The sequence below is a fragment of the Shewanella profunda genome, assembly GCF_023283765.1.
Taxonomy (GTDB): Bacteria; Pseudomonadota; Gammaproteobacteria; order Enterobacterales; family Shewanellaceae; genus Shewanella; species Shewanella profunda.
The window spans coordinates 1-42,555 of record NZ_JAKILG010000042.1; the positions used below are offsets into that span (position 1 = coordinate 1).

34 protein-coding genes and 1 pseudogene are annotated in these 42,555 nt (G+C 43.7%); 21 read left to right on the forward strand and 14 right to left on the reverse strand.

What is annotated here, in order from left to right:
* Positions 1-152: 152 nt before the first annotated feature.
* Positions 153-1,178 (reverse strand): annotated as a pseudogene (locus tag L2744_RS16765) (IS630 family transposase).
* 641 nt (positions 1,179-1,819) lie between these two features.
* Here L2744_RS16765 and L2744_RS16770 point away from each other — a divergent pair.
* The 3 genes from L2744_RS16770 to L2744_RS16780 are packed head-to-tail and all read left to right on the forward strand — an operon-like array spanning position 1,820 to position 5,063.
* On the forward strand, positions 1,820-2,086 hold the full coding sequence (locus L2744_RS16770) for an OadG family protein (RefSeq protein WP_248993001.1): 267 nt from the start codon (positions 1,820-1,822) through the stop codon (positions 2,084-2,086).
* Positions 2,087-2,097: 11 nt separating this feature from the next.
* A complete protein-coding gene (oadA, locus tag L2744_RS16775; protein ID WP_248993002.1) occupies positions 2,098-3,924 on the forward strand; it encodes a sodium-extruding oxaloacetate decarboxylase subunit alpha in 1,827 nt (608 codons plus the stop codon).
* Between the two features lie 8 nt (positions 3,925-3,932).
* The gene (locus L2744_RS16780) at positions 3,933-5,063 is read left to right on the forward strand and encodes a sodium ion-translocating decarboxylase subunit beta (protein WP_248993003.1); all 1,131 of its coding nucleotides are present in this window, start codon (positions 3,933-3,935) and stop codon (positions 5,061-5,063) included.
* 41 nt (positions 5,064-5,104) lie between these two features.
* Here the strand turns inward: L2744_RS16780 and L2744_RS16785 are convergent, their stop codons facing one another.
* Both L2744_RS16785 and L2744_RS16790 read right to left on the reverse strand, forming a co-directional pair.
* Positions 5,105-5,272, reverse strand: a complete 168-nt coding sequence (locus tag L2744_RS16785) for a hypothetical protein (protein WP_248993004.1) — start codon at positions 5,270-5,272, stop codon at positions 5,105-5,107.
* Positions 5,273-5,446: 174 nt separating this feature from the next.
* A complete protein-coding gene (locus L2744_RS16790; protein WP_248993005.1) occupies positions 5,447-6,706 on the reverse strand; it encodes a dicarboxylate/amino acid:cation symporter in 1,260 nt (419 codons plus the stop codon).
* 284 nt (positions 6,707-6,990) lie between these two features.
* Here L2744_RS16790 and L2744_RS16795 point away from each other — a divergent pair, with 284 nt between their 5' ends.
* The 5 genes from L2744_RS16795 (at position 6,991) to L2744_RS16815 (ending at position 13,323) form a co-directional block, all read left to right on the forward strand.
* The gene (locus L2744_RS16795; RefSeq protein ID WP_248993006.1) at positions 6,991-7,416 is read left to right on the forward strand and encodes a YqaA family protein; all 426 of its coding nucleotides are present in this window, start codon (positions 6,991-6,993) and stop codon (positions 7,414-7,416) included.
* A gap of 151 nt (positions 7,417-7,567) precedes the next feature.
* Positions 7,568-10,402: a M16 family metallopeptidase gene (locus tag L2744_RS16800; protein WP_248993007.1), complete on the forward strand. Its 2,835-nt coding sequence runs from the start codon at positions 7,568-7,570 to the stop codon at positions 10,400-10,402.
* 185 nt (positions 10,403-10,587) lie between these two features.
* Positions 10,588-12,237, forward strand: coding sequence for a glutamate--cysteine ligase (gene gshA, locus L2744_RS16805; protein WP_248993008.1), 1,650 nt, complete (start codon positions 10,588-10,590; stop codon positions 12,235-12,237).
* Between the two features lie 17 nt (positions 12,238-12,254).
* The gene (locus L2744_RS16810; protein ID WP_248993009.1) at positions 12,255-12,698 is read left to right on the forward strand and encodes a hypothetical protein; all 444 of its coding nucleotides are present in this window, start codon (positions 12,255-12,257) and stop codon (positions 12,696-12,698) included.
* Between the two features lie 7 nt (positions 12,699-12,705).
* Positions 12,706-13,323 (forward strand): transglycosylase SLT domain-containing protein, encoded by a 618-nt coding sequence (locus L2744_RS16815; protein WP_248993010.1) that lies wholly within the window; start codon positions 12,706-12,708, stop codon positions 13,321-13,323.
* Between the two features lie 92 nt (positions 13,324-13,415).
* Here L2744_RS16815 and L2744_RS16820 read toward each other — a convergent pair whose 3' ends face one another.
* The 4 genes from L2744_RS16820 to dauA form a co-directional block, all read right to left on the reverse strand.
* Positions 13,416-14,684, reverse strand: coding sequence for a sensor domain-containing diguanylate cyclase (locus L2744_RS16820; protein WP_248993011.1), 1,269 nt, complete (start codon positions 14,682-14,684; stop codon positions 13,416-13,418).
* 152 nt (positions 14,685-14,836) lie between these two features.
* Positions 14,837-15,940, reverse strand: coding sequence for a 5-(carboxyamino)imidazole ribonucleotide synthase (purK, locus tag L2744_RS16825; protein ID WP_248993012.1), 1,104 nt, complete (start codon positions 15,938-15,940; stop codon positions 14,837-14,839).
* Positions 15,940-16,431: a 5-(carboxyamino)imidazole ribonucleotide mutase gene (purE, locus tag L2744_RS16830; protein ID WP_248993013.1), complete on the reverse strand. Its 492-nt coding sequence runs from the start codon at positions 16,429-16,431 to the stop codon at positions 15,940-15,942. The genes purK and purE overlap by 1 nt, the downstream gene beginning before the upstream one ends.
* A 278-nt stretch (positions 16,432-16,709) precedes the next feature.
* Positions 16,710-18,467, reverse strand: a complete 1,758-nt coding sequence (gene dauA, locus L2744_RS16835; RefSeq protein WP_248993014.1) for a C4-dicarboxylic acid transporter DauA — start codon at positions 18,465-18,467, stop codon at positions 16,710-16,712.
* Positions 18,468-18,680: 213 nt separating this feature from the next.
* Between dauA and L2744_RS16840 the strand changes: the two genes are divergently transcribed.
* The 4 genes from L2744_RS16840 (at position 18,681) to L2744_RS16855 (ending at position 22,786) form a co-directional block, all read left to right on the forward strand.
* Positions 18,681-20,600, forward strand: a complete 1,920-nt coding sequence (locus L2744_RS16840; RefSeq protein ID WP_248993015.1) for a vWA domain-containing protein — start codon at positions 18,681-18,683, stop codon at positions 20,598-20,600.
* An 86-nt stretch (positions 20,601-20,686) separates the two neighbouring features.
* Complete coding sequence (locus L2744_RS16845) at positions 20,687-21,292, forward strand: sigma-70 family RNA polymerase sigma factor (protein WP_248993016.1); 606 nt, start codon at positions 20,687-20,689, stop codon at positions 21,290-21,292.
* A complete protein-coding gene (locus L2744_RS16850) occupies positions 21,285-22,028 on the forward strand; it encodes an anti-sigma factor (protein ID WP_248993017.1) in 744 nt (247 codons plus the stop codon). Before L2744_RS16845 ends, L2744_RS16850 begins: the two co-directional genes overlap by 8 nt.
* Before the next feature lie 221 nt (positions 22,029-22,249).
* Positions 22,250-22,786, forward strand: coding sequence for a hemerythrin domain-containing protein (locus tag L2744_RS16855; RefSeq protein ID WP_248993018.1), 537 nt, complete (start codon positions 22,250-22,252; stop codon positions 22,784-22,786).
* 81 nt (positions 22,787-22,867) lie between these two features.
* Here the strand turns inward: L2744_RS16855 and L2744_RS16860 are convergent, their stop codons facing one another.
* From L2744_RS16860 to L2744_RS16880, 5 genes are all read right to left on the reverse strand, one after another.
* The gene (locus tag L2744_RS16860; RefSeq protein ID WP_011790383.1) at positions 22,868-23,053 is read right to left on the reverse strand and encodes a DUF3545 family protein; all 186 of its coding nucleotides are present in this window, start codon (positions 23,051-23,053) and stop codon (positions 22,868-22,870) included.
* 216 nt (positions 23,054-23,269) lie between these two features.
* On the reverse strand, positions 23,270-24,907 hold the full coding sequence (gene pgi, locus L2744_RS16865) for a glucose-6-phosphate isomerase (RefSeq protein ID WP_248993019.1): 1,638 nt from the start codon (positions 24,905-24,907) through the stop codon (positions 23,270-23,272).
* Between the two features lie 20 nt (positions 24,908-24,927).
* Positions 24,928-25,884 (reverse strand): transaldolase, encoded by a 957-nt coding sequence (tal, locus tag L2744_RS16870; protein WP_248993020.1) that lies wholly within the window; start codon positions 25,882-25,884, stop codon positions 24,928-24,930.
* A gap of 251 nt (positions 25,885-26,135) precedes the next feature.
* The gene (locus tag L2744_RS16875; protein ID WP_248993021.1) at positions 26,136-27,233 is read right to left on the reverse strand and encodes an OmpA family protein; all 1,098 of its coding nucleotides are present in this window, start codon (positions 27,231-27,233) and stop codon (positions 26,136-26,138) included.
* Between the two features lie 251 nt (positions 27,234-27,484).
* Positions 27,485-29,851, reverse strand: coding sequence for a phosphoketolase family protein (locus L2744_RS16880; RefSeq protein WP_248993022.1), 2,367 nt, complete (start codon positions 29,849-29,851; stop codon positions 27,485-27,487).
* Between the two features lie 430 nt (positions 29,852-30,281).
* Between L2744_RS16880 and L2744_RS16885 the strand changes: the two genes are divergently transcribed.
* Together L2744_RS16885 and yaaA are read left to right on the forward strand one after the other, a co-directional pair.
* The gene (locus L2744_RS16885) at positions 30,282-31,727 is read left to right on the forward strand and encodes an alanine/glycine:cation symporter family protein (RefSeq protein WP_248993023.1); all 1,446 of its coding nucleotides are present in this window, start codon (positions 30,282-30,284) and stop codon (positions 31,725-31,727) included.
* A 116-nt stretch (positions 31,728-31,843) separates the two neighbouring features.
* Complete coding sequence (yaaA, locus tag L2744_RS16890) at positions 31,844-32,617, forward strand: peroxide stress protein YaaA (protein WP_248993024.1); 774 nt, start codon at positions 31,844-31,846, stop codon at positions 32,615-32,617.
* A 59-nt stretch (positions 32,618-32,676) separates the two neighbouring features.
* Here the strand turns inward: yaaA and L2744_RS16895 are convergent, their stop codons facing one another.
* Positions 32,677-34,089 (reverse strand): M28 family metallopeptidase, encoded by a 1,413-nt coding sequence (locus L2744_RS16895; protein WP_248993025.1) that lies wholly within the window; start codon positions 34,087-34,089, stop codon positions 32,677-32,679.
* Positions 34,090-34,224: 135 nt separating this feature from the next.
* Between L2744_RS16895 and L2744_RS16900 the strand changes: the two genes are divergently transcribed.
* Positions 34,225-34,521, forward strand: a complete 297-nt coding sequence (locus L2744_RS16900; RefSeq protein WP_006084975.1) for an ArsR/SmtB family transcription factor — start codon at positions 34,225-34,227, stop codon at positions 34,519-34,521.
* 63 nt (positions 34,522-34,584) lie between these two features.
* Here L2744_RS16900 and rpsT read toward each other — a convergent pair whose 3' ends face one another.
* Positions 34,585-34,851: a 30S ribosomal protein S20 gene (rpsT, locus tag L2744_RS16905; RefSeq protein WP_011790375.1), complete on the reverse strand. Its 267-nt coding sequence runs from the start codon at positions 34,849-34,851 to the stop codon at positions 34,585-34,587.
* Between the two features lie 252 nt (positions 34,852-35,103).
* Here rpsT and murJ point away from each other — a divergent pair, with 252 nt between their 5' ends.
* The 6 genes from murJ to ispH all read left to right on the forward strand — a co-directional run bounded on the left by murJ (position 35,104) and on the right by ispH (position 42,421).
* Positions 35,104-36,663 carry a murein biosynthesis integral membrane protein MurJ gene (murJ, locus tag L2744_RS16910; RefSeq protein ID WP_248993026.1) on the forward strand — a complete coding sequence of 520 codons (1,560 nt, stop codon included), beginning with the start codon at positions 35,104-35,106 and terminating at the stop codon, positions 36,661-36,663.
* Positions 36,664-36,728: 65 nt separating this feature from the next.
* Entirely contained in the window at positions 36,729-37,664 is a 936-nt protein-coding gene (gene ribF, locus L2744_RS16915; protein ID WP_248993027.1) for a bifunctional riboflavin kinase/FAD synthetase, read from the forward strand.
* Positions 37,665-37,696: 32 nt separating this feature from the next.
* On the forward strand, positions 37,697-40,519 hold the full coding sequence (gene ileS, locus L2744_RS16920) for an isoleucine--tRNA ligase (protein WP_248993028.1): 2,823 nt from the start codon (positions 37,697-37,699) through the stop codon (positions 40,517-40,519).
* A gap of 9 nt (positions 40,520-40,528) precedes the next feature.
* Positions 40,529-41,044: a signal peptidase II gene (lspA, locus tag L2744_RS16925; RefSeq protein ID WP_248993029.1), complete on the forward strand. Its 516-nt coding sequence runs from the start codon at positions 40,529-40,531 to the stop codon at positions 41,042-41,044.
* The gene (fkpB, locus tag L2744_RS16930; protein ID WP_248993030.1) at positions 41,041-41,463 is read left to right on the forward strand and encodes an FKBP-type peptidyl-prolyl cis-trans isomerase; all 423 of its coding nucleotides are present in this window, start codon (positions 41,041-41,043) and stop codon (positions 41,461-41,463) included. The genes lspA and fkpB overlap by 4 nt, the downstream gene beginning before the upstream one ends.
* Positions 41,464-41,491: 28 nt before the next feature.
* Positions 41,492-42,421 carry a 4-hydroxy-3-methylbut-2-enyl diphosphate reductase gene (ispH, locus tag L2744_RS16935; protein WP_248993031.1) on the forward strand — a complete coding sequence of 310 codons (930 nt, stop codon included), beginning with the start codon at positions 41,492-41,494 and terminating at the stop codon, positions 42,419-42,421.
* The last annotated feature ends 134 nt before the right edge of the window (positions 42,422-42,555 follow it).

Below are 42,555 nucleotides of genomic sequence, written 5' to 3' on the forward strand. Positions count from 1 at the left end.
TCTCCCCATGTGAGAGTAGGTCATCGCCAAGCGCCTAATTATCTTGTAAAGATGTAACTAAGCCAGCTGAATAAGCTGGCTTTTTTGCGTCTGTAATTTGTACAATTTAGTTTATTTTTCCTACAGATGAATAATACCAATCTACACAAAGATTAAGTCAGTTTAATCCACTCTCTTGAGCACATTGTTTTTAACCTCTGAGGGACGGAAATAAACTCGTTCCAAGCCTTCGAAACCTGCTCAGCAATCTCTTCATAATCTTTAAATACTCTGTTGGATAGGCAATGTTGTCGTAGCCACTGCCAAACTTGCTCTATTGGATTGAGCTCCGGTGAATAGGGGGCAATTTTATCAATGTGACATTATCCAATTCCGTCGCCGTGTCATGAGTATGCCAACTGGCGCCATCAACAATCACCACGGCGTGACGTCCTGATACGGTCGCTTTTGATATCTGGCTCAAATGCTGAGTCATCGCCGCTTTATTGACAAAGTGACTCACGGGTGCTTCCGTTTGTCCTGTCGTTGGACAAATGGCACCAAATAAATAGCCATATTCAAACTGTTGCTGCTTAATGGCTCTGGGTCTGCTGCCCGTTTCAGCCCAAAGACGCGTCGTTTGATCCTGTTGTCCAAAGCGCGCTTCGTCTTGAAACCAGACATCAATACGCTCAAGAGGCAAGTGTCCTGGGGAGTGACGGATCGTTTCCATTTGGAAGTTTTTTAAAAGCTTCTTGGCTTTCCTGTGAATATTTGGGATGCCTTGAGCGGCTGGTTATCCAGCTAAATCCGAGTTGCTTGAGTCATCGATAAATGTGATCAGAGTGGTAACTAACGTGAAATTCAGTGTAAATGTAGTTGGCAATATCCCCCCCTGTAAGTCGTCCCCGTAGAAACGGCGGATTGCTTTACGTGGTTTGATATCCGCTCAAGCTGGGCAGGCGTTAATCGAGAGGGTCGGCCTTGGATGGTTTGTTATCTAAGCCATCTAGCCCATGGTTTAAATAGCTCGCGACCCATTTATTCACACTGGCGCGTGCGGTATTGAGGCGCTTGGCAATGTTAGTCCGATTCTCACCTTCGAAAAAGAGGGATACGGCTAACAATCGAATTCGCTTTCGAGCATTGGATTCTTTGCGTGATAGCGTTAGAAGTTGCTTAGATTTTTCAGAATTCATAGTATTGAGCTAGATAATGTAGAATGCGCTCTAATTAGATCACATCTTTTAGCAGAATGGTATTACTCCCAAACGCATGCGCTATCTTGCCTGAAGGGCATTGCGTACTGCTATCGTCAATATGGTTAAAGTGAGTCATACCAGTCCCAATAAGTGGTAATCAACGTAATGGGAAATATCATCATTATTGGTTTAAATGACTCGGATGACTGCTGCTCTTTGCATAATTTTTCACCAAACATTTCTTATTACTTTTGTCTTTATTCTGAAAATCTTTGTTTAAGCATTTATGCTGCTTCAGAGTAAATTCATTGTTTTTGATCTTTTGTTGATGAATATGAATTTATTCATCGATTTTATGAGGAATTAATACTGATATCTTTCTAAATTGCCTAGTTTGGTAAGACCAATTTACATTGATATGGTGTTTTTGGTATCAATTGGGTATGTTTGGTTGTTGCAAATTGGAGCGGAATTTTTATCTTTTGTGAATTTTTAATCTTTATATGTGATTTTATATGCTCCAGTTGTTACTTCGACAAGGGAAGTCAATGTGTTCTCCTGAGCTCAAATTGAGTTGGTGGATGTGAGCGAAATAGTTTAAGGCTAATCAGGTTGAAATTTGAAGGAGTTGTGGGGCTATGGGGGATTTAACTCAGCAGTTGCTGGATGCTGTTGGCATCATGTTTTTGGGGATGGGATTAGTCTATCTATTTTTAAGTTTACTGATCCTTGGGATCCATTTGGTTGCGAAGTGGTGTGCTAAGGATGTGGCACTTGATAGGAATGCAAAAGAGCAGCAAAAAATTCAGCAATCTGCATTAGCTGCAAGTGCTGCGCCTTTAGATCCGAAAGTCGTTGCTGCAATTACGTTGGCCGTTCGACAGTATCGTTCACAGATAGAATAATGGGGAGCAGTATGACTCTAGTAGCACACTCTAAGATGGCTGTGACTAAGCCACTAGTTTTAACCGATGTTGTTCTACGGGATGCGCATCAATCTATCTTAGCAACGCGTCTGAGAATCGATGATATGTTACCGATTGCACCTTTGCTTGATAAAGTCGGTTTTTGGTCGCTCGAGTCTTGGGGCGGAGCCACCTTTGATGCCTGTATTCGTTATCTTGGTGAAGATCCGTGGGACAGAATTCGTGAGCTTAAAAAGGTTATGCCAAATACCCCGCAGCAAATGTTGCTGCGGGGCCAGAATTTATTAGGCTATCGCCATTATGCCGATGATTTAGTGACTCGTTTTGTCGAGCGTGCTCATGCTAATGGCGTTGATGTATTTCGTATTTTCGATGCGATGAACGATGTGCGCAATCTTGAGACTGCGGTTAAGGCGGTACGACAAGTTGGTGGTCATGCGCAAGGGACGATTTCGTATACAACTAGCCCAGTTCATACCATTGATACTTGGGTCGATATGGCTAAACGTCTCGAAGATATGGGTTGTGATTCCTTATGTATTAAAGATATGGCCGGCCTACTTAAACCCATGGAAGCGTTTGAGCTTATTAGTCGACTCAAATCTCAAACACAACTCGTGTTATCTATGCATTGTCACGCAACGACTGGCCTAAGTACGGCTACTTATCAGAAAGCGATAGAAGCGGGTATTGATGTGCTCGATACGGCGATTTCCTCTATGAGCCAAACCTATGGTCATACGGCGACAGAAACTGTCGTTGCTATGGTTGAAGATACCGAGCGAGCAACGGGTTACGATATGGTGCTACTCGAGGATATCGCTGCTTATTTTCGCGAGGTCCGTAAAAAGTACGCCAAATTTGAAGGGGCTCTAAAGGGGATCGATTCGCGAATTTTACGGGCACAAGTGCCTGGCGGCATGCTCACTAATATGGAGAGTCAGCTAAAGGAGCAAGGCGCTTCGGATAAAATAGATGCAGTACTCGAAGAAATCCCACGTGTACGTCAGGATTTAGGTTTTATCCCCTTAGTTACACCCACATCGCAAATCGTCGGTTCTCAGGCAGTAATTAACGTTTTAATGGGGGAAAGGTATAAATCTCTGACTAAAGAGACTGAGGGCGTGCTCAAAGGTGAATATGGTGCAACACCTGCACCAGTGGATGCGGCATTACAGGCAAGGGTGCTAAAGGGGACTGAAGCAATAAGCTGCCGCCCTGCGGATCTATTAACGCCTGAGCTCGCGAAGTTACGGCTTGAATTAGCACAAAAAGCGCAGGATCAGAACATTCGTCTATCGTCAGAGCATGACGATGATGTGCTGACTTATGCGCTCTTCCCACAGATTGGTTTACAGTTTTTAAAAAACCGTGACAACCCGAGTGCCTTTGAGCCTAAACCTGAATTAGCTTCGGTGGCAGAGATCTCTAAGCCCGCTGCTGATCGTGGCCCTGAAACCTACACAGTGACAGTCGAAGGACAAGAGTACGTAGTTGAAGTCGCCATTGGCGGTGAAATCTCACAGATCCAGCCTCAGGGACAAATAGCCCATGCAGTGCCAGCTTCAAGTGCAGCCTCTGCGCAAGCTGCAAGCCGTGAAATAAAACTTGAAATGAGTGCACCCTTATCGGGCAATATTTTCAAAGTACATGTTTCTGCTGGAGATAGGGTTCGCGAGGGGGATGTGGTGATTATCCTTGAAGCTATGAAGATGGAAACTGAGATCCGTGCTCAAGGGGATGGCATAATCGCTAAACTCTGGGTGAAAGAAGGTGATTCTGTGTCTGTGGGTTCTCAATTATTGGCCTTGGCGTAGGAGTCATTATGGATGGTTTAATGGCTTTTTGGGCCGAAACGGGTATTGCTCACTTTACTGGCGGCCAAGTACTGATGATGGCCGTAGGGGCGTTGCTCTTATATCTCGCCATAGTACGGGGGTTTGAGCCTTTGCTATTGCTGCCGATAGGTTTTGGCGCTGTACTGGCAAACATTCCCCACGCAGGGTTTACCGAAGAAGGCGGCATCTTGTATTACGCCTATCATGTCGGGATTGAGACTGGAATATTTCCGTTACTTATCTTTTTGGGGGTTGGTGCGCTAACAGACTTTAGTGCCTTGATTGCTAACCCAAAAACCTTGTTGTTAGGTGCGGCTGCGCAGTTTGGTATTTTCTCGACACTCATTGGTGCTATAGCGCTTAACTTAGTGCCAGGGTTTGAGTTTACGATGAAGGATGCTGCCGCTATTGCCATTATTGGTGGAGCAGATGGACCTACGGCCATTTTTTTGGCTTCCAAACTGGCGCCGGAGTTGCTTGGCGCGATTGCGGTCGCGGCCTATTCCTATATGGCTTTAGTCCCGATTATTCAACCTCCTATTATGCGTTTGCTTACAACCAAAGCCGAACGAGAAATTAAAATGGAGCAGTTACGCGAAGTCAGTAAGAAAGAAAAGATCATTTTTCCTCTGATGGTTTTAGGGCTGACGATTTTGTTCTTACCTGCGGCAACCCCTCTTGTCGGCATGTTTTGCCTAGGCAACTTGATGCGTGAATCGGGTGTCGTCGATAGACTCTCTAAGACTGCGCAAAACGAGCTTATCAATATAGTGACGATTTTCTTAGGGTTAGCTGTGGGCTCTAAGCTTTCTGCGGAGCAATTTTTGCGGGTTGAGACGTTAGGTATTTTAGTGCTTGGGGCTTTAGCCTTTAGCATTGGCACCGCGGCGGGGGTCCTGATGGCAAAGCTGATGTGCAAGCTTTCCGGTGGTAAGGTTAATCCTCTGATTGGTGCTGCGGGTGTTTCTGCCGTTCCTATGGCGGCACGAGTTGTGAATAAAGTAGGTTTAGAAGCTAACCCACACAATTTTTTGTTGATGCATGCAATGGGGCCAAACGTGGCGGGTGTATTAGGTTCCGCGGTGGCGGCGGGGATATTACTGGCGGTGCTTGGTTAAGTTTTTTGCTTAAAAGCCAACTTTAGAATAAGTTGGCTTTTTTATGCGGTTAACCAAAGCAGTAGCATTAACATCAAAATTAAGCTGCTACTGATAGCGATAATGTAAATAAACCCGCGCTTACCCTGTTTAAGGGGAATGCCGTTGGCTTTTAAAAAAAGCGTCCATAGCAGGCAAAGGATAAGTGGAAACAGGAAGAGTTTAGTCATAGTGGGTTCTGCTCTGAATAAATAGTAATAGCATAGCGCTGACTCAGAAGTTTAACAGCTTGATCTTATTGGTGGTAATTGATTCATGTTTTAGTCTTATCAATCTTCTGTTTAATCTTTTATTCAGGTCCATAAAAAAGACCGCCTCAGCGGTCTTTATCGATAAACACGGCGTTATTGTGGCGAATTTACCCGTTCTGGATCTTGGGTCTCGTTTGAGTAAAACTGCTCTACATCGAGTTCGTTTTCTGATTTGCCGATAACAACAGCTGTCATCATATCGCCCGTTACGTTTGTTGCTGTGCGGATCATATCGATAATGCGGTCAATCGCGGCAATAAAGGCAATACCTTCAAGTGGTAACCCAATCACACCCAAGGTAACCGTTAGCATCACCATTGCACTTCCTGGAACGCCTGCTGTTCCCACTGAGGCTACGGTTGCGGTGATGGCAATCATTACGTAATCCAAGGTGTCTAGTGGAATATTGTAAATTTGTGCGATAAAGATAGCGGCAATAGCAGGATAAATACCACCACAGCCATCCATATTCATGGTTGCCCCTAATGGCATGACAAAGGCGCTATAGCGCTTAGATACGCCCATAGTTTCAACCGCACGAGTGCTTGCAGGTAAAGTACCAAAGCTTGAAGATGTACTAAAGGCAACTAATTGGGCTGGCATGGCTTTACGGAAAAATTGTACGGGGCTCAAACCTGCTACAAATTTGACTAAACCGCCGTATACAAAAATTATATGGATTAAGGCTGCAATATAAATAGCCGCAATAAATTTTCCAAGGGGCAATAATGTGGATAAACCATATGCGCCCACAACCCACGCCATCAACCCAAAAACACCGATAGGCGTCAGTTTTAATACCATGCGAGTCAGTTGGAACATGACTTCGGCACTGGCTTCGATGGTGTGCTTCAGTGGATCGGCTTTCTCCCCGACTTTATTTATAGCAATACCGACTAAAGCTGCAAAAACAATAATCTGCAATACCTTACCTTCAGCAAGAGAGGCAAAAGGGTTGGTTGGGATCATATCGAGTAATACTTGTGCAAAGCCTGGAATATTTCGCTCACGTACTTCAGTCGTCGAGAGTTCCATGGTGCCGCCCATATCGATCATTGAGCCCACGGCTAAACCAATCAACGACGCGATAGTTCCGGTTAACATAAACATGCCTAAGGTCTTTAAGCTAAGACGCTTCAAGCTTGTCTGTGATCCCAAAGACGTAATACTCACAACAATGGCACAGAATACCAGAGGCGCAACTAACATTTTAATTGCACTGATAAACAAGTCGCCCAAGGGTTTTAATACAGTGGCAGTTTCACCTAAAATGACGCCAACGAGCGCCCCTAAGATAAAACCGGTGAGCACTTTTTGCCAAAAAGGAATGCGGCTAATAGTTTGAAGAATCATGCGTTTTCCAGAAAATAATAAAGTACAAATCTATAGGTCTGAGATGCTAGGATGTGTATTCAGTCGACGTAATCAACTTATAACAACACTCTACTCAGGTATAGGGGATTTTGCTATTAAAGTGCATTGTATAGATAGAGTTGGGGTTATAACAAACCGTTTTTCTTATAACTTATTGTGATAAGTGAGTTTGTTGGTAAATGATTACAAAATACATTTATTTAACCTTATCGTGCTTTTGGTTTTTTATCGCAAAAAATCACTTTTTCATTGAGTAAGCAGCTATGTCCCAGCTATGGATCATGTTTTCGGGCGCCTTTTTAGCGGCCACATTGTTGCCGGGTGGATCTGAAGTCTTACTCATAGCTCTCTTAAATCAGGCCCCTGAAACTTGGATATCGCTCGTCCTTGTCGCCAGTATTGGTAATACCTTAGGGGCGATAACCAGTTTTTATCTGGGCCGAATGGGGCGTTTCGCTAAGTCCCCAGAAGAGCTGAGTGGTTCCAAGTACGTAAGATCTTTAGGTTTGATTGAACGCTACGGCGTATGGGCATTGCTACTGTCTTGGGCGCCGATAGTGGGCGATATTCTGTGCGTATTAGCGGGGTGGCTAAAACTTCCATTAATATCATCAATATTGATGATATTAATAGGTAAAACAATACGTTATTTGTTGGTTGTCGCTGCGGTTATGCAGTGGTTTATATGAAATGAAAAAATTTTTATAGATACGTTTGGCAGTAACACTTAAGCCAAATTCGTAATATAGAGAGGAACTTACTCGCTCGATAGTGGGTCTTAAGGGCCATTATTTAGAGGTTAAGTGTCTTGTGACCAATTGCTGTAATAAGGGGAGTCTTTTGAAAAAATGGATATTAGCAGTAGCGATTTCCGCTGCGCTTGCAGGTTGTGCTGCTGAAACGATTACGACTAACTTGCCTGTAGGCATGAAATTAATTGAAAGCGTTCAGTTAGCCGATTCGCAAGTCGGTATTCCTTATAAAAAGTATCAATTAGCCAATGGCTTAACGGTTATCTTACATCAGGATAGCTCTGATCCGCTCGTGCATGTTGATGTCACGTATCATGTTGGTTCAGCCCGTGAGCTTGCTGGGCGTTCCGGTTTTGCCCACCTGTTTGAACATATGATGTTTCAAGGTTCTGAGCATGTTGCCGATGAACAGCATTTTGAGGTCGTTACCGAGGCCGGTGGTACGCTTAATGGCTCAACTAACACCGACAGAACAAACTATTTTGAAACAGTGCCGAGCAATCAATTAGAAAAAATGTTGTGGTTAGAATCGGACCGCATGGGTTTTTTATTACCAGCACTGACCCGCGAAAAATTTGAAGTGCAGCGCGAAACGGTTAAAAACGAGCGAGCACAACGTATCGATAATCAACCCTATGGCCGCATGACTGAGCGATTTAACCAAGCTCTTTATCCCGCTGGACATCCTTATTCTTGGCCTGTGATTGGCTGGCCGGAGGATCTTAACCGTGCCACGGTTGATGATGTGAAACACTTTTTCCAGCGTTGGTACGGCCCCAATAATGCGACCTTGACCATAGGCGGCGATTTCGATGAAATACAAACCTTGGCATGGGTGAACAAGTATTTTGGTGAAGTTCCCCGTGGGCCTGAGGTATTGCCAGAGTCTACAACACTCGTGAACTTAGATACGACTCGTTATATCTCGATGGAGGATAACGTGCACTTACCCCTTATTCGTATTGGTTTTCCGACAGTGTATGCAAGGCATCCCGATGAAGCTGCGCTCGATCTTTTGGGTAATATTTTAGGTGGCGGTAAAACCTCTCTTGTCTATAAAAACTTGGTAAAAGAAGGGTATGCAGTACAGGCTAGTGTTAGTCATCCATGCCAAGAGTTAGCCTGCCAAATGTCGATTTATGCACTGGCAAACCCTCAAAGAGGCGGTAAGCTTGCGGACCTTGAACAGCGGATCCTAGATTCTATCAACGAATTTGAGCAGCGCGGCGTGACCGATGAAGATCTGCAAAAAGTGAAGGTGCAGTTTGAAGCAGATACCATTTTTGCCCTACAAAGCGTGAAAGGCAAAGTATCTACTTTAGCCTTGAACCAAACCCTGTTTGATAATCCTGATTTGATTTCAGCTGATCTTGCACGCTACGAGAATGTCACTAAAGATGACGTGATGCGTGTTTTTAAGCAGTATATTAAAGATAAGCCAATGGTGGTGATGAGTGTTGTCCCCCAAGGCATGACCGCGTTAGCTGCTCATCCTGATAACTTTATCCCCGAAGATTTGCCTATAGCCCAAACTGCCGTAGAAGGACAGTTGCCAACGCCTAAGCTAGTCTCAAGTTTTGACCGCGCAAAAATGCCCATGTCTGGCGCAGCGCCTATGCCCAAAGTGCCAAAAATCTGGACGACTAAGTTAGTCAATGGTATTGAGGTGATGGGCACACAAAGCACTGAAACACCAACGGTTGAATTAATTGTTTATCTTAATGGGGGTCATAGATTAGTGCCCGTTGAAAAAGCGGGGTTGGCGAGTCTTACCGCAGAAATGCTAAACGAATCCAGCCAGAAACGTAGCACTGAGGCATTATCTCAAGCCTTAGAAATGTTAGGCAGTACCGTCGATTTTGGTGCCTCCGAATATCAAAGTACGATCAAAATCTCGACACTGACCGAGCACTTAGATGAAACACTAGCGATTATGGAGGAAAAACTCTTTCAGCCTGGGTTTATCGAAGCTGACTTTGTCAGAGTAAAACAGCAACAGCTACAGCAAATTCAGCATATGCAGTCAAATCCAAGTTATTTGGCTAACTCGGCATTGTTTAGCCTGTTATATGGTAAAAATAATGCATTAGGTGTGAGCGATTCTGGCACGTTGGATTCTGTTGCTGCGTTGACTTTAGACGATGTTAAAGCCTTTTATGCCGAGCAATACCGCGGTGCTAATGCAAAAATTATTACGGTAGCCAATTTGCCTGAATCGACCCTATTACCAAAGTTGGCGGGATTAAGCCAATGGAAAGGGGAGGCCACATCGATTCCAGCATTGAAACCATTCCCTGAACTTAAAGGCGGCACTATTTATCTGATTGATAAACCGGGCGCTGCGCAGTCGGTGATCAATATTGCTAAACGTGCTCTGCCCTATGATGCCACGGGGGGATACTTTAAAGCTTACCTGATGAACTATCCGCTGGGTGGTGCTTTTAATAGTCGTATTAACTTAAATCTACGTGAAAATAAGGGCTATACCTACGGCGCCCGTACTACTTTTTCGGGCGGTGCTGAGGTTGGGGATTTTGTGGCATCAAGCGATGTACGAACCGATGTAACAGCTAAAGCTGTTGCTGAATTTATTAAGGAAATTAACACTTATCAGCAAATGGGCATGACGGATGCTGAACTTGCTTTTATGCGTAACTCTGTTTCCCAAGGACAGGCACTCGACTATGAAACGCCTTATCAAAAAGCGGGCTTTATGCGAATGATCCAGCGTTATCAGTTGAGCCAAGATTTTACCGCTCTGCAGGATAAAATCATTAAGACTGTAACAAAAGATGAACTCAATGCCCTTGCGGCTTCCGAGCTAGATATCAAGCAAATGGTGATATTAGTGGTGGGAGATAAAGCAAAAATAGAGACGGATTTATCGACATTGGGCTATCCAATTGAAACGTTAGTATTGTAAATTGATTTTTTGGCCTTATATAGATGTCAGACAAGTCAATTTAGCAACGCAATCCGTTGTTAGTCTAACGTGTTAATAAATAGTGAGACGGTGACAGCATTAGCTGTCACCGTCTGCTTTTAACCATAGAAGAATCTAATTTGGCTTGCCCTACTAACAGGTTTAGATTTATTTTGAGGCGTATTTTGAAAGATAAGCCTCAAAATAAAGGTCTGACTGTTACCTTTGTCGCGACAGCGAATCACCAATCAGAGAAGCGCAAATTGAAGTCATTCAATGAATTAGTAGAACATTTCTCGGACGCTCATGGGCGCACCGCACTCTTAGGTATGTTACGTGGTATAGAGCGTGAGGCCCTACGAATCGATGAGTCTGGCTATCTCGCATTAGATACACATCCTCTCGAATTGGGCTCGGCATTGATGCATTCGCGCATTACTACGGATTACAGTGAGGCGTTACTCGAATTTATCACACCAGTGAATAACAAGGTTGAGCCACTATTAGAGGGGCTGACCGAAACCCATGCGTTTAGTGTGCGTCACTTGCATGGACAGCGTTTATGGCCTGTCAGCATGCCATGCTATGTCAAAGATGAGCACAATATTCCGGTTGCCCGTTATGGCTCATCTAACACTGGCAAGATGAAAACCTTGTATCGTAAAGGCTTAACTTACCGCTATGGTGCCCTAATGCAGATTATTTCTGGGGTACATTTTAACTTTTCTGTGTCCCAAGAATTGTGGCAAAGCCTCTATGAGCTAAGTGATAAGAGTCTGACATTTGAAGATTTTATCTCCGAGTCCTACTTTGGATTAATTCGCAATTACCGTCGACTTGTGTGGGTGTTACCCTATTTATTTGGGGCATCGCCAGCCTTATGTAGCTCGTTTATTAAAGGGCAAAAAACCGATCTACAGTTTGAAAAATCGGGTAGTGGCACCTTGTATTTACCCTATGCCACATCATTACGTATGAGTGACTTAGGCTATACCAACAAAGAGCAAGAAGATCTCAACATCAGCTATAACTCTTTACCCGAATATTTAGCGGGCGTGAATGCCGCCATCAAAATGCCTTCGGCAAATTTTGCCAATATTGGGGTCAAGGTCGATGGTGAGTACCGACAGCTCAATGCTAATGTATTACAGATTGAAAACGAGTTTTACTCGCCCATCCGCGCTAAACGTGTGACACAAAGTGGCGAAAAACCCTCTGAAGCTCTAGCCCGTGCAGGAGTTGAATATATTGAAGTAAGGGCGCTGGATGTAAACCCCTTTAGTCCTATCGGAATTGAAGCAAGCCAAGTTCATTTCCTCGATTTATTCTTACTCTATTGTTTATTAACTGAATCACCTAAGTCAGATATCAAAGAAGAAGCGCGTTTGAGTGCCAACCTTAAGTCCGTGGTGCTTGAAGGACGTAAACCCGGTCTTGAGTTATTAACCTCGGCAGGTACTTTATCCCTTAAAACTTGGTTAGAAACCTTGTTTGATGCATTACAGCCCCTTGCAAAGCTGTTAGATGGTGAAGCGTCAGCTTATCAAGCCGCATTAGCCCATTGGCGCCGTGCAGTAGATGACCCAAGTCAGACCTTATCAGGACAAGTTATCCAGCATTTAATTGCTAAAGGTCAAGATCATGGGCAATGGGTGATGACACTTGCCCAGCAATATCATCAATATTTTATTGATTATCCACTTTCTGTAGAGACAATTGCTCAATATCAAGCTGAGGCGAAAGGTTCGCTTGAAAAGCAAGCCGAATTAGAAGCTGTGCAACGTGATGTTTCTTTTGATGATTATCTTAAAGACTATTTTGGTGCCCAATCTTGATAATCCGGAGGGGGAGTATGGCAAGTTTGAAAGCGGGCGCTGTAGTATTGGGCCTATGTAGCTTACTCTCTGGCTGTGCATCTTCGCCTGAGCAAACCTTAAGTTGTGGGACTGTATCAGGTTATTTGAAGCCTGATGCCAGTACTCATTGGTACCGCGTTGTGGTAACACATTTAAATGGCAAGGCTGTTGTGTCTAAACCCAATTACCAATTAGCACCTGGAGACTATGAGTTTACTGTAGCGGAATTAATTGATGATCCTTCCTTGGGGGTCTCACTTAGCGCTCGTACCCCCAAAATATTGAAATTGACGGTAGATGGGCATCAGCGTTATCACATAGGTGCTCTGTTTCATACAGATAAGCGTTATATGGGCAAAGACAGCTCCTATTGGGAACCGGGGGTATGGCAGCAAGAAGCCCATGAATGTCAATTTGACCTGAGTCCTGAAACTAAGTAGATGATTAATGAATAGGTATTCTACGATATTGCTATGTATCACCATGGGTTTACTCTCTGGATGTGCTACATCTCCACCTAAATCGCCCGATAATCTTTGTGATATTTTTCAAGAACACCGTTCTTGGTACGATTCAGCAAAAGATGCCCGTGATAAATGGGGCGTACCTGTACATGTACCACTCGCCATGATGTATCAAGAAAGTTCATTCAAGCATAACGCAGCACCACCAATGGAATATTTTTTAGGCTTTATTCCTATTGGCCGCGCGAGTGATGCCTATGGTTATGCTCAGGCAAAAAATATGACTTGGGATGATTATGTCCGCGAAACGGGTAACAGTTGGTCGAGCCGCAGTAATTTCGATGACGCGATGGATTTTATGGGTTGGTATATCAGCAAGACCAATAAAATAAATGGTGTATCTAAGTGGGATGCCCGCGCTCAGTATCTCAATTACCACGAGGGGTGGGGAGGCTATCGACGCGGTACCCATAAATCAAAGGCATGGTTGATAAAAGTGGCAAATAAGGTTGATGATAGATCCAAGCGTTATGCTGCCCAATACCAAACCTGTAAAGAAGATTTAGACTCTTCTTGGCTGTGGCGATTATTCTTTGGTTGATTTAACCAAACGCCTTCAGAATGTTGAAATTTGTAAGTTGATGGCGTTTGGTGTCTATTTTTAGCTAAGTGTATTCCGCTATTGTGCCGTGATTATTGCTCCGTGATATTATCGACGGTATCTGCAAAGGCTTCAGATGCTTTAAGGGCAGTTTTCTTAGATCGTTTGTGCTCATACATTGCATGATCGGCCTGTTTAAAGGATTTTGACCAATCGCTTTCAAATAGAGCAACACCGAAACTAAAGCCTAAACAGAGTTCAGTATTTTGTTGCAGACTGAGCTGCATATCTTCTAAATCTCGCTCGAGTTCAGTTTGCGTCCCATGGCATAGGGCAACAAACTCATCTCCTCCAAAGCGTGAGACAATCCCTTTATTCTGCCAGCAGTCCAAAATGGTGGTCGCAACTTGTGTTATGGCAAGATCCCCCACCTGGTGACCATAAGTATCATTAATGGCTTTGAGATTATCCATATCAATGATCACCAAAAAGCTGTCAAGGCGTGCTTTATACTGCCAGTGCGGTAAGGCATCCTCGAAGTTTTTACGATTATAAAGTCCTGTTAAGGAGTCAAAGTTAGCGAGCTTTATAATTTGCTGGGACTTTTGATAAAGAGCAATGGCATTACAGGCCTCGTGGGTCAAAATGGATACCAAATTACGATCATAGTCGGTAAAGGCGCCCACGCTGCTGCTGTCGAGGTTGAGCATGCCATAGAGTTTACCATCGATACGAATTGGGCTTGAAAGCGTTGAACGAATGGGGGATTTAGCGACAGTCAGCAAGGTTTGTTGGTCCTCTTTAGATAAGCTGCTACCCGCATTGATATTTTCCATGTCGTTAACGACCACTACCCGATCACATTTACCGTTGGTGAGACGATATTCGAAGGACTGCTCTAAGGTAAGATTAAGTTGTTTTAGTTTGGCTAAGTCTAGCCCAATCACTGATTCAAAATGCAGCTTGTTACTGATTTCATTTACTTTAATGATGCTACCCATCTCAGCACCATTGATAATACACACGGCTTTATTTAGTAGCGCATCGAGAAAGGCGTGCTCATCTTTATATTGACTTGAAAGGTGTGCGAGTTCGTAGATGGCATCATTGATAGTGACGACTTGTTCTAAATGCAACCATAGGCGGCTCAGCCTACCTTGGTGTAGATAGTAGCTTAAGCTATAAGCAAAAATATAAATGAGGCAAACAAACAGCAAAGGCAAAATACTCCAGCCTTCGGCGGGAGCATTAAAGATAAACAGTAGAACAAATAGCACTATCGGTACAATCAGCAATAATAAATGGTAACGATAATCTAAGCGGTCTATGGTCTTACGTTTAAAGTTATCCCTTAATTTCACTCGAAAATTCCTTTATTCGCACTCTCGCTAGCGCAGACACAATTAAAAATGTCACTAACTCATTCATATTAAGTAGGCTTAGTATATAACGAATGTTAAAAAATAGACTGATATGGAATGATGAGCAATTCCATATCAGTACTTAGTGTGAATTAATTTTGTGTATGGGCAAACTCTGCCAATATCCATGCTAGAGGGGCTTGGTATTGGGTTGGCATCCAAGTTTGTAAGGCGGTAATACTCGTGTTGAGCACGGTTTGATTAGGTACCGAAAGGTTTAAATGCCCAACTTTACGACCTTGGCGCACTTCTTTGTTGTACCAATAAAGTTCAGCATTAGGCAGGCTTAACCAACGTGGGTCATTATCGATACCAATAAGATTGACCATAACACATTGAAAGTTCACCTGCGGTTCTGGTATTGCGATGCCGCACAGTGCCCTTAGGTGCAACTGAAATTGATCCATATGAGTACCCGCTTGCGTCCAATGCCCCGAGTTATGTACACGTGGTGCTAACTCATTAACAAGCAAGTTATTACCAACACGGAAGCATTCCATCGCCATTACACCTACGTATTCTAGCTCGTGCATAATGGCACTTAGCATAGTTTGCGCTTGCACTTGCAAATGGTTTAAACGCTTTAGCGGCGAAATTGACGCCATTAATATGCCATCTTGGTGAAGATTAAGCGTTAAGGGATAAAATACACATTGACCCTCACGGGTGCGCACGCCCACTAATGACACTTCTTCATCAAAATTAATCGCTTGCTCAGCAATTGCAAGGTTACGCCAATCATTGGGAATATCACTCGCTTCGGCTTGTTTGAGCCAATGTTGGCCCTTGCCATCATAACCACCAGTGCGGCGCTTCATCAACACGCGGGGGCCAAAACGCTGGTAAAGCTCATCGACCTGTGTTGCATCATCGACCAATGTCCAAGGCGCAGTGGGGATGCTTAATTGATCAAGTAAGCATTTTTGACTATAGCGATCGGCTAAGCGGCTGAAAACGGGCCCGTTAACAAAATGGGGGTGGGAACTTAGTTGTAAACTCAAGGCAGATTCTGGCCACTGTTCACGCTCCGCGGTAATGATATCCTGGGGTGCAAGTGGCAGGATTTCATCTGTTGGCGCCATTATGTCTACAGCGTGAACATCGATTGCTAATGGCTCGCCTGCGTGGGTCAACATTGCGCCTAACTGACCATTACCTAATACCCAAACCTTAGGTTTTGTGTTTGTTTGGGCCATTAGACTTCCCTCGGATCCGGATTGTCTAACACAGCGCGGGTTTGCTCTTCTCTGAAAGCCTCTATGCGAGTTGCTAGGGCGGCATCGTTATTAGCGAGGATTTGGCAAGCCAGTAATCCGGCGTTAAAGGCACCAGCAGTACCTATGGCTAAGGTGCCAACGGCAATGCCTTTGGGCATTTGTACGATAGATAATAAGCTATCCATACCCGACAGGGCTTTACTTTGTACTGGCACACCTAATACGGGTAAGCGAGTCTTAGAGGCAATCATACCGGGTAAGTGAGCGGCTCCGCCTGCACCTCCAATGATGATTTTAAAACCACGATCAGCGGCAGAGGCTGCAAACTCCATTAGTTTATCTGGCGTTCTATGGGCTGAGACGACCTCAACATGATAAGGCACTTGCAGTTTATCCATTATCTCAGCGGCGGCTTCCATTGTGGGCCAGTCACTCTTAGAACCCATAACAACAGCAACAAGGGCTTGCATGATAACTCCTTAACTCACTAATTTTAATTATATTCTGACCTTGTATCAGGTCTGGGTACAGTTGATGCCTATTAAGCCATTAATCGCTAGGTGCACCATGGCGCAGAATAATACCATGTAAAACGCTATTTCTGCGCGCAAAATAGCATTGAGAACGCGGATTTTGTATTCAAAGATTGATGATGTGAAATCGGTGCCAAGTTGAGGTGGTTTTAGCCCCCAAAGGCCATTAAATGTGTCTGTGGGGGCTGAGTTGGCTTAGGAAAATGTGCTTTATCTTAAAGATTGTCTGCTACTGGTTCAGTTTGTTCAGAAACCAATGGAGCTTCTGCTAAGGCTTCACGCAGGGTTGGATAAAACTTAAGCACACCTTCAATGGGTTGAACCTTCGCTTTTGCGAGTGTGCGGATGGGCTGAAATTGCAGATCGGCAACAATGAGTTTGGTATTGCTTTTCTTGCATTTTTCAATCAATTTTGTCAACGCAGCTAAGCCTCCAGCATCCAGTATTGATACCCCATCAAGATACAATACAATCACTTGTTTATCTTGGGCTAGACTGGCTATTTCGGCAAAAATACGATCTGCAGCCGCAAAGAATAATGGTCCATTAATTTTGAGCACTGTCCAATCTGCGGGCAGAGGTTGATCGACATAGCGTTTGTTGCTACTGATATCGTAGAGTCTTGTCATTTCTGCAATTTCCTTCATAAATAGCAGAGCCGCAAGAATAATCCCCACACTAATGGCGATAACCATATCGAAAATAACCGTCAATGAAAAACAGCTCATAAAGACTAAGATATCGCTGGTGGGCGCGGTTTTAATTAAATGCACCGCTTTAGGGGCTTCGCTCATATTCCAAGCGACGACAAGTAGTAATGCTGCCATAGCAGACATAGGTAAATAGGCTAATACCCCAGCTAGGGCAACTAAACCAATTAACACCACTATCGCGTGGATCATAGATGCAATCGGGCTCTGAGCCCCTGCTTTAACGTTTGCAGCACTGCGAGCAATCGCAGCTGTGGCTGGGATCCCGCCAAAAAAGGGCGTGATAATATTACCTATCCCTTGACCGAGTAATTCGCTGTTAGCGCTGTGACGTTTTCCGGTCATACCGTCGAGCACCACGGCGCAGAGTAAGGATTCAATGGCGCCTAACATGGCTATTGCAAAGGCTGCGGGTAATAGTGCTTGGAAGGTCGTGAGATTAAACTCAAAGGGTTGTCCATTGGCTCCGGCTTGTAACCAAGGCCATTCAAAACTGGGTAGTACGGGTGGGATCCCCATCCCTGTAGTGCCATCGGTTAATTGGTAGTGGAAACGTGTTCCAATGGTTTCTATGTCTGCTCCCATCGCATTGAGTGCTAAGGCGATTATGCTGCCGAGAGCAATTGCGGGCAGATGTGCAGGTACTGGAATTTTTAGTTTGGGCCAAAGCAGCATAGTCGCTAAGGTGATCGTTGCGACCAAGAAACTGGGTAAGTGCATTGTAGGAAGTGCTTGGCCAAGAGTAATAAGTTTTGAAAAATATTGCTCTGGCATGTGCTCTATAGGTAAGCCAAAAAAATCCTTGAGCTGTAAAGTGGCGATAACAACGCCAATCCCCGCCGTAAAACCTAAGGTCACTGATTCTGGGATGTATAAGATTAAGCGCCCAAGACGCAGCATAGCCATGGCTACTAATATCATGCCCGACATCACTGTGGCGACTAATAATCCGGCTAAGCCAAATTGTTGTGCTATTGGATAAAGCAAAACGACAAAGGCGGCGGTAGGCCCAGATACGCTATAGCGTGAGCCGCCCGACATCGCAATGATAAAACCACCCACAATGGCTGTATATAAACCGTATTGTGGTGCGACACCGCTGGCAATCGCTAGGGCCATTGCCAAAGGTATGGCGATAATCCCCACTGTTAAACCGGCAAGTAGGTCTTGCCCAAATCGTTTTAGGGAGTATTTATCTTTTACACAGGCTTCTGTGAGTGCGTGAGCAATTTTTAATGAAAACAAATGGGCAGAGTGTGACACGAGTGGGTCCATAGCGCGGGTTGTTACAAGGCTCTATTTTAAAGGCCAGATACAGATTGCTGTGTGATCATGATTGCAAAATAAGCTTAAATTACTTTGTTTTGCATAAATAGTATGCTTGGAGCAAATTTGTGGGCATTGGGTGAGCGACATTTAACCCTTTTGGTTTGGTGCTGCGTTAATAGGGATAAGTTAATCGCAGAGGTTTTTACTATGGAACATGTCCCAAATCAACAGCAATGCTCACTTGCTAATCATTTTTCAACTGTGCCGCGTGCGCGTGGCTCTTTATGCCGTCAATCAGCAAGGAACCGAGTGTTTTTACTATCGAGTCTGACATTAGCAATCTTTTTCGGATTGAGTGGTTGCTCAGATAAGCAAAGTGATGGGGATAAATCCTTAGTCGTGCATTCTTTGACAGAGCGCGCGGAGACTGTGAGGTTAGAGAGCGAACAGAGCAAAGCATTAGCGATACACAAATTGGAGCAAACCCATCGATTGGAGAATGTGCAATCCTCCGAACGCCTAATCGCTAAATCGTTGGCTGCGACGCAGAGATCTGCCAAAAATGTGGCTATCAATACCCATTTAGTCGCGGCACCCATCGCGAGCGATGCTTGGTATGGTATTAATCAACCTGAGCGTAATAGGTTCGAGAAACGAATACAAAACGGCATTATGGTCGCGGGTGAAATCCCCGTTTCGACTTTTTCGATTGATGTTGATACAGGCAGTTATTCGACGCTGAGACGGATCATTAAAGAGGGCGATTTACCCGAAAAGGGCACGATACGTATCGAGGAGATGCTCAATTATTTTACCTATGATTACCCCTTGCCGAATAAAAATGCAGCGCCATTTCGTGTGACTACTGAACTTGCTCCCTCACCCTACAATGACGACATGATGCTGCTACGTATTGGGCTGAAGGGCTATGAATTGAATAAATCTGAACTCGGTGCGAGTAATTTAGTTTTTTTACTCGATGTCTCAGGATCAATGGCTTCAGCCGATAAACTGCCTCTGTTGCAAACGGCACTGAAAATGCTTACCCAGCAATTAAGCGCTCAAGATAAAGTTTCTATAGTGGTTTATGCAGGCGCTGCAGGTGTGGTGCTTGATGGTGCTTCAGGTGATGATATTCAGGCGTTAACCTATGCATTAGAGCAATTAAGAGCGGGGGGCTCAACAAACGGAGGTCAAGGCATTATCCAAGCTTATCAGTTAGCACAAAAACATTTTATCCAAGGTGGAATTAATCGCGTTATTCTCGCGACTGATGGTGATTTCAATGTCGGCGTAACCGATTTTGACCAGTTGATAAGTTTAATTGAAAAAGAAAAACAGCGAGGGATTGGCCTTACAACCCTAGGTTTTGGGATGGGCAATTATAACGACCAACTTATGGAGCAGTTAGCCGATAAAGGCAATGGGCATTACGCTTATATTGATACGCTTAATGAAGCACGAAAAGTGCTGGTAGATGAGTTAAGTTCGACCTTACTGACCATCGCTAAGGATGTGAAGATACAAATAGAATTTAATCCTGCTTTAGTCTCCGAATATCGCTTAATCGGCTATGAAAACCGCATGTTAGCCCGCGAGGACTTTAACAATGATAAAGTGGATGCCGGGGAAATTGGTGCCGGCCATACTGTGACTGCATTGTATGAATTGCGCTATGTTGAAACGGGGGGAATGGCTAATGATAAGTTGCGATACGGCTATAATCCTCAAACGGGACAAGAGAAATATAGCCGCGAAGAAATTGCCTTTTTGAAACTACGCTACCAATTACCCAATGAGAATAAGAGCCAACTGCTCACCTACCCAATACGAATCGACCAAAATGTGAAGCATTTAAATCAGACTAGTGATGACTTTCGTTTTGCGGCTGCAGTCGCTGGGTTTGGGCAATTATTGAATCATAGTCACTATTTACATCAATTTGATTATACTAAGCTAAGTACGTTGACTCATTCTGCTCTGGGAGATGATACCTTCGGTTATCGGCATGAATTTATGCAACTAGTGGATACCGCAGCAGTGCTTGCACAATCTAACGCCGCAGCGATAAACCAATCAATTGCACACGGCGATAAACCTTTTCCCCCAGAGGATAAACTCCATTAAAGGTCGATGATGGGTAAACCTTTAAAGGCGATGAAAAGGATTGAATAAATCAGTGTAGGGTTAAGCCAAATGATGAGGGAGCAATAGTGGCGCTAGCGATACCGCAAATACATGTCCATGAGCATAGCGATGAACAACTGATGCAACGCTATGCAAAAGGAGACAGTCAGGCATTTGAGCAGCTATACCTTAAACATAAGGGCGCACTTTATCGTTACTTTGTGCGCCAGTTGGGGGATAAGCAACTGGCTGAGGATTTATACCAAGAGACTTGGGGGCGGGTTATCCGTGCCGCAGTAAATTATCAAGCCAGTGCTAAATTCAGTACTTGGCTTTACCGCATTGCACATAACCTACTTATTGACCACGTTCGAGCTGTCAAGCCTGTCGATTTTATCGCAAATGATACCGATGTGACTGGCTTAGATACTTTTGAGGGATGTGATCAAGATAAACCTGATATCCACTGGCAAGAAACCCAAAAGAGTTTGTTACTTAAAACCTGTATTTCACTATTGCCCCAAGTACAGAAAGAAGCATTTATCCTTAACATTGAAATGGGATTTACCGCGGCAGTGATAAGCGATATCGCAGGGGTAACCCTTGAAGCAACAAAAAGTCGAATTCGCTATGCCTATCAGAGCTTAAAAGAGTGCGTAAATGCGAAATGGCAGGAGAAGGGCCATGAGTAATACCACAGTAAATACCGAAGATACTGAAGCACAAAAACAAGTCTTTACTTGGTATCACCAGCAAACTTTAGAAATGCCATCCGCAAAGTTAGATCAAGATATTCTAACGCTTTCACAGACTCATCTTGTTGATATGAATATTACTAGGCTAAAACCTGTGATAACACCCTTTTGGCGACGTTTCCCATTAGCCCTATCTAGTGCGGCATCGTTAGTCATTGTGGTTGGCGTGGTCATCTTAAATCGCCCACAAGTTGATGATGTAGTCATTACTCCTCAGGAGCTGAGTAGGAGTGCGCCAGTACCTCAAACGATGGAGCCTATGGTTGCGGCAAAGATGAAGGCCGGGCAAAGCGAGCAAGCGGAACGCCGCTCAGTCGAAGCCATCCAAGCGAGATCACGTCTGTCCGCTCAAACCACCGCAGGGTCCATTGAACGAGAAGTCACTGCCATGGCGGCTGTAAGCCCTGCATTGCCCCAAAATGACTCAGATTCAGCGCCTATTGGCGGAAATGTCGAAGATAAAGAACCTTTAGCTAAGTCACTACAAAGATTAAAAGTATTCATTGAAACAAGAGAAAACGAACAAGCATTAGCGCTAGAGAAAATGCTGCTGGAGAAGCATCCAGAGTTAGCTATGACGGAGGAGATTAATAACCCGAAAGATGAATTATCTCATACACTTCGTGCAGAATTTAAGATGCTACAACAACAGTTACATCAAGCCGTTAAGTAATACTGTCGTGATTTCACTGGATGATGTTGGAGGATGCTCCGATTTATAAAACCTAATGTAATGAAAGGATGTTAATCTTGCTGGAGTGGCAGTCTTTTATTCTATGGCATGTGATTTACTTGATCGCCGTCATAAAGTGAACAGGATTTAGCCTGCTATATTGGAGTTCGCACTATGACTTGACTAGTATTAATAGTCATGGCCTAAATTCAGGAGGCAATATGCTCAAAAGACTTATGCATGATCATAAACATATCGCAGTTTTATTGAATGTCTTGAAAAACAAGCAGATGAAGTTATTTGAGGGCGAAGCGATTAATTTCAGTGTGGTAAGAGACATCGTTGAGTATATGCAAGAATATGCTGAGCGCAGCCATCATCCGGTTGAAGACATTATTTACGCCTACTATTTAGCACATAAGGCCAATGACGATATTGATAAACTGAGCGGTGAACATGAAACCGTGATCCAAGCTTCCGCGACGTTGATGAATACTTTAAATTTGATCCTGAGTGACATCGTTGTTGCTAGAGAAAAATTAATTGCAGATTTTGCTGAGTATGTTGAATTACAAGAGCGGCATATGGAGATGGAAGAGCGGGAGATATTTCCGCTTTTGGCTAAAAGCTTAACGGAAGAGGACTGGTTGGCGATAGAAAAGCAATGCCGACAATCCCTCATCGATGACCCACTGTTTTTGGACAGAGAGCAACAGGCATTTGATGAGCTACGAGCTTATCTTACCGAGTTTGAATAACGCTTATGTCTGTGACATAAAAAAAGCGCTCAAGGCGCTTTTTTTATGTTCGGTTATGTTTAAGCATTATCAAACATAAGGTTACAACTGGATTGAATCAATATCGTAGTCAAAGTTATTATCAATTTCTTGGAGTTCTTTAAGTAAACGATGTTTATCCTTTAACGCTTCAATCTCTCGCCATTTACGCTTCTTGTTGGAGCCTCGCGAGCGATCGGGTCTTTCAACGACTTCATCTAGCGCACAACCATAATCTAAACGATCCATGGTAACCTCCTGTTGTTGTATGTTTTGTCAGCGATTAAATAACATATTTTCAAAACAGGGTGCAAGAATTATGTTTCATTTGTGTTAACTTGAAATGAAGTTTGGATGATATATCCTGGATATTGAGTACGGATGTTGTAGATTGAGTTGAACATAAATCGTATATAAATAAAGACATACAATAAAAAAGCCAGCTATTGCTGGCTTTTTGTTCAATTAAATAGCACCTTGCCGATACAGGTTAATAAGGCCATTGCTCGAAGCGTCTAAGGCGCTGGAATCTTGTTCCGCACTGATCCTTGCTAGCACATCGTTACCTAGATTTTTACCCAACTCGACTCCCCATTGATCGAAGGAGTTGATATCCCATATTGCGCCTTGGACAAAGGTTCTGTGTTCATACAGCGCAATTAGCGCACCTAAGGTTTCCGGCGTTAGCTTATTCATCAATAGGGTATTGCTTGGTTTGTTTCCTGGCATCACTTTATGTTTTGCAATCAGCTGCTTTTCTTCATCGGTTAATGAACTATTCACCAATTCAGCTAACGCTTCCTCGAAGGTTCTACCTTGCATAAGCGCTTGGGTTTGTCCAAAGCAGTTTGATGCTAATTGATCATGGTGTACACCAATGGGGTTATGGCTTTGCAGCGGCATAATAAAATCGGCAGGGATCAATGCCGTGCCTTGATGAATGAGTTGGTGGTAAGCATGTTGACCATTAGTGCCTTCACCTCCCCAAATCACTGGACCTGTACTGTAATCAACGTCAGTTCCATCGAGTGTTACTGACTTGCCGTTACTTTCCATGTCGAGTTGTTGAAAGTAGGCTGGTAGACCACGTAGATAGTGATCGTATGTTAATACCACATGGGACTGGGCATTAAAGAAATTACCATACCATAGAGACAGTAATCCCATGATAATCGGCATATTTTCTGCTAATGGTGCATTGGCAAAATGCTCATCCATTTGATGAGCACCATTGAGTAGGGCTCTGAAATTATCCATGCCGATCAATAGTGCAATAGGCAGACCTATGGCAGACCAAAGCGAGTAACGGCCACCAACCCAGTCCCACATTGGGAAGATGTTATCGGTATCAATGCCAAATTCAGTTGCCTTAGTCACGTTTGAAGTTACTGCGACAAAATGCTTTGCAACATCGGATTGTAAGCCGCCTTTAGCTAAAAACCATGCCTTAGCTGTTAAGGTATTGGTTAGTGTTTCTTGGGTACCAAAGGACTTAGAAGACATGATAAACAGTGTGGTTTCAGGATCGAGCAACTTCAGTTTTTCACTGATAGAAGTGCCATCAACGTTTGCCACAAAATGACAATTTAAGCCTTGGTTCCAGTATGGGCGTAGCGCTTGGGAAACAACTTTAGGTCCAAGGAAAGAGCCACCAATACCAATACTCACGATATCGGTTATAGCTTTGCCGGTATATCCTTTCCATTGTCCAGAAGTAATCGTTTCAACAAACTCTTGCATTTTATCCAAGGTTTGCTGAACTTCAGGAACGATATCTTGGCCCTCAGCAATAATCGACTGACTAGCGTTGCTGCGTAGCGCGGTATGCAAGACAGCGCGCTTTTCAGTGGTATTTATCATCTCACCAGCAAACATCGCCTTAATCTTGGCTTCGAGTTTACGGTCGTTGGCTAAGGTAAATAACAGTTCGAGTGTTTCGGCCGTTGCTCTATTTTTTGAGTAATCTAGAAATAAACCACAAGCTGATAGCGACATATTTTTGAAACGTGCTGCATCAGTTGCAAATAATTCCCGCATATGGGGGAGGTTTTTTCTGTGTGCTGATAAAGCTTGCCAGGTTGAGCTTTGGGTCAAGAGTGTCATCGAATCGTCTCCGAAGAAGCTTAGTTTGCGAGTTTTGCCTTGAGCATGACTTCAAGTTTGCCTTGGTCGATGGCGAAATTACGTATGCCTTCCGCTAACTTTTCAACAGCCATTGGATCTTGGTTGAAGTCCCAACGGAATTGCGCTTCAGTCTGTGGTGTCTCTGCTGCAACAGTAGTTGTAGCAGGTAGGAGTTTAGCTTGAATTTGCTCTTGAGAATTGGCTAACTCTTCTAGGAGTGAAGGGCCGATAGTTAGGCGGTCACAACCTGCTAGCTCAATGATTTCACCTATATTACGGAAGCTTGCACCCATCACCACTGTGTTATAACCATGTTGTTTGTAGTAGTTGTAAATTTCAGTGACAGAAACAACACCTGGATCATTGGCAGCATCATAATCCTTACCTGTGTCTTTTTTGTACCAATCTAGAATGCGGCCAACGAAGGGGGAAATTAGATACACACCAGCCTCAGCACAAGCACGAGCCTGAGCAAAACTGAATAATAATGTTAGGTTACAATTAATCCCTTCTTGCTCTAATTCTTTGGCGGCACAAATGCCTTCCCAGGTAGACGCTAATTTGATCAAAATGCGAGATTTATCAATCCCAGCCTCTTGGTACAGACGCACCAACTTATGCGCTTTAGCAATTGATTTTTCTTTATCGAATGAGAGTCGAGCATCTACCTCTGTCGAAATACGGCCTGGAACGAGTTTCAGGATTTCAACGCCAATATTGACCGCTAGCTTGTCACTAGCGTCATCAATTTGCTGCTCAAGTTCAGTACTCTGTGTCTTTGCCCAAGCAATGGCATTATCAATTAAAGAACTATATTCAGGGATTTGAGCGGCTTTCAAGATGAGAGATGGATTAGTGGTCGCATCTTCAGGTTGGTAGCGTTTAATTGCTTCTATATCGCCGGTATCGGCAACAATAGTAGTGTATGACTTGAGTTGCTCTAATGTATTGGCCATGAAAAACATCCTTCTCAGGTAGCTGTTTAAACTCGGAATTCACTGATGACTATTAGAAGCGATTTTGCTAACTTTTCCAACCTTGAATGTAAAAAAATTACAAAAATGACAAAACAATGTCGATTTAAATGTAAAGGGACTTCAGTAACTCACTCGAGTTGGAGGGATGCAACAATCGCTTAGGTATTATAGATTCGATAAAATAAAAAAGTCGCTGCAAGCAGCGACTTTTTATAACTGACAGTAATTACTTACTTCAGAACGGGTTGTTTTGTTGTCGTAGTGACAATAGCTTCGATGCGACGGTTCGCAGCATGAGCTTCTTTTGAGTCACCAGCAACAATCGGTTGATTTACACCATAACCGTTAGAGGATACACGGCTTCTGCTAATACCATATTTCTCTACAAGAATATTGGCAACGGCGTCAGCACGTTTGTCAGACAGAACCATGTTGTATTCAGGTGTACCTACGTTTGAGGCATGACCAGCGATTTCAACAGTGAACTCTGGGTTCTTGTTCAGGTAGTTCGCTAATCTCTCGATGTCTTTGTAGTATACATTTTTAACTACAGCAGAATCGTTAGCAAATTGGATTGAACCCACGTCTTCTTTGTTTTTCACATTTTCATAGATTGTACAGCCCACTGAATCAACTTTATGAGTGATTGGTGTTGCTGGACATTGATCTTTATCGTCGTATACGCCGTCATTGTCAGAGTCAACAGGCGCTACTGCAACAGGTGCTACTGCAACAGGTGCTGCTGCCGCAACTGGAGTACCAAAACGGTAGCTAAGCTCTAGGCCCCAGTAGTTGCTATCGGCTTGAACGATATTATACTCGTCATCTAAATTTTCGTAGCGACGGTATTTAGCTTGTAACTTCAGGTTATCGGTGAAGTTATAGCCTACGCCAGCACCAAAGTATGGAGCAAAGTCATCAGTGCTGTATGAGCTTGATAGTGCACCTGCACGTTGGCTATTTTCAAGAGTGTAATACATTGCACCAGCTTCAGCAGATAGGCTCCAGCGGTTAGCTAGTGGCCAAAGACCAACTAGACCAAGTGTCGTGCCTTTCACATCTGCGTCGTTGCTAATGCCTGAAGTGGTCCAATCAGCGCTGCCTAGATCACGATAGCCAATTTCAGCACCAAAGTAGTCATTAAACATATAGCCAGCAAATATATCCCATGCGTATGAGTTATCATCACCGTTTTGAGTTGCAATGTGTTCATAGTTATTAACGCCCATACCTGCACCAACATACCAAGGTGTGAGTTCCTGAGATGCGCTGGCAGCAAGTGGGAGCATTGACGTAAGTAAAACTACTTTTAATGTATTCTTCATCATTTCTTTAAGTCCATTGTTATGATTCTCCACAAAATATGCTTTACGATTTTATGCAAAACATTGCTAGCACTGAGTGTGGGGATCCTTTGGTATTGTAGCCAGCGGTTAAGTATCACCTCATTTGTTAAATTTTTCCAGTGTTAAGTTTATTGTTTTTATCGTTGCTCATTCCGTTAACGGGTTTAAATGTTAAAAAGGCACTCAAAAGAGTGCCTTTAAAATGTATCTATTTTGTTAGCTAATTATATTAATTAACGTGTCCAAACCCAGTTTTCAATTTCGATAGGGTCCACACCGTTTGCTTTTATATAGTTGCGATGTTCTACAAGTCTTTGCAGCATATCTGTTGTAATTGAAACATGCTGTGTTTCATCAATTACGCCCTGTTGGAACAGCTTGTAGGCCATATCAATAACAAGGTGATAGCGTGACGTTCCATTGCGAACACCCATATCAAATGGTGTGGTTGTTGAACCTTCTTCTTCGTATCCTTTAATTCTAAAACGGCGACTTCCTTTGTAATCAAAAATTAACTTTTTGATAGTATTTGGGTAACCGTGATAGTTAAATACAACACCCTTATCTTGAGTAAATATTTCATCCATCAACCAAGGTTTTTCTTTAAACTTGCGACTACCTAAGCCATCACTGCTTAATTCAGTGACGCTAACGAAGCGAATTCTCGCTCTTGGTAAGAGTTCACGAATTAATACTAGCGATGCCATACATTCTTGAGTGACATAATCACCACAACCTGCAAGTACAATATCGGGATTTTCGTCTGAAGCGAAATCCCATACCATGACGCCATCTTTTGCTTGCTTACGAGCTTCTTCTAGACTCAACCATTGAGGGAGTTCTTTTTTACCCGCTACAAGGATATTGAGTTTGTCACGGTCGGCAAATGCGCGCTCGGTATAAACTAAAGTGCTATTGGCATCTGCGGGCAAGTATGCAGAAATAATTTTTGGATGTTTTTCTAACATCGCCCCTAAGAATGAAGGGTTTTGGTGCGAATAACCATTGTGATCTTGACGCTCTAATAAGGAAGATAGCACAACGTTACATGCAGGCAGAGGTTTACGGAAATGCACACCTTGACTTGCATACACATATTTACAGTACTGATCTGCCATGGATGAAACGACCTGTGAGAATGACTCATAGGTTGGGAACATCCCGTGTCGTCCTGTCACTGTATAGCCATGGAGCATGCCGAAAAGTAAGTTCTCTGATAATAATTCAATGACTCGGCCATCACGGGACATATCTTCATCCCAGCTTTCGATTGGCCACTGCCATGCGCGATCCGTTTCTTCAAATACCGCTTGTAATTGGTTTGAATAGGTTTCGTCTGGGCTGAAAATCCGTAGATTGTTTTGATCACGGTTAAGTTTAAATGCGTCACGCATCCATTGACCCATTTTCAGCATTGAAAAGCCACGTTGGCCACGTGGGACTTCTGGACCATAGCAGAGTTTTTCAAGATCGGGATTAGATAAAGCTCTAACTACTTCGCCACCATAGGTTAAGTGTTGGCGGCCACAGGCAAGTTGTTTCGGTGGGATTAATGAGCAGATATCGGCATCGAAAATCAGCTCACCTTTATCATTCATATGATAAAGCTCTTGGAAATGATAACTGGCTAGCCAGTTATTGAGTGCATCAAGGTGGCCTTTGTCAGTCGCACATTTATTCACAATGACTTGATGAGATTCGCAATTACCCTCTAACTTGACGCCATTATATTCACTAACGCCTGTCCAACCCTTAGCGGTGCGCATCAGGATCACTGGCCAACGAGGTTTTACAACATCCTCACCACTACGAGCTCGGGTTTGAATCTCGTTGATCATGCTGTAGGCGGTATCCATGGCATTTGTCATCTGCACATAGATGTCTTCTTCGGCGTCACTGTCAACAATGATAGGGAAATAACCCAAACCACGGAACTCAAGATCTAATTCTTCATGGCTCATGCGTCCCATGCGGGTTGGGCCAGAGATTTTATAACCATTAATGTGTACTATTGGAAGCACTGCGCCGTTAGTGGCGGGGGACACTAAACGGTTTGCATACCATGAAGCTGCGAGTGGGCCGGTTTCTGATTCGCCGTCACCAATCAAAACGGTGGCGATCAGATCTGGATTATCGAGAACCGCGCCCCAACCTACTGAAAGTGAATAGCCTAATTCCCCACCTTCAAGGATTTGACCTGGGGCTTCTGGGTTCGCGTGTGAAGGATAACCATAGGCTGCTGAAAACTTTTTACAGATATCTTCGATACCAGTTTCGTTATACGGAATCGTTTCTGGGTAGAAGTGGCTTAAGGAACCTTCGAGGAACAGGTTAGCTTGTACGGCAGGAAAACCGTGCCCAGGGCCAACTAAATAGATGAATGGACGATTATGTTTAACAATGAGTCTGTTAATGTTGGCATAAACAAAGTTGATACCAGGACACGTTCCCCAGTGACCGAGTAAGCGTGGTTTTATGTCAGAGTGTGCTAGCGGGCGTTTATGTAAGACGTTTTGTTTGAGGTAAATTTGTGATGTGGCAAGGAAGTTTGTTGCTCTGACGTACTTTTTCAGAGCGTTTATTTCGTGTGTGTGTGTCATATTTAGCCTCACTAGAGCTGACAAAAGTAAATTGAGTTTCGATGGGGATACTATATTTGTAGTTTTATTACAAAAATGTGCCCTACATCCAATTTTTAAAAGTTGTTTTCGATGTTAAGTTTGATAATTCAAGTTTTCGTATTTGTTAATTTAGATTTAACAAAGGCTTGCGTGAAGTCGCGTGCTGTGATGAAGTCGGTGTTTGGGTGTGTAAATGCAGGCTTGATCACATGAGCGATTTCGAATACTGTGCTATTTTGCTGCGTTGAATTCGGTAGCTGTGATGTTGTAAATTCACGGAAGGATAATTTGGAAAAATAAATCTACCGGCATTCTTACCTTTATCTGGAAGGATTCATTCACCACAGATGTTGTACCTTTAACTTATTGAGGTAGAGGAGGCATTTGCTACGGGAAGAAGTAAAATAATATGTTAGAAACCATAGTTAACTTTTTGAATGCGCTACTTTGGGGTAAATTGTTAGTATATGGACTAGTTGGCGCTGGTCTGTATTTCTCCTTGAGACTGGCATTTATCCAATTAACCCACTTTAAACATTCACTTAAAGTCATGACCATGAGCCGTCGAGGTTGTGATAGCGGTCTATCCTCATTTCAGGTGTTTTGTACCAGTATGGCTGCCCGTGTCGGCGCCGGTAATATGGCTGGTGTTGCTGTTGCAATTGGTGCCGCAGGGCCCGGTGCCGTATTCTGGATGTGGTTAATTGCTGTACTTGGTATGGCAACGGCTATGGTTGAGTCAACTTTAGCTCAAGTTTATAAAGTCCGTGATCGTAATGGTCAGTTTCGCGGCGGTCCCTCCTATTATATGGAGAAAGGATTGGGGCAAAGATGGATGGGGGTGTTATTTGCCTTTTTTCTGATCATTGCCTTCGGGTTAGTGTTCAACGCTGTACAGGCAAATACCATTACTGGCGCGATGGAGCGGGTGTTTGGTTTTAATCCAACTTATGTTGGTATTGGATTAGTGATTGCCAGTGGATTTGTTATTGTCGGTGGTTTGCGCAAAGTAGCTCGTGTTTCTGAGTTTATTGTGCCCATTATGGCGCTCGCTTATATCCTTGTTGCTTTCATTATCGTTTTGTTCAACTTAGAGCAGTTACCAGCAGTCATTAGTCTAATTGTAAAAAGCGCATTCGGTTGGCAAGAAGCTGCCGCAGGTGGCGTGGCTTATACTGTTGCACAGGCGATGCAAGCGGGTATTGCTCGTGGTTTATTCTCAAATGAAGCGGGTATGGGCAGTGCGGCAAATGTCGCTGCGAGTGCATCGCCTAACCCCAATCATCCTGCATCACAGGGATTTGTACAGATGATGGGGGTGTTTGTTGACACAATCGTTATTTGTACCGCTACAGCCGCCATTATTTTACTTTCAGGTGATATAGGCTCGAGTGATGATGGTATTCGTTTAACCATCAATGCCATGTCTACCCATGTGGGCGATTGGGGCGGAGCATTTATTGCGGTCGCAATTTTCCTATTCTGCTTTACCTCTATTATTGCAAACTATTCGTATGCCGAAACGAATGTGATGTTCCTTACAGGTAACAGCACTAAAGCACTACCCTTATTCCGTTTATGTGTATTAGGCATGGTGATGTTTGGCGCGGTTGCAAAGATAAGTCTAGTGTGGAACTTAGCCGATGTCTCGATGGGACTTATGGCAACGGTAAATATAGTGGCATTGCTGCTTTTGTCTGGATTGGCTATCCGAGTGATTAACGATTATCGTGAGCAGCTTAAAATGGGGAAAATGCCAGAATTTGATCGCAGTAAGTTTCCAGAGCTTATGGATCAATTAGATGATGATATCTGGCAGGATACAAGTAAAACAAAATCAGTTAAAGTGATGTAATTCATTTACTTAACGTCATATTGATTGCTGCTATCAGAAAAGCCACGTAACTAATACGTGGTTTTTTATATGCGGTAAGTATCATGGTAGCGTCTTATTTTCTATTGGAGTTTTTGATGTTGATATTGGTTTCACCGGCTAAAACCCTCGATTTTGAGCAGCCACCATTGACTCGAGTCCATTCTCAGCCTGATTTTTTACTCCATAGCCAAGAGTTGATCCAAGTTTGTCGACAGTTAGCCCCGAGCGATATAGCAACACTAATGAAAGTGAGCGATAAAATTGCAGGTTTAAATGCTGCTCGGTTTGAAGAGTGGCAACCTCAACTGACGCTAGAAAATGCCAAGCAAGCCATTTTTGCCTTTAGGGGCGATGTGTACACTGGCTTTGATGCAGATACATTATCGTTAGAGGAGCTAGATCGTACTCAGTTACAGTTGCGTATTTTGTCTGGGTTGTATGGCCTATTGCGCCCCTTAGATTTAATGTTACCGTATCGTTTAGAAATGGGAACTGCATTAAACAATGCTAGGGGCAAAAATCTTTATGAGTTTTGGGGGGATATATTAACGCTAGCCGTTAACAAAGCTGTTGCGAAACAGGGCGATAACATAATCGTCAATCTTGCCTCTAATGAATATTTCAAAGCCATAAAAGTGAAACAGTTAGATGGACAATTAATCACCCCAGTATTTAAAGATTATAAAAATGGTCAATATAAAGTGATTAGTTTTTTTGCCAAGCGAGCCCGTGGAATGATGGCCCGATATATTATTAGCCAACATATCAATTCAATCGATAAATTAACAAAATTTGATGTTGCTGGTTATTACTACAGCGAAGAACATAGTACGCCGAGTGAACCGACTTTTTTACGTGAAGCACAATAGAGAATAGAGCAGAATAATAGAGAACAGCTAAGATTGTTCTCTATTATTCCATTTAATGGTTATTTTTTTATTTCGCTCGTCAATGGAGTTAGCACTATATTCGAATTTGCCATGATATAAGCAAACTGTGCATAGGCTGCAACATTTTGCGCTAATGCGGCGGGATCAATTTTGTCTAAAGTATCATTTGGGGTGTGATGATAATCAAAGTAATCACGTCCATCTTGTCTCAGTGAGGCAACGGGTACTCCCAACACTGGTAACATTGAAATATCTGGTCCAGCTGAAGCTTGATTATTGCCTAGTGCGACGCCATTCAAGGTCATGGGTTTTATTGTCCTTTGCACTTCAGCAAATACGCTTTCATTTACTTTAGTATCAATTTGATAAATGCGCCCAGCACCAAAATCAGACTCAGCGGCAATATAATGCAAAGGTAATTCTGCTTTATGGGCCTCTGCATAGGCTTTCCCCCCCATAAGACCAATCTCCTCCGCCGCGTAAAGCACCACTCTTACCGTGCGTGCAGGCTTTGTAGGTAAATCTTGGATATGCTTCGCCGCCGCAGTGACAATGGCAACACCTGCACCATCATCAATTGCACCCGTTCCTTCATCCCAAGAATCTAGATGCGCGCCAATAAGTACAATTTCGTTGGGTTTACTACTGCCTGTGACTTCAGCAATAACATTGTAAGAGGTATTAGAACCTAAGTTCTTTGGTGACATATGCAACTCGAGTATTGCATTTGGATCGCGCCTTAGCATTGCATTGACTAAGTCAGCATCGGGATTTGACATCGCAGCAGCAGGGATTTTGGGTACACCATCTTGGTAACGCATCACGCCTGTATGAGCCATGCGATCGTGGTCTGTACCAATCGAGCGGATAACAATCGCTACAGCTCCTTTCTCTGCCGCAGCAACAGCACCTTTAGAACGTCCTCCAACACTCTTACCGTATCCTTCACCTGTGATATGTCGTTCAGTTTTTTGGTCAATGAAGGCTATCTTACCCTTAACATCCTCAGGATTTGCCTGTTGAAGCGCCTCTAAGCTATCGAATCGGACGATCTTGGCCTGAATTCCAGCCGTTGGCGTCGCAACACTACCACCAAGCGCTGTGATCACCAGAGGCTGTTCAACTGGAAAGGTTATCTTAGCTTTAGCTTCACCACGTTCCCATATAGGGACTTGTACAGGCTCTTTATAAACGCGATCAAACCCAAGCTTGGTCAATTTATTCATAGCCCAATTGACCGCAATAATATCCTTAGGACTTCCTGCTAATCTTGGCCCAACTTCAACCGTTAAGGATTCTACTATGTCGTATCCTAGTGATGAGGATAGTGCTGTTTGTTGTAATTGGTTCACATCATCATTTGCTATTGATGTGGTTTCAACGTGATTTTGACAAGCGCTTAAGCTGCTAATTAAAAGACTTGTCATCAGTGTTGTTTGGTAGAGCTTCATAGGTTTCCTTTATTTTTATTAAGCATGTCCCATTTTTAAAAACAATCTAGCAAAAAGTGTGCTTTATGTCCCGACTATATCCGTAAGGCAACGCTATATTAGCGTAGGGGTTAGATTTAGGAGAAGAAGTGCGTAATGAATATTGAATTAATGCAGGAGCGAGCCGATCATGCTGTAGTGCTATTAAAGGCACTCGCAAACGAACGCCGTTTATTTATCCTTTGTTATTTATTGAATGAAGGAGAAATGTGTGTTGGCGAAATGAACAAAAAATTAGGCTTAAGTCAATCGGCACTATCACAACACCTTGCTTGGTTACGCAAAGATAATTTAGTAACCACACGCAAAGAAGCGCAAACAGTATTTTACTCACTGAAAAGTGATGAAGTACGGGAGATGATCCATCTACTGAATAACATTTATTGTCATTAATGGTGTTTTTCAGATATAAAAAAACCGGCAATTGCCGGTTTTTTTTATTTGCTATTTTATAGATTAAGCAGCGATTGCTTTGATCTTAGCGTTCAAACGTGCCTTTTGACGAGCGGCTTTATTCTTGTGAATAAGACCTTTAGTCGCCATACGGTCAACGATTGGTTGTGCAACAGCAAAAGCTTCTGTTGCTGTTTTGTGATCGCCTGCTTTAATTGCAGCGATTACTTTTTTAACGTATGTACGTAACATTGAGCGACGGCTGGCGTTATGCTGACGACGCTTTTCAGATTGAAGCGCGCGCTTCTTTGCAGACTTGCTATTAGCCAAGGTGCAACTCCTAAAAACTGGATTTGATACTTTTAAAGGCCGAGGAATATGCCTGCATTTAGTCACTTTGTCAATGACTATGATTGAATATTCATCATAAAGATAAATTAATCCAACCTGCCTTGGCTATCTTCAACCCAACTCGTGTAATATGTGGCGCAATTCTAACAGCTATTGCCGCAGTGTGACAGAGCCTGAGTCGATTTTTTGAGATGAATCACCTAATCAATTCGATGTAGGTCTGGGGGACGTTTGAGCAGAAAATTATTAAGATCTGGTATGATTGTCAGTGCAATGACATTGATATCCCGTGTTTTAGGTTTGATAAGAGATGTTGTAGTTGCAAACTTGATGGGAGCCGGAACCAGTGCGGATGTTTTTTTCTTTGCTAATAAAATTCCAAACTTTTTACGCCGATTATTTGCTGAGGGGGCATTTGCACAAGCGTTTGTACCTGTTTTAACTGAGTATCAGGAAAAGCATTCACCGGAGGAAACCCGTGAATTATTGAGCAAGGTTGCGGGAACCTTAGGTCTGTTAGTTACGATAGTCACCTTAGTTGGGGTGATAGCCTCACCCGTGCTATCGGCGTTATTTGGTGGCGGCTGGTTTATCGCCTGGCTTAACAATGAACCAGACGGGGCAAAATTTGAACTTGCTGCAGTTGTGCTTAAAATTACCTTTCCTTATTTGTGGTTTATCACTTTTACTGCCTTAGCAGGCTCAATCTTAAATACCCGAGGCCGCTTTGCAGTATCGGCTTTTACGCCAGTATTTCTCAATGTGGCAATTATTGCGGCGGCTATCTTCTATGCGCCGACATCGACTCAGCCTGAGATCACCTTGGCTTGGGGGGTGTTTTGTGGTGGTTTGATTCAGTTTCTTTTTCAAATCCCATTCTTGTTACGAGAAAAAGCGTTAGTTAAACCTTCCTGGGGTTGGCATCACCCTGGGGTGGTGAAGATTAGAACCTTGATGATCCCTGCCTTATTCGGCGTGTCTGTTTCACAAATTAACCTGTTGTTTGATACTTTTATCGCCAGTTTTTTGATGACGGGTTCAATTAGTTGGCTTTATTACTCAGACCGATTATTAGAGTTTCCCCTCGGGCTTTTTGGGATTGCTATCGGTACAGTGATCTTGCCAGCCTTATCGCGTAACCATGTCAATGCTGAAGGCGCAGGTTTTGGTCAAACCATGGATTGGGGTATTAAAGCGATTCTGCTGTTAGGTTTACCGGCTATGATGGGCTTGATTGTACTCGCTAAACCTATGTTAATGGTGTTGTTTATGCGAGGCGCTTTTTCGATGCATGATGTTGAAATGGCTTCCTACAGTCTGATGGCTTACGGCAGTGGCTTGCTCAGTTTTATGCTCATTAAGGTGCTCGCCCCGGGTTATTATTCCCGCCAAGATACCAAAACGCCGGTACGTTATGGCATTATTGCGATGATCACTAACATGGGCTTTAACTTGCTGTTTGCTGTTCCTTTTGGTTATGTCGGCTTGGCAATTGCGACATCTATGTCGGCGTTGCTCAATGCCACTCTTCTCTATCGAGGACTGCATTTAGCGGGTGTTTATCGCGTATCTAAGGCGACTATGGTGTTTTTTGCTAAAGCCGTGGTCTCCACAGTGTTGATGGTGGTAGTCTTGTACCACTTCTTACCATCGCCAGATGTGTGGTTAGATTGGCATTTTGTCGAGCGGGCTAAATCCTTGATAGGCTTGATTGCGGCGGGAGCGGTAAGTTACTTATTGGGACTGCTGCTGCTCGGAATTCGTCCTTGGTCAATTAAACGGGGAGTTTGATTGCTGATTCTCATCGCTAGCTGTTATATAATCAGCCGATTTGCGCTTGGCAGTTGTCTAAAGTTATGGAATTAATCCGCGGCATACATAACATTTTGTCATCCCACCATGGGTGCGTGTTGACTATCGGTAATTTCGACGGCGTACATCGTGGTCATGCCCAAGTCATCGCTAACTTAGTGCATAAAGCCAAGCAGTTAGGATTACCTGCGACGTTAATGACCTTTGAGCCACAGCCTCAGGAATTATTTTGTGGCGATAATGCGCCTGCTCGCTTGAGTTTGTTGCGTGATAAGGTCATTTTGCTCAATGAACTCGGGGTTGAGCGGTTAGTATGTGTTAACTTTAATCGTGCTTTTGCGAGTCAACCTGCGGAACATTTTATCGAAGAATTGCTGGTTCGTAAGCTTGGGGTCAAATACCTGGTTGTCGGCGATGATTTTTGTTTTGGAAAAGGTCGTAAAGGTAATTTTGAGATGCTGATACAAGCGGGCATCGAATATGGCTTTACTGTGGTCAGCACCCAAAGTTTTATGCTGGGTTCACAAAGAGTGAGCTCTACTGCTGTGCGTGAACAATTGGCGAAGGGCAATCTTGAGCAGGCGAGACGCCTATTAGGACACCCGTTTACCTTGAGTGGTCGCGTGGCTCACGGGCAAAAAATTGGCCGCACTATTGGTTTCCCCACGGCAAACATCGCCTTAAAGCGTAATGTTGTGCCTGTCCGTGGTGTGTTTGCGATCAAATGTTATTGGGATGACAGCGATATTTATGAGGGCGTAGCCAATATTGGATTTCGCCCGACAGTGAACGGTCAAGTGTGTCAGCTTGAAGTGCATCTTTTTGATTTTGAAGAAGACATTTACGGCAAACATGTTGAGGTCGAGTTGGTAGCCAAACTCCGTGATGAGCAACCTTTTGACTCATTGGATGCGCTAAAACAACAGATTTTGAATGATGCAAATGAAGCCCGTGCTTTATTTGGTAATGATGCAGGCTGAAATTTATCAGTTTAATTAACGGTATAGGATCAATGAGCGACTATAAATTTACTTTGAATTTGCCGGAAACAGAGTTTCCGATGCGTGGTAATTTGGCAAATCGCGAGCCAGAGATGTTAGAGCGCTGGACAAAAGACGGTTTGTATCAGCAGATCCGCGATAGCCGAATTGGCCGTACTCCCTTCATTTTGCATGACGGCCCGCCGTATGCGAATGGCAGTATTCATATTGGTCACTCAGTTAATAAAATCCTTAAAGACATTATTGTTAAGTCAAAAACCATGTCTGGTTTTGATGCGCCGTATGTGCCGGGGTGGGATTGCCACGGTTTACCTATCGAGCTCAAAGTTGAGCAAAAAGTCGGTAAGCCAGGCCAAAAAATCACCGCGGCAGAATTCCGTGTAGAATGCCGTAAATATGCGGCAGAGCAAGTTAACGGCCAACGCGAAGACTTTATTCGTTTAGGCGTGCTCGGTGATTGGCAAAATCCGTACTTGACCATGGACTTTTCAACCGAAGCCAACATAGTACGTTCTTTATCGAAAGTGATTGAGAGTGGTCACTTACATAAAGGCGTCAAACCTGTGCATTGGTGTACCGACTGTGGCTCAGCCTTAGCCGAAGCCGAAGTCGAATATGAAGATAAGACATCACCCGCTATCGATGTGGCGTTTGTCGCCGCTGACAGTAAAGCCGTTGCGGCTAAGTTTGGGGTAAGCGATTACTCACATCCAGTATCTATGGTGATTTGGACAACCACACCTTGGACGCTACCTGCCAACCGCGCGTTAACTTTGAGTCCTGAGCTGGACTACAGCCTAGTTGAGTTTGAAAAAGACGGTGTCACACAGGCATTAATTCTAGCCGATGTTTTAACCGAATCTTGTCTAACCCGTTACGGTGCAGAAAGCCACAAAGTATTGGCGAAAATTAAAGGTGCTCAGCTTGAGCTTATCCGTTTTAAGCACCCCTTTTTAGCTTTTGATGTGCCTGCAATTTTAGGTGAGCATGTTACGACTGATGCTGGTACGGGTATTGTCCATACTGCACCGGGTCATGGTCAAGATGACTTTGTTGTCGGTCAAAAATACGGTTTAGAAGTAGCAAACCCGGTTGGCGATAATGGTGTATACAAGCCGGATACCGAGTTTTTTGCAGGCCAACATGTCTTTAAAGCCAATGATAATGTCGTCGCTTTACTGAGAGAAAAGGGCGCATTACTACACCATGTTGCTTATCGTCATAGCTATCCACATTGCTGGCGCCATAAAACGCCGATTATTTTCCGTGCGACACCACAATGGTTTATTTCCATGGATAACCATGGACTGCGTGCGCAGGCATTAAAAGAGATTGATGCAACCCAATGGATCCCTGATTGGGGCCAAAGTCGTATCGAAAAAATGGTAGAAAACCGCCCTGACTGGTGTATTTCGCGCCAACGCACTTGGGGCGTGCCTATCACGCTGTTTGTGAATCGAGAAACCGAAGAGTTGCACCCAGATAGCGTGTCCTTAATGGAACGTGTGGCGAATCGTATCGAACAGCAGGGCATTCAAGCCTGGTGGGATCTTGATGCCGCTGAATTGCTGGGTGATGAGGCGGATCAATACCGTAAAGTGACTGATACTTTGGACGTTTGGTATGACTCAGGTTCAACCTTTTCATCAGTAGTTGCTGCACGCCCTGAATTCCATGGTCATGGTGTTGATTTATACCTTGAAGGAAGTGACCAACATCGGGGTTGGTTTATGTCATCTTTGATGATATCAACTGCGATGAATGGTAAAGCTCCTTATAAACAAGTGCTTACCCACGGTTTTACCGTTGATGGTAAAGGCCGTAAGATGTCAAAGTCCATCGGTAACGTGATTGCGCCGCAAACTGTGACTAATAAATTAGGTGCCGATATTCTGCGTTTATGGGTGGCAGCAACGGATTACAGCGGTGAGATGACGGTTTCTGACGAAATTTTAAATCGCAGCGCCGATGCTTACCGTCGCATTCGTAACACGGCTCGATTCCTATTAGCCAACTTAAATGGTTTTGATCCCGCTAAGGATCTCGTTGCCGTTGAAGATATGGTGGCATTAGATCGTTGGGCTGTTCGTCGTGCATTTGCACTGCAACAAGAGATTATTGAAGCCTATGAGCAATATAACTTCCATATAGTGACCCAAAAACTGATGCAATTCTGCTCGGTTGAGTTAGGTAGTTTCTATCTGGACATCATTAAAGATCGCCAGTATACGGCCAAGCAAGAAGGCCATGCGCGTCGTAGCTGTCAATCGGCGCTGTATTTGATCTCTGAAGCTATGGTGCGTTGGATTGCGCCAATTCTAAGCTTTACTGCCGATGAAGTGTGGCAACTATTGCCTGGTGAGCGTGATGCTTATGTCTTTACCCAAGAATGGTATCAAGGCTTGAAATCAGTCACGTTAGCGACTGATTTGAGCGATGACTATTGGCAGCAGTTGCTGACCGTGCGTAATGAAGTGAACAAAGTGATCGAACAAGCTCGCCGCGACAAACGTATCGGCGGTTCATTAGAAGCCGAAGTGACATTATTTGCCGATGCCACTTTGACCGAGCAATTAACCCATATCGGCGATGAACTAAGATTTGTGTTGTTGACCTCTGAAGCCAAAGTATTGCCTTTAGCGGATGCGACAACTGAAGCGGTTGAGACTGAGCTGGCATCACTTAAATTAGTTGTTGCTTCAAGCACAGCAGAGAAGTGTGAGCGTTGCTGGCATCACAGAGAAGAGGTTGGCACCATCGAGGCTCACCCAACATTGTGCACTCGCTGCGTAACTAACATTGAAGGCGACGGCGAAGTTCGTCAGTTTGCATAAAGGATCTGTATGCCATTAACTTGGAAAGACAGTGGCTTACGTTGGTATTGGGTAGCTGTGTTGGTGTTTTTAGCCGATCAGCTATCTAAGCAATGGGTCTTAGCCAATTTTAATTTGTTTGAATCGGTGCAGTTATTGCCCTTTTTTAATTTCACTTATGTACGTAACTACGGTGCAGCCTTTAGCTTTTTAAGTGAAGCTGGGGGCTGGCAGCGCTGGCTGTTTACGATTGTCGCAGTTGGATTCAGTACTTTACTGACGGTATGGTTGCGTAAGCAATCGGCTTCTTTGTGGAAGCTGAATCTGGCCTACACCTTAGTAATAGGTGGTGCGCTTGGGAATTTAATTGATAGATTAATGCATGGTTTTGTGGTGGATTTTATCGATTTCTACTGGGGTAACAGTCACTATCCTGCCTTCAATATTGCCGATGCAGCGATTTGTGTTGGCGCTGTGTTGATCATTTGGGATTCGTTTTTTAGTGCTAAATCTGAGCAAGATACGACGGAAGGGGTTAAGAAGTGACTATAACTCGTTCTTTATTATGTCATATGAATATTGTGCTAGAGGATGGTTCTACCGCCGATAGCACTAAAGCCTCAGGTAAACCTGCGCGTTTGAATTTAGGTGATGGTACATTAAGCCCTGCATTTGAGGCACAGTTAGCCGATCTCAATGAGGGGGACAAACACAGTTTCACCCTCGAAGCGATTGATGCTTTTGGTGAATCTAATCCAGATGCTATCCATTATATGGATAAAAGTCGTTTCCCTGCGAATATGGATTTAGAAGCGGGAGTGATTGTTAGCTTTGCAGGTCCTGGTGGCAGCGAGATCCCTGGAATCGTGCGCGAAGTCGCGGGGGACTCAATTACCGTTGATCTTAATCATCCCTTAGCGGGCCGTAAGGTGACATTTGAACTGGATGTCGTAGAGGTACTATAAGATGAAACTCGATCCTACAAGCCCAAGCTTGAATATTTTACTCGCCAATCCACGTGGTTTTTGTGCTGGAGTGGATCGTGCTATCAGTATTGTCGAGCGTGCATTGGAACTCTTCTCTCCACCGATTTATGTTCGTCATGAGGTGGTTCACAACCGTTATGTGGTACAAAACCTTAAGGACCGTGGTGCAGTATTTGTTGAGGAGCTAGATCAAGTCCCTGATAACAATATTGTTATTTTTAGCGCTCACGGTGTGTCTCAAGCTGTGAGAGCGGAAGCAAAAGCGCGGGGATTAAGAGTATTTGATGCGACTTGTCCTTTAGTGACTAAAGTGCATTTACAGGTGACCCGTGCAAGCCGTAAAGGTATTGAATGCATCCTGATTGGGCATGAAGGTCATCCTGAAGTGGAAGGCACCATGGGACAGTATGATAATCCTAATGGTGGGGTTTACCTTATTGAATCACCAGCAGATGTTGAAAATTTAGACGTTCGCGATCCCGATAATCTTTGCTTTGTGACCCAAACTACGCTGTCGGTTGATGATACCTTAGATATTATTGCTGCACTGCAGAAGCGTTTTCCTTCAATTGAAGGTCCACGTAAAGATGATATTTGCTATGCCACTCAAAATCGTCAAGATGCCGTACGTAACTTATCTGCCGATGTGGATTTGTTGATTGTGGTTGGTTCTAAAAATAGTTCTAACTCGAATCGGCTACGAGAACTCGCTTTGAAAACCGGAACTCAGTCCTATCTTGTTGATACTGCAGATGATGTTGAGTCTAGTTGGTTCGATAATGTCAACCGTGTTGCTGTAACTGCTGGCGCCTCGGCACCAGAGGTTTTAGTTCAGCAAGTTGTTCAAGCAATAGCGATGCTGGCACCCAGTGTGGTAACCGAGGTTGAAGGGCGTAAAGAAGATACGGTTTTTGCGGTACCCGCTGAATTGCGCTAAACCAAAGTCATTCTTATGAAGTGTGTCTAGTCCTGAAATAAGTTGACACTTATTTCCACCTAAAACGCCTGATGAACCTCATCGGGCGTTTTGTATTTTAAGGCCAAATGCGGCCGTCGTTGATTATATATGGC

Excerpts from the sequence above, each read along its gene's own strand:
- L2744_RS16770 (WP_248993001.1), top strand. The coding sequence starts at position 1,820 with ATGGGGGATTTAACTCAGCAGTTGCTGGATGCTGTTGGCATCATGTTT.
- oadA (WP_248993002.1), top strand. The coding sequence starts at position 2,098 with ATGACTCTAGTAGCACACTCTAAGATGGCTGTGACTAAGCCACTAGTT.
- L2744_RS16780 (WP_248993003.1), top strand. The coding sequence starts at position 3,933 with ATGGATGGTTTAATGGCTTTTTGGGCCGAAACGGGTATTGCTCACTTT.
- L2744_RS16785 (WP_248993004.1), bottom strand. The coding sequence starts at position 5,272 with ATGACTAAACTCTTCCTGTTTCCACTTATCCTTTGCCTGCTATGGACG.
- L2744_RS16790 (WP_248993005.1), bottom strand. The coding sequence starts at position 6,706 with ATGATTCTTCAAACTATTAGCCGCATTCCTTTTTGGCAAAAAGTGCTC.
- L2744_RS16795 (WP_248993006.1), top strand. The coding sequence starts at position 6,991 with ATGTCCCAGCTATGGATCATGTTTTCGGGCGCCTTTTTAGCGGCCACA.
- L2744_RS16810 (WP_248993009.1), top strand. The coding sequence starts at position 12,255 with ATGGCAAGTTTGAAAGCGGGCGCTGTAGTATTGGGCCTATGTAGCTTA.
- L2744_RS16815 (WP_248993010.1), top strand. The coding sequence starts at position 12,706 with ATGAATAGGTATTCTACGATATTGCTATGTATCACCATGGGTTTACTC.
- purK (WP_248993012.1), bottom strand. The coding sequence starts at position 15,940 with ATGGCCCAAACAAACACAAAACCTAAGGTTTGGGTATTAGGTAATGGT.
- purE (WP_248993013.1), bottom strand. The coding sequence starts at position 16,431 with ATGCAAGCCCTTGTTGCTGTTGTTATGGGTTCTAAGAGTGACTGGCCC.
- L2744_RS16840 (WP_248993015.1), top strand. The coding sequence starts at position 18,681 with ATGGAACATGTCCCAAATCAACAGCAATGCTCACTTGCTAATCATTTT.
- L2744_RS16850 (WP_248993017.1), top strand. The coding sequence starts at position 21,285 with ATGAGTAATACCACAGTAAATACCGAAGATACTGAAGCACAAAAACAA.
- L2744_RS16855 (WP_248993018.1), top strand. The coding sequence starts at position 22,250 with ATGCTCAAAAGACTTATGCATGATCATAAACATATCGCAGTTTTATTG.
- L2744_RS16860 (WP_011790383.1), bottom strand. The coding sequence starts at position 23,053 with ATGGATCGTTTAGATTATGGTTGTGCGCTAGATGAAGTCGTTGAAAGA.
- pgi (WP_248993019.1), bottom strand. The coding sequence starts at position 24,907 with ATGACACTCTTGACCCAAAGCTCAACCTGGCAAGCTTTATCAGCACAC.
- tal (WP_248993020.1), bottom strand. The coding sequence starts at position 25,884 with ATGGCCAATACATTAGAGCAACTCAAGTCATACACTACTATTGTTGCC.
- L2744_RS16875 (WP_248993021.1), bottom strand. The coding sequence starts at position 27,233 with ATGATGAAGAATACATTAAAAGTAGTTTTACTTACGTCAATGCTCCCA.
- L2744_RS16880 (WP_248993022.1), bottom strand. The coding sequence starts at position 29,851 with ATGACACACACACACGAAATAAACGCTCTGAAAAAGTACGTCAGAGCA.
- L2744_RS16885 (WP_248993023.1), top strand. The coding sequence starts at position 30,282 with ATGTTAGAAACCATAGTTAACTTTTTGAATGCGCTACTTTGGGGTAAA.
- yaaA (WP_248993024.1), top strand. The coding sequence starts at position 31,844 with ATGTTGATATTGGTTTCACCGGCTAAAACCCTCGATTTTGAGCAGCCA.
- L2744_RS16895 (WP_248993025.1), bottom strand. The coding sequence starts at position 34,089 with ATGAAGCTCTACCAAACAACACTGATGACAAGTCTTTTAATTAGCAGC.
- L2744_RS16900 (WP_006084975.1), top strand. The coding sequence starts at position 34,225 with ATGAATATTGAATTAATGCAGGAGCGAGCCGATCATGCTGTAGTGCTA.
- ribF (WP_248993027.1), top strand. The coding sequence starts at position 36,729 with ATGGAATTAATCCGCGGCATACATAACATTTTGTCATCCCACCATGGG.
- ileS (WP_248993028.1), top strand. The coding sequence starts at position 37,697 with ATGAGCGACTATAAATTTACTTTGAATTTGCCGGAAACAGAGTTTCCG.
- lspA (WP_248993029.1), top strand. The coding sequence starts at position 40,529 with ATGCCATTAACTTGGAAAGACAGTGGCTTACGTTGGTATTGGGTAGCT.